General features: G+C 60.4%; 54 protein-coding genes and 1 riboswitch (2 of these 55 running past the window's edge). Of the genes, 35 read left to right on the top strand and 19 right to left on the bottom strand.

Annotated features, from left to right (window positions below; translation table 11 throughout):
• Window positions 1–1,162: the 3' portion of a BatD family protein gene (locus GTU76_RS21965; protein WP_175554549.1), read on the top strand. 476 nt of this gene lie to the left of the window's left edge; 1,162 of the gene's 1,638 nt are visible here — the last part of the coding sequence; the start codon falls outside the window, past its left edge; it ends in the stop codon at window positions 1,160–1,162.
• Window positions 1,163–1,340: 178 nt separating this feature from the next.
• Here GTU76_RS21965 and GTU76_RS21960 read toward each other — a convergent pair whose 3' ends face one another.
• Window positions 1,341–1,733 (bottom strand): hypothetical protein, encoded by a 393-nt coding sequence (locus tag GTU76_RS21960; protein WP_016984396.1) that lies wholly within the window; start codon window positions 1,731–1,733, stop codon window positions 1,341–1,343.
• Window positions 1,734–2,063: 330 nt separating this feature from the next.
• On the opposite strand from GTU76_RS21960, the gene GTU76_RS21955 reads away from it, so the two are divergent.
• The 3 genes from GTU76_RS21955 to GTU76_RS21945 are packed head-to-tail and all read left to right on the top strand — an operon-like array spanning window position 2,064 to window position 7,527.
• Window positions 2,064–3,308, top strand: coding sequence for an exonuclease SbcCD subunit D C-terminal domain-containing protein (locus GTU76_RS21955; RefSeq protein ID WP_016984395.1), 1,245 nt, complete (start codon window positions 2,064–2,066; stop codon window positions 3,306–3,308).
• On the top strand, window positions 3,305–6,946 hold the full coding sequence (locus GTU76_RS21950; RefSeq protein ID WP_180699578.1) for an AAA family ATPase: 3,642 nt from the start codon (window positions 3,305–3,307) through the stop codon (window positions 6,944–6,946). Before GTU76_RS21955 ends, GTU76_RS21950 begins: the two co-directional genes overlap by 4 nt.
• Complete coding sequence (locus tag GTU76_RS21945) at window positions 6,943–7,527, top strand: glutathione S-transferase (protein ID WP_175554555.1); 585 nt, start codon at window positions 6,943–6,945, stop codon at window positions 7,525–7,527. The genes GTU76_RS21950 and GTU76_RS21945 overlap by 4 nt, the downstream gene beginning before the upstream one ends.
• A 7-nt stretch (window positions 7,528–7,534) precedes the next feature.
• Here the strand turns inward: GTU76_RS21945 and GTU76_RS21940 are convergent, their stop codons facing one another.
• The 8 genes from GTU76_RS21940 to GTU76_RS21905 form a co-directional block, all read right to left on the bottom strand.
• Entirely contained in the window at window positions 7,535–7,792 is a 258-nt protein-coding gene (locus GTU76_RS21940; protein ID WP_016984393.1) for a hypothetical protein, read from the bottom strand.
• A complete protein-coding gene (locus GTU76_RS21935; protein ID WP_016984392.1) occupies window positions 7,789–8,001 on the bottom strand; it encodes a hypothetical protein in 213 nt (70 codons plus the stop codon). Before GTU76_RS21935 ends, GTU76_RS21940 begins: the two co-directional genes overlap by 4 nt.
• Before the next feature lie 299 nt (window positions 8,002–8,300).
• Complete coding sequence (locus GTU76_RS21930; RefSeq protein ID WP_026000548.1) at window positions 8,301–8,480, bottom strand: hypothetical protein; 180 nt, start codon at window positions 8,478–8,480, stop codon at window positions 8,301–8,303.
• A 156-nt stretch (window positions 8,481–8,636) separates the two neighbouring features.
• Window positions 8,637–9,812, bottom strand: a complete 1,176-nt coding sequence (locus GTU76_RS21925; protein WP_016984390.1) for a lactonase family protein — start codon at window positions 9,810–9,812, stop codon at window positions 8,637–8,639.
• Window positions 9,799–10,110, bottom strand: a complete 312-nt coding sequence (locus tag GTU76_RS21920; protein WP_008088034.1) for a DUF5629 family protein — start codon at window positions 10,108–10,110, stop codon at window positions 9,799–9,801. The genes GTU76_RS21925 and GTU76_RS21920 overlap by 14 nt, the downstream gene beginning before the upstream one ends.
• Before the next feature lie 179 nt (window positions 10,111–10,289).
• Window positions 10,290–11,870: an aldehyde dehydrogenase (NADP(+)) gene (locus GTU76_RS21915; protein ID WP_180699577.1), complete on the bottom strand. Its 1,581-nt coding sequence runs from the start codon at window positions 11,868–11,870 to the stop codon at window positions 10,290–10,292.
• A 9-nt stretch (window positions 11,871–11,879) separates the two neighbouring features.
• Complete coding sequence (gene araD1, locus GTU76_RS21910; protein WP_175554559.1) at window positions 11,880–12,872, bottom strand: AraD1 family protein; 993 nt, start codon at window positions 12,870–12,872, stop codon at window positions 11,880–11,882.
• A gap of 152 nt (window positions 12,873–13,024) precedes the next feature.
• The gene (locus GTU76_RS21905; protein WP_016984386.1) at window positions 13,025–14,347 is read right to left on the bottom strand and encodes an MFS transporter; all 1,323 of its coding nucleotides are present in this window, start codon (window positions 14,345–14,347) and stop codon (window positions 13,025–13,027) included.
• A gap of 193 nt (window positions 14,348–14,540) precedes the next feature.
• Here GTU76_RS21905 and GTU76_RS21900 point away from each other — a divergent pair, with 193 nt between their 5' ends.
• Both GTU76_RS21900 and GTU76_RS21895 read left to right on the top strand, forming a co-directional pair.
• Complete coding sequence (locus GTU76_RS21900) at window positions 14,541–16,277, top strand: IlvD/Edd family dehydratase (protein ID WP_093437804.1); 1,737 nt, start codon at window positions 14,541–14,543, stop codon at window positions 16,275–16,277.
• 185 nt (window positions 16,278–16,462) lie between these two features.
• A complete protein-coding gene (locus tag GTU76_RS21895) occupies window positions 16,463–17,182 on the top strand; it encodes a FadR/GntR family transcriptional regulator (protein WP_016984384.1) in 720 nt (239 codons plus the stop codon).
• Window positions 17,183–17,444: 262 nt separating this feature from the next.
• On the opposite strand, the gene GTU76_RS21890 is transcribed toward GTU76_RS21895, so the two are convergent.
• Together GTU76_RS21890 and GTU76_RS21885 are read right to left on the bottom strand one after the other, a co-directional pair.
• On the bottom strand, window positions 17,445–19,829 hold the full coding sequence (locus GTU76_RS21890) for an efflux RND transporter permease subunit (protein ID WP_016984493.1): 2,385 nt from the start codon (window positions 19,827–19,829) through the stop codon (window positions 17,445–17,447).
• The gene (locus tag GTU76_RS21885; RefSeq protein WP_180699576.1) at window positions 19,826–20,869 is read right to left on the bottom strand and encodes a WD40/YVTN/BNR-like repeat-containing protein; all 1,044 of its coding nucleotides are present in this window, start codon (window positions 20,867–20,869) and stop codon (window positions 19,826–19,828) included. The genes GTU76_RS21890 and GTU76_RS21885 overlap by 4 nt, the downstream gene beginning before the upstream one ends.
• A 462-nt stretch (window positions 20,870–21,331) precedes the next feature.
• Between GTU76_RS21885 and GTU76_RS21880 the strand changes: the two genes are divergently transcribed.
• From GTU76_RS21880 to GTU76_RS21850, 7 genes are all read left to right on the top strand, one after another.
• The gene (locus GTU76_RS21880; protein ID WP_007917992.1) at window positions 21,332–21,922 is read left to right on the top strand and encodes an amino acid synthesis family protein; all 591 of its coding nucleotides are present in this window, start codon (window positions 21,332–21,334) and stop codon (window positions 21,920–21,922) included.
• A 31-nt stretch (window positions 21,923–21,953) separates the two neighbouring features.
• The gene (locus GTU76_RS21875; protein WP_123593801.1) at window positions 21,954–22,787 is read left to right on the top strand and encodes an alpha/beta fold hydrolase; all 834 of its coding nucleotides are present in this window, start codon (window positions 21,954–21,956) and stop codon (window positions 22,785–22,787) included.
• On the top strand, window positions 22,784–24,265 hold the full coding sequence (locus GTU76_RS21870) for an aldehyde dehydrogenase (protein WP_122607264.1): 1,482 nt from the start codon (window positions 22,784–22,786) through the stop codon (window positions 24,263–24,265). The genes GTU76_RS21875 and GTU76_RS21870 overlap by 4 nt, the downstream gene beginning before the upstream one ends.
• A 12-nt stretch (window positions 24,266–24,277) precedes the next feature.
• On the top strand, window positions 24,278–24,763 hold the full coding sequence (locus GTU76_RS21865; RefSeq protein WP_016984497.1) for a flavin reductase family protein: 486 nt from the start codon (window positions 24,278–24,280) through the stop codon (window positions 24,761–24,763).
• 133 nt (window positions 24,764–24,896) lie between these two features.
• Window positions 24,897–25,301 carry a carboxymuconolactone decarboxylase family protein gene (locus tag GTU76_RS21860; RefSeq protein WP_016984498.1) on the top strand — a complete coding sequence of 135 codons (405 nt, stop codon included), beginning with the start codon at window positions 24,897–24,899 and terminating at the stop codon, window positions 25,299–25,301.
• Between the two features lie 42 nt (window positions 25,302–25,343).
• Window positions 25,344–26,096, top strand: a complete 753-nt coding sequence (locus GTU76_RS21855; protein ID WP_007918001.1) for a GntR family transcriptional regulator — start codon at window positions 25,344–25,346, stop codon at window positions 26,094–26,096.
• Window position 26,097: 1 nt separating this feature from the next.
• Window positions 26,098–26,661, top strand: coding sequence for an NUDIX hydrolase (locus tag GTU76_RS21850; protein WP_016984499.1), 564 nt, complete (start codon window positions 26,098–26,100; stop codon window positions 26,659–26,661).
• 124 nt (window positions 26,662–26,785) lie between these two features.
• On the opposite strand, the gene GTU76_RS21845 is transcribed toward GTU76_RS21850, so the two are convergent.
• On the bottom strand, window positions 26,786–27,082 hold the full coding sequence (locus GTU76_RS21845; protein ID WP_180699575.1) for a DUF1330 domain-containing protein: 297 nt from the start codon (window positions 27,080–27,082) through the stop codon (window positions 26,786–26,788).
• A gap of 68 nt (window positions 27,083–27,150) precedes the next feature.
• Here GTU76_RS21845 and ribBA point away from each other — a divergent pair, with 68 nt between their 5' ends.
• The 5 genes from ribBA (at window position 27,151) to GTU76_RS21820 (ending at window position 32,634) form a co-directional block, all read left to right on the top strand.
• Window positions 27,151–28,260: a bifunctional 3,4-dihydroxy-2-butanone-4-phosphate synthase/GTP cyclohydrolase II gene (ribBA, locus tag GTU76_RS21840; protein ID WP_180699574.1), complete on the top strand. Its 1,110-nt coding sequence runs from the start codon at window positions 27,151–27,153 to the stop codon at window positions 28,258–28,260.
• Window positions 28,261–28,677: 417 nt separating this feature from the next.
• Window positions 28,678–29,703 (top strand): ABC transporter substrate-binding protein, encoded by a 1,026-nt coding sequence (locus GTU76_RS21835; protein WP_007918009.1) that lies wholly within the window; start codon window positions 28,678–28,680, stop codon window positions 29,701–29,703.
• Window positions 29,700–30,647 carry an ABC transporter permease gene (locus GTU76_RS21830; RefSeq protein ID WP_180699590.1) on the top strand — a complete coding sequence of 316 codons (948 nt, stop codon included), beginning with the start codon at window positions 29,700–29,702 and terminating at the stop codon, window positions 30,645–30,647. The genes GTU76_RS21835 and GTU76_RS21830 overlap by 4 nt, the downstream gene beginning before the upstream one ends.
• A gap of 6 nt (window positions 30,648–30,653) precedes the next feature.
• Window positions 30,654–31,463 (top strand): ABC transporter permease, encoded by an 810-nt coding sequence (locus GTU76_RS21825; RefSeq protein WP_180699573.1) that lies wholly within the window; start codon window positions 30,654–30,656, stop codon window positions 31,461–31,463.
• A gap of 16 nt (window positions 31,464–31,479) precedes the next feature.
• Window positions 31,480–32,634 (top strand): ABC transporter ATP-binding protein, encoded by a 1,155-nt coding sequence (locus GTU76_RS21820; RefSeq protein ID WP_095050091.1) that lies wholly within the window; start codon window positions 31,480–31,482, stop codon window positions 32,632–32,634.
• 221 nt (window positions 32,635–32,855) lie between these two features.
• On the opposite strand, the gene map is transcribed toward GTU76_RS21820, so the two are convergent.
• From map to GTU76_RS21805, 3 genes are all read right to left on the bottom strand, one after another.
• The gene (map, locus tag GTU76_RS21815) at window positions 32,856–33,647 is read right to left on the bottom strand and encodes a type I methionyl aminopeptidase (protein WP_180699572.1); all 792 of its coding nucleotides are present in this window, start codon (window positions 33,645–33,647) and stop codon (window positions 32,856–32,858) included.
• Entirely contained in the window at window positions 33,644–33,871 is a 228-nt protein-coding gene (locus GTU76_RS21810; protein WP_003225727.1) for a ParD-like family protein, read from the bottom strand. Before GTU76_RS21810 ends, map begins: the two co-directional genes overlap by 4 nt.
• A gap of 64 nt (window positions 33,872–33,935) precedes the next feature.
• Entirely contained in the window at window positions 33,936–34,793 is an 858-nt protein-coding gene (locus GTU76_RS21805) for a LysR substrate-binding domain-containing protein (protein WP_180699571.1), read from the bottom strand.
• A 109-nt stretch (window positions 34,794–34,902) separates the two neighbouring features.
• Here GTU76_RS21805 and phnD point away from each other — a divergent pair, with 109 nt between their 5' ends.
• From phnD to GTU76_RS21750, 11 genes are all read left to right on the top strand, one after another.
• Entirely contained in the window at window positions 34,903–35,769 is an 867-nt protein-coding gene (gene phnD, locus GTU76_RS21800; RefSeq protein ID WP_016987108.1) for a phosphonate ABC transporter substrate-binding protein, read from the top strand.
• Complete coding sequence (gene phnC / locus GTU76_RS21795; RefSeq protein ID WP_180699570.1) at window positions 35,766–36,557, top strand: phosphonate ABC transporter ATP-binding protein; 792 nt, start codon at window positions 35,766–35,768, stop codon at window positions 36,555–36,557. The genes phnD and phnC overlap by 4 nt, the downstream gene beginning before the upstream one ends.
• Before the next feature lie 2 nt (window positions 36,558–36,559).
• On the top strand, window positions 36,560–37,378 hold the full coding sequence (gene phnE, locus GTU76_RS21790; protein WP_180699569.1) for a phosphonate ABC transporter, permease protein PhnE: 819 nt from the start codon (window positions 36,560–36,562) through the stop codon (window positions 37,376–37,378).
• Between the two features lie 109 nt (window positions 37,379–37,487).
• Window positions 37,488–38,579: an iron-containing alcohol dehydrogenase PsrA gene (psrA, locus tag GTU76_RS21785; protein WP_180699568.1), complete on the top strand. Its 1,092-nt coding sequence runs from the start codon at window positions 37,488–37,490 to the stop codon at window positions 38,577–38,579.
• 130 nt (window positions 38,580–38,709) lie between these two features.
• Window positions 38,710–40,005: an MFS transporter gene (locus tag GTU76_RS21780; RefSeq protein ID WP_180699567.1), complete on the top strand. Its 1,296-nt coding sequence runs from the start codon at window positions 38,710–38,712 to the stop codon at window positions 40,003–40,005.
• A 10-nt stretch (window positions 40,006–40,015) separates the two neighbouring features.
• Window positions 40,016–40,885, top strand: coding sequence for a LysR substrate-binding domain-containing protein (locus GTU76_RS21775; RefSeq protein WP_180699566.1), 870 nt, complete (start codon window positions 40,016–40,018; stop codon window positions 40,883–40,885).
• A 78-nt stretch (window positions 40,886–40,963) separates the two neighbouring features.
• Complete coding sequence (phnX, locus tag GTU76_RS21770; protein ID WP_180699565.1) at window positions 40,964–41,791, top strand: phosphonoacetaldehyde hydrolase; 828 nt, start codon at window positions 40,964–40,966, stop codon at window positions 41,789–41,791.
• A gap of 339 nt (window positions 41,792–42,130) precedes the next feature.
• Window positions 42,131–43,066 (top strand): Ppx/GppA family phosphatase, encoded by a 936-nt coding sequence (locus tag GTU76_RS21765; protein ID WP_016987101.1) that lies wholly within the window; start codon window positions 42,131–42,133, stop codon window positions 43,064–43,066.
• 42 nt (window positions 43,067–43,108) lie between these two features.
• Window positions 43,109–43,302, top strand: a riboswitch (cobalamin riboswitch).
• Window positions 43,303–43,446: 144 nt separating this feature from the next.
• Window positions 43,447–44,460 (top strand): ABC transporter substrate-binding protein, encoded by a 1,014-nt coding sequence (locus GTU76_RS21760; protein WP_180699564.1) that lies wholly within the window; start codon window positions 43,447–43,449, stop codon window positions 44,458–44,460.
• Window positions 44,461–44,468: 8 nt separating this feature from the next.
• Window positions 44,469–45,473, top strand: coding sequence for a FecCD family ABC transporter permease (locus GTU76_RS21755; protein ID WP_175555709.1), 1,005 nt, complete (start codon window positions 44,469–44,471; stop codon window positions 45,471–45,473).
• Complete coding sequence (locus tag GTU76_RS21750; RefSeq protein ID WP_175554574.1) at window positions 45,470–46,234, top strand: ABC transporter ATP-binding protein; 765 nt, start codon at window positions 45,470–45,472, stop codon at window positions 46,232–46,234. Before GTU76_RS21755 ends, GTU76_RS21750 begins: the two co-directional genes overlap by 4 nt.
• Here GTU76_RS21750 and GTU76_RS21745 read toward each other — a convergent pair.
• Window positions 46,173–46,724, bottom strand: a complete 552-nt coding sequence (locus GTU76_RS21745; protein ID WP_016987097.1) for a GNAT family N-acetyltransferase — start codon at window positions 46,722–46,724, stop codon at window positions 46,173–46,175. The two genes, GTU76_RS21750 and GTU76_RS21745, sit on opposite strands and share 62 nt — an antisense overlap.
• Before the next feature lie 428 nt (window positions 46,725–47,152).
• Between GTU76_RS21745 and GTU76_RS21740 the strand changes: the two genes are divergently transcribed.
• From GTU76_RS21740 to yecR, 5 genes are all read left to right on the top strand, one after another.
• Window positions 47,153–48,529 (top strand): pyridoxal-phosphate dependent enzyme, encoded by a 1,377-nt coding sequence (locus tag GTU76_RS21740; protein ID WP_016987096.1) that lies wholly within the window; start codon window positions 47,153–47,155, stop codon window positions 48,527–48,529.
• Entirely contained in the window at window positions 48,526–49,698 is a 1,173-nt protein-coding gene (locus GTU76_RS21735; protein ID WP_180699563.1) for a cystathionine gamma-synthase, read from the top strand. The genes GTU76_RS21740 and GTU76_RS21735 overlap by 4 nt, the downstream gene beginning before the upstream one ends.
• Before the next feature lie 661 nt (window positions 49,699–50,359).
• Entirely contained in the window at window positions 50,360–50,722 is a 363-nt protein-coding gene (locus GTU76_RS21730; protein WP_180699562.1) for a hypothetical protein, read from the top strand.
• Between the two features lie 408 nt (window positions 50,723–51,130).
• Complete coding sequence (locus tag GTU76_RS21725) at window positions 51,131–51,445, top strand: hypothetical protein (RefSeq protein ID WP_180699561.1); 315 nt, start codon at window positions 51,131–51,133, stop codon at window positions 51,443–51,445.
• A gap of 32 nt (window positions 51,446–51,477) precedes the next feature.
• A complete protein-coding gene (gene yecR, locus GTU76_RS21720; protein WP_016987091.1) occupies window positions 51,478–51,786 on the top strand; it encodes a YecR family lipoprotein in 309 nt (102 codons plus the stop codon).
• Window positions 51,787–51,871: 85 nt separating this feature from the next.
• Here the strand turns inward: yecR and GTU76_RS21715 are convergent, their stop codons facing one another.
• On the bottom strand, window positions 51,872–53,500 hold the full coding sequence (locus GTU76_RS21715; RefSeq protein ID WP_180699560.1) for an ATP-binding response regulator: 1,629 nt from the start codon (window positions 53,498–53,500) through the stop codon (window positions 51,872–51,874).
• A 115-nt stretch (window positions 53,501–53,615) separates the two neighbouring features.
• On the opposite strand from GTU76_RS21715, the gene GTU76_RS21710 reads away from it, so the two are divergent.
• Entirely contained in the window at window positions 53,616–54,218 is a 603-nt protein-coding gene (locus tag GTU76_RS21710) for a LuxR C-terminal-related transcriptional regulator (RefSeq protein WP_175554577.1), read from the top strand.
• A gap of 14 nt (window positions 54,219–54,232) precedes the next feature.
• On the opposite strand, the gene GTU76_RS21705 is transcribed toward GTU76_RS21710, so the two are convergent.
• Both GTU76_RS21705 and GTU76_RS21700 read right to left on the bottom strand, forming a co-directional pair.
• Window positions 54,233–54,613, bottom strand: a complete 381-nt coding sequence (locus GTU76_RS21705; protein WP_180699559.1) for a fe2+ zn2+ uptake regulation protein — start codon at window positions 54,611–54,613, stop codon at window positions 54,233–54,235.
• 133 nt (window positions 54,614–54,746) lie between these two features.
• Window positions 54,747–56,487, bottom strand: partial view of a TonB-dependent receptor gene (locus GTU76_RS21700; RefSeq protein WP_180699558.1) — the 3' portion only. It continues 476 nt past the right edge of the window; 1,741 of the gene's 2,217 nt are visible here — the last part of the coding sequence; its start codon lies beyond the right edge, outside the window; it ends in the stop codon at window positions 54,747–54,749.

Raw genomic sequence — 56,487 nt, 5'->3', positions numbered from 1 at the left:
GTCGCTCTACGACGACAGCAGCCTGACGCCGCTGCAAATCGCCGATGCGCGCATCGAGCAACTGGGCGACACGCGCACCTACGAAAAAGACCTCAACGGTGTGCGCCATGGCGTGATCGAAATGCGCTACGCGATCTACCCGCAGCACAGCGGTTTGCTGACCATTGCGCCGCAGACGTTCAGCGCCACACTGGTCGACACGCAGCCGTCTCAGGACGCCAATGCACAGGGGCCGAAGCCGGGCAAACTGATGCGCGTCAGCTCCGCCGAAATCCCCCTGACCGTCAAACCCAAACCCCTGACCTACCCCATCGACGCGCCATGGCTGCCCGCGCGCAGCCTGAGCCTGAGCGAAAGCTGGAACCCGGAGCCGGAACACACTCAGGTCGGCGATTCCCTGACCCGCAGCCTGACGTTGAAGGTCGAAGGTCTTGCCAGCTCGCAACTGCCAGCGCTGCCCGCCACCGACGTCAATGGTCTGCGCCGCTACCCCGATCAACCGGTGCTGAGCAACCAGAGCACTGACCGTGGCATCGTCGGCAGCCGCGAAGAACGCGAAGCGCTGGTGCCGAACCGCAGCGGCGCCATCGACTTGCCGACGGTGGACGTGGTCTGGTGGAACACCTTCGAAGACCATCTGGAACACAGCAGCCTGCCCGCGCGCACCCTGCAAGTGGCCAACAACCCAAGCCTGCAAGTCGACACCCCGGCCGGCAATCTGCAACCGAGCGTCGCCGATAACGACGTGTTGTGGTGGTGGAAACTCAGCACGCTGATTCTGGCCTGCACCACCCTCCTCGGCTTCGGCCTGTGGTGGCGCGCGCGCTGGCAACCAGCGGTGCATCGCGCCGCACAAACCGGCCCGAGCCCACGCACGTTGATGGACGACATCAAACGGGCGAGCCAGGCGAATGACCCGCAGGCGACGCGGCAGGCACTGGATGCGTGGGCGCGGCAGCAGCCGGAGACACTGGCGGACATGGCAGCGCGGTTTGTGCCGTTGTCGGATGCGCTGGATGGGTTGAATGGTGCGCTGTACAGCGAAACGGGGCAGCATTGGCAGGGTGAGGATTTGTGGCGGGCGATTCGGACCATTCCGGCGGCGGAACGGGTGCAGGATCCGGTGGGTGATAGTGGGTTACCGCCGCTTTATCCGAAGTAAAAGCAAAAGATCGCAGCCTTCGGCATCTCCTACACATAACTACTGTAGGAGCTGCCGAAGGCTGCGATCTTTTGCTTTTGCTAAAAATTAAAAAAGGCTAAAGGCAATCGGCGGCACGCAGATTGATGCGCAGGTTTAAAGTTCACCTGCCATTTCCAGAGGGCAGACGATTACATCCTTATAAATAGTCCAACCAGTCATTTGAATTACCCGAACGTCCCTTTTCAAAAAAAGCCTGATAGCGTTCTCTGTATTTATCTAGAGAAGCAGCTGCAACATCTATGGAAATATATCCACGTCCTCTCTCCTCAACAGACAGAAACACTGGATCTATTTTGATCGGCGAATCGCCGACCACAACTCCCGACAATTTTGACCTGTGAAATATAAAGCTTTTCCCACCGCCGAGCGGAAGAACCAACTCTGCAACAGCAAATATTATCTCCGGCCTTGAAATCTCATAGCGTTCACCATCCTCATAGTTTTCGGAATAGGCTTCCGGAATAAGGAATAGTTTATGACTTTCAATTACCAGCCACCCTTGCAAGTCAACACAAGCGCCAATATTCATTACTACTCCCCCATCACAATAGCGTCACGTAGCATTACCCAACGCGCTTTGTGTCGTCATTTCAAATGCATGCACAAGAACAAACTTTCAACGCGCCTTTCCGCTCTCCTCCGGGTCAACCAGCGGTGATTCGCACGCAGCGAAAACGATATCAATATAGTGGCACGATGGTAGGCAGTGGATGTCAGGGGGTCAATTTTTGAAATCGACGCGATCGCGCGCGCCCTCCCCGACAAGCCCTCCCGCCGCAATAATCTGTAAACTCTCCCCTCTTTCGCCGCCTATCATTTCCCCGCGGCCATCACCTCTTTAAATGCACCGGAGTTCACCTTGCGTCTGTTTCACACCTCCGACTGGCACCTTGGGCAAAACCTGCACGGCCAGGAGCGCGATTTCGAGCACACCTGTTTTCTCGAATGGTTGCTGCGCCAATTGCAACTGGCGCAGCCGGATGTGCTGCTGATTGCCGGGGACATCTTCGACACGGTCAATCCGCCGGTCAAAGCCCAGGAACGCCTCTACGATTTCATCGTCAGCGCTCACGAGCAGCAACCGTTGCTGACCATTGTGATGATCGCCGGCAACCACGATTCCGGCTCGCGGATCGAACTGCCCGCGCCGCTGATGCGCCGTTTGCGCACGCATGCGTTGGGCCGGGTGTTGTGGCTGGATGACGGGCAACTGGATGCCGAACGCCTGCTGCTGCCGTTGCCGGATAAAACCGGCGAAGTCGCCGCGTGGTGCCTGGCGCTGCCGTTCCTGCGCCCGGCGGAGGTGACTGGCGCGCACTTGGGCGACAACTATTTGCGTGGCATCGGTCAGGTGCATGAGTGGCTGATCGAAGCGGCCAACGCCAAGCGCAAACCCGGTCAGGCATTGATCGCCATCAGCCACGCGCACATGGCCGGCGGTTCCGTTTCAGAGGACTCCGAACGCAGCCTGATCATCGGCAACGCCGAAGCGCTGCCCGCCAGCCTGTTCGGGCCGAGCATCAGCTACGTCGCCCTCGGCCACCTGCACAAACCGCAGAAGGTCAACGGTGAAGAGCGCATTCGCTATAGCGGTTCGCCGATTCCGTTGTCGTTTTCGGAGATTGGCTATCAGCACCAGATTCTCGATGTCATCCTCGACGGCGAAACGCTGGTCAGCGTCGAGCCGAAACTGATCCCGCGCTCGGTCAACCTGCAACGCATCGGCCCGGCACCGCTGGCGGAAATCTTGCTGCAACTGGCGGATCTGCCGAACATCGATCTGCTCGCCGAAACCCAGCGGCAGCCGTGGCTGGAAGTGCGCGTAACCCTCGACGAGCCGCAGCCGGATCTGCGCCATCAAGTGGAAAGTGCTCTGCAAGGCAAAGCCGTGCGCCTGGTGCGTATCGCCGCTGAATACGCTGGCAACCGTGGCGCTAACGGCGAGGAAGATGGCACCGCGCTGATCGAACTCGACCAACTCACCCCGCAAGAACTGTTCAGCCGCGCCTGGTTCGACAACTACGGCAACGAGGTCGACGAACAGACGCTGAAGGACTTCGCCGAACTGCTGCAAGACGTACAACTGGAGGGCGAGCAGCCATGAAGATTCTCGCCATTCGTTTGAAGAACCTTGCCTCTCTGGCCGGCCCGTTCGAAATCGATTTCACCGCTGAACCATTGGCCAGCGCCGGTTTGTTCGCGATCACCGGCCCGACCGGTGCCGGTAAAAGCACCCTGCTCGACGCATTGTGTCTGGCGCTGTTCGGTGCGGTGCCGCGCCTGAACAACACCGGGCGTGACGCCAAAGTCCCCGATGCCGACGGCGAAATTGCCACCGGCGACCCGCGCACCTTGCTGCGGCGCGGCACCGGTGAAGGTTATGCCGAAGTGGATTTTGTCGGTGTCGATGGCCGCCGTTACCGGGCGCGCTGGGAAGCCAACCGCGCCCGCGAGAAGGCCGGCGGAAAGTTGCAGGCCAGCCGGCAGAGCCTGCGCGACATCGATCAGGATCAACTGCTCGCCAGCCAGAAAGGCGAATACAAAACGCAACTGGAAGCCGCACTCGGCCTGAACTTCGAACAGTTCACCCGCGCCGTGCTGCTGGCACAGAGCGAGTTCAGCGCATTCCTCAAGGCTGACGACAACGATCGCAGCGAGCTGCTGGAAAAACTCACCGACACCGCGCTGTACACCCGCCTCGGCCGCCGCGCCTTCGACAAGACCAAAGAAGCTCGCGAAGCGCACAAGCTGTTGCAGGATCAAGCGACTGGCGTCACCCCGCTGGCGCCCGAAGCCCGGGCCGATCTGGACGAGCGCTTCAACGCTGCGCAACAACAAATGAAGTTGCAGCAGGCGCAGCTCAAACAGCTTGAGCAACAGCACGGCTGGCTCAAGGATTTGCGTGTATTGCAGGACGCGCAGCAAGCTGCATCCGAGCAACTGCACAGTGCACAGCAGCAATCGGAAAGTCTGGCCGGCGAGCGGGTGAAACTGACGCGACTGGAGCAGCTCGGCCCGCAGCGGCACCAGTTCGCGCGTAAAACCGAACTCGATGCCCTGCTGACGCCGTTGGCCGCACAGATTGCTGCGCACACGCAGCAACACAGCGAGCTGACCGAGCGCCAGACGCAACTGGAGCAGAATCTCGAAGCGGCGAAAGTCGCCCTGAGTGACGCGCAGCACCGGCAAAGCGAGAACGCACCACTGTTGCGTCAGGCCTTTGAAGAGCAAAGCACCCTCGCCCGCTTGGCCAAGGATGTCGCGCAAAGTGCCGAAGCCAAGCTCAATGCGCAGCAGGCTTGCACCGAAGGCCAGAACGCCATCCAAGCCTTGCTGGAAAAACAGACCCAGGTCGGCGAGCGCCTGCAACGCATCGCCGCCGAGCTTGAGCAAAGCACTCATCTGGCGCCGCTGAGTGACGCGTGGAATGCCTACCGTGATCGCCTGCAACAGCTGATGCTGATCGGCAACCGCTTGAACAAGGGCCAAGCCGAACTGGCGAGTCTCGAAGAAAATGCCACGCGCAGCGCCGCAGCACTGACCACGCAAAAGCAGCAACTGGAAGTACTGTTCAAAGAGGCCGGCGCCGAACCGGATGCGGTCGCCGAGCAGATCGGCCTCCTCGGCACGCTGCTGCAGGACAATCGCAAACAACTGCGCGCCTTCGAAGACCTGTCGCGCCTGTGGGCCACGCAACAGGATCTCGACAAGCGCAGCGCCGAGTTGCAGCAGCGTCAACTCAACGCCCAGCAGGAGCGCGAGCGCCTGACCCAGGACGGCGTAAAAACCAAATCCGACCTGACCGTTGCCGAGCAAACCCTCAACGTCACCCGCGAACTGCTTGAGCGCCAGCGGCTGGCGCGCAGTGCCAGTGTCGAAGAGTTGCGCGCGCAGTTGCAGGACGACCAACCATGCCCGGTCTGCGGCAGCAACGAGCACCCGTATCATCAGCCTGAAGCGCTGCTGCAAAGCCTTGGCCGCCACGATGAAAGCGAGCAGGCCAATGCCCAGAAAGTCGTCGATCAGCTCAAGGAAAAACTCACTGAGCTGCGCGCCGAAGTCGTTGGCGTCATTGCTCAGCAGAAAGAACTGCTGCAACAGCAGGAACAACTGGCCAGCCAGCAACAAGCGTTGGCGCCAAGCCTCGACGTGCATCCGCTGTCCGCGCAGTTGTTCAATCAGGACGCCGACAAGCGCGATGCCTGGCTCGCCCGGCAAAACGAGCAACTGAACCAGAGCATCACTCAGGACGAACAACGCCAGAGCGCCCTGCTCACCCTGCAACAGGATGCCGCGCGTCTGACTCAGCAATTGCGTCAGGCCGAAACTGCGCATCAACAAGCGGCGCAGCACCTGAGCAATCAGCAGCGCGAGCTGAGCAGCGACCGTCAGCGCCTCGACGAAGAACTCAACGCGTTCGGCAATCTGCTGCCGGCCGATACCCTTGAAGCCTTGCGCCAGGAACCGGCGGCGACCTTCATGCAGCTAGACCGACAGATCGCCGAGCGCCTGGCGCAAGTCGATCAGCAGAAGGAAGAACAGGCCGAACAGCAACAGCGCCAACAGACGCTGGAAAAAGAACAGGATCGTCAGCAGACCCGCGCACAGCAATTGCTCAGTGCCGAACAGCAATTCACGGCGCTGACCGAGCAACAGCACACCTGCCAGCAAAAACTGGCGCAACTGCTCGGCGAGCACAGCAGCGCCGAACACTGGCAGCAGCAGCTTGAGCAAGCGGTTGAGCAGGCGCGCAATGCCGAAACCGGCACCGCGCAGGAACTGCAGAACGTGCGCACGCAACTCGTGCAGATTGCCGCCGAACTCAAGGCGCAGCAGGAACGTTTGCAGGCGCTGCAAAGCGAAGACCAGGATCTGGCCAGCAAGATTGCCGACTGGCGCGCTCGCCATCCTGAACTGGATGACGGCGGCCTCGAAGACCTGTTGCGGATCGACGACGCGCAAGTCGCCGAACTGCGCCAGCGCTTGCAGCACAACGAGAAAGCCATCGAACAGGCCAAGGTGTTGTTGCAGGAACGTGACCAGCGTCTGATTGATCATCAGGCGCAACACAACGGCAACCTTGATGCCGAACAACTGGCCAGCGCCCTCACCGACCTGCAGAACCAGTTCACGGTCAGCGAGCAGCAATGCGCCGAACTGCGTGCCGAACAGGCCGAAGATCAGCGCCGACAGAACGCCAATCAGGCGCTGGCGCAACAGATCGCCTCGGCCTACGCCGAGTATCAACGCTGGGCGCGCCTGAGTGCCTTGATCGGCTCGGCCACCGGCGACACCTTCCGCAAGATCGCCCAGGCCTACAACCTCGATTTGCTGGTGCATCACGCCAACGTGCAACTGCGCCAACTGGTCAAACGCTATCGCTTGAAACGCGGCGGCAGCATGCTCGGCCTGCTGGTGATGGACACGGAAATGGGTGACGAACTGCGCTCGGTGCATTCGTTGTCTGGCGGTGAAACCTTCCTGGTGTCGCTGGCATTGGCGCTCGGCCTGGCGTCGATGGCGTCGAGTACGCTGAAAATCGAATCGCTGTTTATCGACGAAGGCTTCGGCAGCCTCGATCCGGAGTCGCTGCAACTGGCGATGGATGCGCTCGATGGCTTGCAGGCGCAGGGCCGTAAGGTCGCGGTGATTTCCCATGTGCAGGAAATGCACGAGCGGATTCCCGTGCAGATTCAGGTGCAGCGTCAGGGCAACGGTTTGAGCACAGTGGAGGTGAAATGAACACGCTGTATTCCTTCCGCCGCTGCCCCTACGCGATGCGGGCGCGGATGGCGTTGCGTTATTCGGGCGTGCCGGCAGAGATCGTTGAAGTCAGCCTCAAGGCCAAACCGGCCGAGATGCTGGCGATCTCACCCAAAGGCACGGTACCGGTGCTGGATGCCGGTGGGCAGGTGATTGACGAGAGCCTGGAGATCATGCGCTGGGCGTTGGCGCAGCATGATCCGCAGGGTTGGTTGCTTGATGGCGACTCGCGGATTGCTGAATTGATCGAGGCGAATGATCACGGATTTAAGGTGCAGTTGAATCGCTACAAGTATGCCGAGCGTTATCCCGAGCAGCCGATGGAGGTTTATCGGACTGAGGGGGCGTCGTTCTTGCAGAGGCTGGATGAGTTGCTGATCGATCGCGATTACTTGCTAGCTGATCATCCGAGCCTGGCAGATATCGCCCTGCTGCCCTTCGTTCGGCAGTTTGCCCATGTGGATCGCGAGTGGTTTGCACAGACGCCCTATGTTCGCTTACAAGCCTGGTTGCAGCGTTTCCTCGAATCCGAGCTCTTCACTTCGATCATGAAGAAGTAACTCAGGGTCAAGCCAACGCGTTGCACATGCCGAGCGCCATGCAATCCACTTCGAACGGCCCGAGAAAATCCGCCGAGACTTTTACCGGCGGATTGCCAGCCATCAGCCCCAGCGTATTCGCCCGTTCGATGTTGTGCGCGATATTGTGATTGGCCTCTATGGCCCGCGCCAGTGCGCCTACCGAGCCTTGGCCGATTCCCAATAGCGAAGCGCCGTTGGTGAAGAATGCCAAACCGGCGATCACCCAAAGTCTGTAGCCTTTCATGCGCCGCCGACTCCAGCGAGTTCGGCCCGGTCGACCATCACGCTTTGCGAGCGGACTTCGAACTGGATGCCGGGGTGGGCGACTTCAATCGGGGCCTCGAAGCGATGCTCCATCTGCGAGGCGATGCTGACGACCAACACCACGGCCAGGTACAGACCGATGGCCAGGTAAGCGCCGCGTTTGGCTGAATGAAGGATTGCGCTGGCCATGGTGTTCTCCCGTGGGCATGTTTCGATGTCCACAGAATCGATCAAAAAAGCCGCGCGAACCACTCAGGGTTTGCCATAGTAAACATCAGCTTCGTTGATTATTTAGCCAGTCTATTTGCGTGCTTGAAGAAACCTATCGTGCTGCGAAAAACACACGCACACGTGTAGGAGCTGCCGAAGGCTGCGATCTTTTGATTTTGCTTTTGCCGATCGTTCCCACGCAGAGCGTGGGAACGATCAAACAAGATCAAAAGATCGCAGCCTTCGGCAGCTCCTACAAGGGAGTTGTGTGCAGACTTTCAGTGTTGGGCTTTGTGATCCAGGGCGGCGTAGAAGTTGGCGCTCTGTTGCAGGTATTTCTGGGTGTAGCTCTGGGTGTGGGATTTTTTGCTGGCGATTTCAACGTTGGCACCGGCTGGCAGTACCACGGTGGCAGAGATGGCGGAAGCGGCAATCACAGAGAAGAGATTGAAGTTCATGGCGGTAACCCTCGTGTTCGGTTGGCTTGTTTGCCCGGTTGGGCCGTGAAGCAAACTTAACGCTCGAGGGTTGATCGCTTGAAATGCTTTGTAGCATTACCGGATATCAGCGCGATTAATACAAAGAGGCAGGCCCCGTAAACCGGGGCCTGTGGCTTATTGTCGCACTAGAAACTTGAGGTCGCTGGGCGCGTCCATCGGCAGTTTCTGCACGGTTTTGCCGAGCAGACCGGTCTTGCCGTCGCGCTCGACGACGACAATTTCGTTGCTTTTCTGGTTGGCGATCAGCAGGAATTTGCCACTTGGGTCGAGGCTGAACTCGCGCGGGTGATCACCTTCCACCGAGCGTTTTTGCAGCTCTTTGAGCTGGCCGCTCGCCGGATCAATTGCAAACACCACCAACTGATTGGCGGTGCCACGGTTGCTGACGTAGAGGAACTTGCCATCCGCCGAGGCGTGCAGCGCCGCACCGGCCTTGTCCGAAGTCGGCTGGCCGGCGGCCAGATCGACCAGTTGCGTCTGGGTCAGCACGCCGTCGTTATAGTCGAACACCGCGACTTGCGCGCTCATCTCCATGGTCAGCCAGGCGTGTTTGCCGTCTGCGCTGAACAGCAGATGGCGCGGGCCGCTGCCGGCGGGCATGGCGACCGAAGCGGTTTTCGCCGGGGTCAACGGCAGCTCCGGGTTGGCTTTCGGGTCGAATTGGTAGATGAAGACTTTGTCCGCACCGAGGTCGTTGGAGAACACATAGCGTCCGTCCGGCGAAGAGACCGTCGAGTGCACGTGGTTCGACGCCTGACGCTCGGGATTGACCCGGCTGGCCGGGTGCGCGCTCATCTGCACGACGGGTTTAAGTTTGCCGTCGGCACCGACCGGCAATACCGCCAGCGTTCCACCCGGATCTTCCACCACCGAATAGTTGCTGACGAACAAGTGGCTGGCGTCACCGCTGAGGCTCGAATGGGTCGGTTCGTTGCCCAGGCTCTGCACCTGATTGATCAGAGTCAGGGCGTGGGTTTTCGAATCAATCGAATAGCTGCTGACGCGGCCGACCGGGTCTTTCTGGCCCGGGCCGTTTTCGTTGACCACGAACAGCCTACGCTGGTCTTTGGACAGGGTCAGCCATGACGGGTTTTCGCTTTTGACCACCTGCAGCGGTTTGGCGGCGATCTGGCCGGTGGCGCTGTCGAAGTTCATTCGATAGAGGCCTTGGCTTGTGTTGGCGGTGTAGGAACCGACCAGCAACTGGAAGTTCTCGGCGGATGCGCTGGAAAGCCCCATGGCACCGACGCTGCCGGCCATCAGCAGCGGCCAGAATTTACGCATTTTCATCAGTGTCATCCTCATCGTCGCTGCTGCTGACTACGTCACCATGGCAGACCAGGCGGTGTTCGCCGATCGCTTTGGTTTCATTGAAATAACCGACGATCAGCCAGCTTTGCAGGGAGTCATCAAACGTTGCCGCTGCAACCTGAGCCGGAGTGAATTCCCAATGCTTGGCCGCGCGGCCATCGATGCATTCGATGTGCAGGTTGTCGTCTTCATCGAGGGCGAATTCGAAGGCGTGCAGGCCGTCGATTTCGACCATTCCGCAGTGTTCGAGAGCGTTGAGAAGGGTTTGGGCAGTCATGGCAAACAGTCTTTCTAGGGGGGAAAGGGCCAATGATAGCTCAATGTGATCCAGAGGCCCCGCTGTTACCCCTGTGGGAGCGAGCTTGCTCGCGAATGCAGTGTGTCAGTCGACAAATATGTTTCTGATACACCGCTTTCGCGAGCAAGCTCGCTCCCACAGGGGATATTGGCTGTCAGTTACAACGCGTCGCGTGAGGGCTTGCCGTCGACGAGGCGCTGGATGCGCAACGGGTTGGCATTTTTCAGCGGCTCCGGCAGCAAGCTGTCCGGGTAATTCTGGAAGCACACCGGGCGCAGGAAGCGGTCGATGGCCAGCGTGCCCACCGAAGTGCCGCGCGCATCGGATGTCGCCGGATACGGCCCGCCGTGGACCATCGAATCACAGACCTCGACACCGGTCGGATAACCGTTGAGCAGGATCCGCCCGACCTTCTGTTCCAGCAACGGCGTCAGCTCAGGGAAGCGCTCAAAGTCCGCCAACTCACCAATGATCGTCGCGGTGAGTTGCCCGTGCAGGCCATGCAGCGCAGCGCTGAGTTGCGCCTTGTCCGCCACTTCGACAATCACCGTGGTCGGGCCGAACACTTCTTCCTGCAGCACTTCATCGCCATCGATCAACAGACTGGTATCGGCCTTGAACAACTGCGGCTGGGCCTGATTGCCTTGCTGCGGATTGCCGGCCAGATGCTCAATGCCGGAATGCGCCAACAGCTTCTGCAAGCCTTTGCCGTAACTGCCGAGGGTGCCGGCGTTGAGCATGGTTTGTGCCGGTTGATCGCCGATCAAACCGGCGACTTGCTGCACGAACGCGCTGAACTGCGGCGAGCGAATACCGATCACCAGCCCCGGATTGGTACAGAACTGGCCGCAGCCTTGCACCACCGAAGCGGTCAGGTCGCGGGCGACGGTTTCCGAACGCTCGGCAAGGGCCTGCGGCAGAATGATCACCGGGTTGATGCTCGACATTTCGGCAAACACCGGGATCGGCTGCGGCCGTGCGGCAGCCATGTCGCACAGCGCTCGACCGCCCTTGAGCGAGCCGGTGAAGCCAACCGCCTGAATCGCCGGGTGCTTGACCAGCCATTCACCGACGCCACCGCCATAGATCATGTTGAACACGCCGGCTGGCATCGCGGTTTTTTCTGCTGCACGAATCACCGCATCGGCAACCAGCTCAGCCGTGGCCATGTGGCCGCTGTGAGCCTTGAACACCACCGGGCAACCGGCGGCCAAGGCCGATGCGGTGTCGCCGCCAGCCGTGGAAAACGCCAGTGGAAAGTTGCTGGCACCGAACACGGCTACGGGGCCGAGACCAATGCGGTACTGGCGCAGATCCGGACGTGGCAGCGGTTGACGATCCGGCAGGGGTAAATCAATTCGCGCACCGTAGAAATCGCCTCGACGCAGAACCTTGGCGAACAAGCGCATTTGCCCGCTGGTACGTCCGCGCTCACCCTGAATGCGCCCGGCTGGCAACGCCGTTTCGCGGCAGACCACAGCGACGAAATCATCACCGAGCGCATCCAGTTCATCGGCTATCGCATCGAGAAACTGCGCGCGGCGTTCGGCGCTGAGGCTGCGATAAGCAGGATACGCGGCAGCGGCGGCTTTAGCGGCGGCGTCGACCTCTTCAACCGTGGCCTGAATGAAATCGTGCGGCAATTGTTCGCCCGTCGTGGCATCGACGGATTGCAGTTTGACGTCGCCAGCAGCACTGCGCTGACCGCCGATGTAGTTGTGACCGAGAATCTGAGTCATGGGATCTCCTTAAAGGGTGCCGATGCTGTCCGGCTCAAAAGCGGCCGCGATCGGCACAATGCCGTTGACCAGCGGTGCGCCGAATTCGGCCTGGCTGATTTCGAACAGGTCGCCCGGTTGCGTGCGGATGCCGTCGGCAAACGACAGAGTCGCGGTGCCGAAGAAGTGTATGTGCACGTCGCCCGGGCGCAGGAACTGACGGTATTTGAAGTGGTGGTATTCGAGGTTGGCGAGGCTATGGCACATGTTTGCCTCGCCACTGAGAAACTCGTTCTGCCAAAGCACTTCGCCTTCACGCAGGATGCGGCTGGTGCCTGCCAGATGTTGAGGCAGTTCACCGGTGCGAAGTTCCGGACCATAGCTGCAGCTGCGCAATTTCGAATGTGCGAGGTACAGGTAATTCTTGCGCTCCATGACGTGGTCGGAGAATTCGTTGCCGACCGCGAAACCGAGGCGATAAGGCTTGCCGTCGCTGCCGATGATGTAGAGGCCGGCCATCTCCGGTTCCTCCCCGGCGTCTTCAGCAAACGGTGGCACCGGGAAAGGTTGGCCCGGACGCACAACGATGCTGCCGTCGCCCTTGTAGAACCACTCCGGTTGCACACCGGCCTGCCCCGCCGCCGGTTTGCCGCCCTCCACGCCCCATTTGAAAATGCGCATGGTGTCGGTCATCGTCGCTTCGTCGCCAGCCTGCTGGTGCATTTTGTCCCTCGCCGAGGCGCTGCCCAAGTGGGTCAGGCCGGTGCCGCTGATCAACATGTGCGCCGGGTCCGGGTGGTCGAGTGGCGGCAGGATGCGCAGTTGCGCGAGCAGTTCGGCGTAGTCGTGGCTGATGCCGAGACCGAGGTTTTGCACTTGCTGCTCAAGGGAGTGGCCGGCCTCGATGGCGGCCAGGGCCAGATCGCGCACGCTGCGCGCGTCCTGGACTTCGCGCACCAGACCGTTGTCGACCACGCCGACGCGGCGCTCGCCGTTGCTTAATTCGAATTGAACCAGATGCATGATTTTCTCCTATTCCCTCAAAAACACCGCAGATCCCCTGTGGGAGCGAGCTTGCTCGCGAAAGCGGTGTATCAGTCACTCACAATGTTGAATGTGATTGCCTCTTCGCGAGCAAGCTCGCTCCCACAAGGGATTCGCGTGAATTCCAGCATTCAGGTGCGGGTGGCGCCGCGTGCGCTGGCGGCGAATTGGTCCACTGGCAGGACGTGTTTGCGTTCCAGCACTCGATAAACCACGCCCGTCAAAATCAAGCCGAACACCATCACCCCCGAGAGGAAGTACAGGCCGGACGCAAGATTCCCGGTGTACTCCTTCAACGCGCCAATCACGAACGGCCCGATGTACCCGCCGAGATTCCCCACCGAATTGATCAGCGCAATCCCCGCCGCCGCACTCGCGCCAGCAAAGAACCGCCCCGGCAAGGTCCAGAACACCGCGGTGCAGGAAAACAGCGCAAACGCCACCAGACACAGCGCCGCCAGCTGCGCCACCGGCAACGACAGCCACGCACTCATGAACAAGCCAATTGCGCCCAGCACATAAAGAACGGCGAGGTGCCCATAACGATCATTCAAACGGTCAGAGCTGCGCGGCACGATCAGCAACCCGATGATCCCGAAGATGTACGGCACCGACGAGACGAAACCGGTGACCAGGTCACTGCCGCCAAACTGTTTGATCAGCGTCGGCAACCACAAACCCAAGCCATAAATGCTCAACGTCACCGGCAGATAAAACAGCGCCAGCAACAACACCCGTTTGTCCTTCAGCGCATGCAACGGATTGCCGTGACGGGTCTGGCCATATTCCTGCAGATCCTTTTTCAGCTCACCGGTCAGCCAGTCTTTCTCGGCCTGATCCATCCAGTTCACTTGCTGCGGGCCGTCCGGCAACCAGCGCAATACCGGCCAGGTCAGCAGGATCGCCGGGGTGCCGATGACGATAAACAGCCACTGCCAGCCGTGCAGGCCAAGGACGCCGTCCATCCCGAGCAAACCGCCGGACACCGGGCCGGTGATCATCATCGCGATCGGTTGCGAAAGGATGAACAGCCCGAGGATCTTGCCGCGATGGCGCACTGGGAACCATTGGGTGATGTAGTAGAGAACGCCGGGGAAGAACCCCGCCTCGGCCGCGCCGAGCAGAAAGCGCATCACGTAAAAACTGTGCGGCCCCTGGACGAACGCCATGCCGATGGTGATCGCGCCCCAGGTGATCATGATCCGCGCAAACCAGCGTCGTGCGCCGAAGCGTTCGAGCATCAGGTTGCTGGGAATTTCGAGGAGGAAGTAACCAATGAAGAACAGCCCGGCGCCGAGGCCGTAAGCCGCATCGCCAATGCCGATGTCGGCGCCCATGTGCAGCTTGGCGAAGCCGACAGCGGAGCGATCCACATAGGCGATCAGGTACAGCAGGATCAGGAAAGGAATCAGTTTCAGCGTAATGCGCCGTATCAGCCGCAGTTCCTGGCTCATGAGATCGGTCTCCGATTGTTGTTTTTATAGAACCTCGGGGGACGCCTCTCACGGAAAACCGCCAGGGCCATCCCTCCGTCGAAAACGACTATATAGTAATACTAATTCACCAACAACACTTCCAAACCTAGGATTTTGCGCTTAGATTAAGCTGTAGCTGGAACACTATAGTCATACAATAAGAGAATCGATCATGTCTGATAAGAAACCCACCCTGCGCTCCGCCCAATGGTTTGGCACGGCCGACAAGAACGGCTTCATGTACCGCAGCTGGATGAAGAATCAGGGCATCGCCGACCACCAGTTTCATGGCAAGCCGATCATCGGCATCTGCAACACCTGGTCGGAACTGACCCCGTGCAACGCGCACTTCCGCCAGATCGCGGAGCACGTCAAACGCGGGGTGATCGAGGCTGGCGGTTTTCCGGTGGAATTCCCGGTGTTCTCCAACGGCGAATCGAACCTGCGCCCGACCGCCATGCTCACCCGCAACCTGGCGAGCATGGACGTTGAAGAAGCGATTCGCGGCAACCCGATCGATGGCGTAGTGCTGCTGACCGGTTGCGACAAAACCACTCCGGCGCTGCTGATGGGCGCGGCCAGTTGCGACGTGCCGGCCATCGTCGTCACCGGCGGGCCGATGCTCAACGGCAAGCACAAGGGCAAGGATATCGGCTCGGGCACCGTGGTCTGGCAGCTCAGCGAGCAGGTCAAGGCCGGCACCATCACGATTGACGATTTCCTCGCGGCCGAGGGCGGCATGTCGCGTTCGGCGGGTACCTGCAACACCATGGGCACCGCATCGACGATGGCCTGCATGGCTGAAGCACTCGGCACCTCGCTGCCGCACAACGCGGCGATTCCAGCGGTGGACGCACGACGTTACGTGTTGGCGCATATGTCCGGCATGCGTGCGGTAGAGATGGTTCGCGAAGATTTGAAACTGTCGAAGATTCTGACCAAAGAAGCCTTCGAAAACGCTATCCGTGTGAACGCTGCTATCGGCGGTTCGACCAACGCGGTGATTCACTTGAAGGCCATCGCCGGGCGCATCGGTGTCGAGCTGGATCTGGACGACTGGACCCGTATCGGTCGCGGCATGCCGACCATTGTCGACCTGCAACCGTCGGGGCGTTTCCTGATGGAAGAGTTCTATTACGCCGGTGGTTTGCCAGCGGTGCTGCGCCGTCTCGGTGAGGCCAATCTGATTCCCAATCCGAATGCGCTGACCGTCAACGGCAAGTCCATCGGCGAGAACACCAAGGACGCGCCGATCTATGGCGAAGACGAGGTGATCCGCACGCTCGACAATCCGATTCGCGCCGACGGTGGCATCTGCGTGTTGCGCGGCAATCTGGCGCCGCTCGGTGCTGTGCTCAAACCGTCCGCCGCGACCCCGGAATTGATGCAGCATCGTGGCCGCGCGGTGGTGTTCGAGAACTTCGACATGTACAAGGCGCGGATCAACGATCCGGAGCTGGAGGTCGATAAGGATTCGATTCTGGTAATGAAGAACTGCGGGCCGAAGGGTTATCCGGGCATGGCTGAAGTCGGCAACATGGGCTTGCCGGCCAAGCTGTTGGCACAGGGTGTGACGGACATGGTGCGCATTTCCGATGCACGGATGAGCGGCACGGCGTACGGCACGGTGGTCTTGCATGTGGCGCCGGAAGCGGCGGCCGGCGGGCCTTTGGCGACGGTGCAGGAAGGCGACTGGATCGAGCTGGATTGCGCCACCGGGCGTTTGCATCTGGACATCCCGGATGCTGAACTGGCCGCGCGCATGGCGGATCTGCAGCCACCGCAGCAATTGTTGGTGGGCGGCTATCGTCAGCTGTACATCGACCATGTGCTGCAGGCGGATCAGGGCTGTGACTTTGACTTCCTGGTCGGTTGCCGAGGGGCTGAAGTTCCGCGCCACTCTCACTGATCACACAAATCCCTGTGGGAGCGAGCTTGCTCGCGAAGACGGCGGTACATTCAACTGTAATGTTGTTTGACCCACCGCTTTCGCGAGCAAGCTCGCTCCCACAGTTGTTCTTTACCCGCCTCAAGATTGTGCCGTGCCTGCTATGATGCGCGGCATCTCCATCGCTCAGGATCGCGCCGTTCCCCATGGATTACCGCAAACCCTCCGACCGCAAAAGCATGCACTCGCGCATCGTCCAGGAACTGGGCATGCAGATCGTCTCCGGACGCTTCAAGCCCGACGACAAACTGCCCGCCGAAGCCTTGCTCTGCGAGGAATACGCGGTCAGTCGGCCGGTGTTGCGTGAAGCCACGCGGGTGTTGGTGGCCAAAGGTCTGGTGTATTCCAAGCCGCGAGTGGGAACAGTGGTCAAGGCGCGCCGCGAATGGCACATGCTCGACCCGGACGTGCTGCACTGGTTGATGCAGAGCAGCCCGCAGAATGAGTTTTTCAATGTGCTGACCAGTGTGCGCAGCATTATCGAGCCGGCGGCTGCCGCCCTCGCCGCTCAGCACGCCACCGATGCCGATATCGCGGCGATTGGTGAGGCGTACCAGCGCATGGAGGCGGCGCCGACGCCGGAAGCGTTGTTGCAGCCGGATCTGGATTTCCATAGCCGGATCGCCGATGCGACGCACAATGATCTGTTGGCGAACCTGTGCAACATGTTATCGGTGGCGATTGCCGAGGCGTTGAAGCACTCGAATCAGCGGCCGAATCTGCATGAATTGGCGTTGCCTCGGCATAAAGCGATTTTGACGGCGATCGAGAATCGTGATGCGCTGGGGGCTCGGCATGCGACGTTGGTGCAGTTGGATGATGCGCGTAGTGCGCTCAGCGTTGTGCTTGGCACAGAACTCTCTTAAATTTTTAACCCTCTTGCCCTCACCCTAGCCCTCTCCCAGAGGTAGAGGGGACCGACCGAGTTGTGCTGCGTCATACATCGACCTGAAAAACCGAGTCGATTATGGATTCAAAGCAAATCGTTCAAGTCGGTGTAAATCTCCAATATTCCCCAATCAGTCCCCTCTCCCTCCGGGAGAGGGCTAGGGTGAGGGGCTGTTGATCTTCAGGCACAAAAAAAGCCGCAACCCTAAGGTTGCGGCTTTGTCGTTTCAGCCCTTCAGATCAATGCGCAAACAGCGAATTGCCCTTCTGCCCCGCCAGTTTCTCAGGCTTGATCAGGAACTTCGCCAGTGCCGGCAGCAGCCACAGCGCACCGAACATGTTCCACAGCAGCATGAAGGTCAGCATCAGGCCCATGTCAGCCTGGAACTTGATCGCCGAGAAGATCCAGGTGCACACACCAATCGCCAGGCACAGACCGGTAAACAACACCGCTTTACCGGTAGATTTCAGCGTCTGGTAATAGGCTTCCTGCAACGGCAGCCCCGCACGCAGGAAACTCTCCAGACGGCTGTAGATGTAGATGCCGTAGTCGACACCGATCCCGACACCCAGCGCTACCACCGGCAAGGTCGCAACCTTCACGCCGATGCCCATGAACGCCATCAGCGCGTTGCCGAGTACCGAGGTCAGTACCAGCGGCAGGACGATACACAAGGTCGCCGCCCACGAACGGAAGGTGATCATGCACATCACCGCCACGCAGATGTACACCAGAATCAGGATGGTCAGCTCAGCCTGTTTGATGACTTCGTTGGTGGCCGCTTCGATCCCGGCGTTACCGGCGGCAAGGATGAATTCCAGACCGTCCTTGTTGTTGTCCTTGGCGAATTCCTGCACCGCGTGCACCGCACGATCGAGGGTTTCGGCCTTGTGATCGTTGAGGAACACCAGCACTGGCGCCAGCGAGCAACTGTTGTTGTAGAGACCGTCGGCGCGGGCAATCGAGTTGTTCAGCACATCCGGGTTGCGCGACAGGGTTTCCCATTTCAGGTTGCCCTCGTTCATGCCCTTGATCATCTGCTTGGACACAGTCACCAGCGAGATCGCCGACTGCACGCCCTCGGTGTTCTGCATCTTCCACATCAACTCGTCGATCGGCGCCATGGCTTCATAACGCGAGCAGCCTTCAGCCTTGGTCTTGACCATTACCACCAATACGTCAGAGCTGGTGGAGTAATTGCTGATGATGAAATTGTTGTCCTTGTTGTAGCGCGAATCCGGACGCAGCTCCGGCGCGCCCTGGTCGAGGTCGCCGATTTTCAGGTTCTGGCTGTACCAGAGGCCGCCGCCGAAGGCGATCAGCGCCAGCACCACCGAGATGCGTGCGACTTTCGGGTTGGCGAAATTCGACAGCAGGCGCCAGAACGGGTGTTCGCGGTTCGCGTCCTTCTTGCTCCTGGCAATCGCGCGCTTGCTGATGCCGACATAGGAAATTGCCACTGGTAGCAGGATCAGGTTGGTGAACACGATCACCGCCACGCCGATCGACGCGCCGATGGCCAGTTCACGGATCACGCCGATGTCGATGATCAGCAGCGTGATGAAACCCACCGCATCCGCGAGAATCGCGATCATCCCCGGCAGGAACAGTTGCCGGAAAGTGCGCCGCGCAGCGGTAAGGGCGTTGTCGGCCTCGCTGGATTGCAGGGCGATACCGTTGATCTTCTGCACGCCGTGGGAAATACCGATGGCGAAGATCAGGAACGGCACCAGCATCGAATACGGATCGAGCCCGAAGCCGAAGAAGTGCATCAAGCCGAGCTGCCAGACCACCGCCACCAGCGTCGTACTCAACACCGCAATGGTGCTGCGCACGCAGTTGGTGAACCACAGCAGCAGGATCAGGGTGATGACGAAAGCGATGCCGAAGAACAGCACCACCATCACCAGACCGTCGATCAGGTCGCCGACCTTCTTGGCGAAACCGACAATGTGGATCTTGACGTTGGGATTCTGCGCTTCGAACTTGTTGCGGATCTTGTCTTCGAGTTCATGGGAGAACTTGCGATAGTCCAGCGCCAGCAACTTGCCCTGGTCTTCCGGATCCGGATAGGACTCGAGCAGCGGGATATCGACGATGCTCGACTTGAAGTCGTTGGCCACCAGCCGCCCGACCTGACCGGACTTGAGCACGTTGTTGCGCAGCAGGTCGAGGCTGTCCTGCGAGCCGTTGTAGCTCTGCGGGATCACTTCACCACCGGCAAAACCCTCTTCGGTCACTTCGGTCCAGCGTACGCTCGGGCTCCACAGCGACTTCAGCCCGGAGCGATCAACGCCGGAGATGTAGAACACCTCGTCGTTGATCTGGCGCAGGGTCTCCATGTATTCCTTGGAGAAGATGTCGCCGTCCTTGGCTTCCACCGAAATCCGCACGGTGTTGCCCAGGTTCGCCAGATCGTTGCGGTGCTCCATCATCTTCTCGATGAACGGATGCTGGAGCGGGATCATTTTTTCAAAACTGGTCGACGGCCGGATCAGCGTCGCCTGCCAGAACAGGAAAATGCTCACCACCAGACAGATCAGGATCACTGCCGGGCGATTGTTGAAAATCAGGCGTTCAAGAAACGTCGCCTTGTCCTGCTGAGGAGTGATCAAGGAAGTCATAGCCCCGCCTTCTTGTTATTGATCTCGGCACCGTTCGGCTGTGTGGTGTGGAGACCACCCTGCCCGCTCAGAATCAGGTTGCCGTCGCCGGCAGCCGTGACCGATGACAGCGAGATGCGGTCCGGACGGTTGAACACGCTGAAGGTCTCGCCGTTGTCGCTGCTGCTGATCACCGAACCGCCGTTGCCAACGATCACGATTGAGCCGTCCGGCAGCAAGGTTGCGCCAGACAGGCCGAACTCCAGCGCACCGCGCGCGGCTTTCAGTTCGACCTGCTCCCAGTTACTGCCGAAATCGGTGGAGCGATAGAGGTTGCCGCGCAAGCCGTAAGCCAACAGGGTTTGCGCCTGCGCCGTGCCGATCACGCCGAACAACGAACCTTCGTACGGGCCTTGGAGTTTTTCCCAGGTCTGGCCGTCGTTGGCGGAGCGGAACATGCTGCCCGACTCGCCGACGATAAACAGCCCGGCATCCTTCACCGCCGCGATGGCGTTGAGGTGGAACTGGTCTTCGTTGTCGAGGCGGTCGCTGACATCTTCCCAATTCTTGCCGCCGTCGGTGGTTTCCAACAGCGCACCGTAAGCGCCCACGGCGAAGCCGCTGTTGACGTCCTTGAACCAGACATCGAGCAGCGGCGATTCACGTTTGAGGTCTTCAAATTGCTTGGTCCAGGTCAGACCGCCGTCTGCGCTGGCGAGGATTTGCGCGTCATGCCCGACCGCCCAGCCGTGTTTGTCGTCGACAAAATACACGGCGGTCAGCAGTTGCCGGCTCGGCACCTTGGCCTGGATCCAGGTCTTGCCCTGGTCATCGGAATAGAGAATGTGCCCGCGATCGCCGACCGCCACCAACCGTGCTCCGGCGTGGACAACATCGAGAATCAGGCTCTTCGCGGCTTTGCCGGATTCGGTGGCATAGACCACGTCGGCTGGCGCCTCGGCGGCCATCACCGGTGCCGATAACGTGGCAAAGCCCAGCAGAGAGAGTGCTGTGGCCAGCAACGCGGTGTTGCGTAACGCCGGCGGGCGGCAACGACTCATAGACCTTCCCCTATTTATTATTGTTAGGCCATCTGGCCTTCAAGGGCGCCGCAAGTGTGCTCCGTTGATGGCTGCTCAGGAGCATAGTCCTGAAACCCGCAATCCAGAGCCACTTCGGAAGCTGGCTCATCCTATCGGGCTTTCGAAACGTCTGACAATCGGCGCCACGTTATCTTTTGTTAACCGAAAGCCGCTCTCTGTAACGAGGCAATTCCCCTGTGGGAGCGAGCTTGCTCGCGAAGGCGGTGTAACAGTCACCCTTTCTATTGGATGACACACCGCTTTCGCGAGCAAGCTCGCTCCCACAGGGGTTAAAGGTAATCTTCGGATTTGTGGTGGCGAGTGAATGCAGCGCCATTCGCCGGATGGATGAGGCAAATCTTGCGAGGGGGACTTGCACGATCGGTATTATGGTATACCATCAGACGCACAGACACTCTCAATCCCTCAACGGAGCAGCTCATGAGTTTCGAAATTCGCAAGATCGTCAGCTATGTCGAAGAAACCTTCATCGAAGGCGGCAAGGCCACTGACAAGCCAGTGACCATGGTCGGCCTCGCCGTGGTGATGAAAAACCCTTGGGTGGGCAACGGTTTCGTTGAAGACCTCAAGCCGCAGATCCGTGCCAACTGCTCCGACCTCGGCGCGCTGATGGTCGAGCGTCTGGTCGGCATCATCGGCGGCGCGGAAAAGATCGAGGCCTACGGCAAAGCCGCCGTGGTCGGTGCCGATGGCGAGATCGAACACGCCTCCGCCGTGATCCACACCCTGCGCTTCGGTAACCACTACCGCGAAGCCGTCAACGCCAAGAGCTACCTGAGCTTCACCAACAAACGCGGCGGTCCGGGCACCTCGATTCAGATCCCGATGATGCACAAGGACGACGAAGGTCAGCGTTCGCACTACATCACCCTGGAAATGCAGATCGAAGACGCGCCGCGTGCCGACGAAATCGTCGTCGTGCTGGGTTGCGCCGACGGTGGCCGTCTGCACCCGCGCATCGGCAACCGCTACATCGATCTGGAAGAACTGGCCGCCGAAAAAGCCCAGTAATCACAATAAAAAGGCACTGCAGGAGCGCTCCATGATTCGGCTCACCGCTGAACTCACCCCGGCTGGCACCAGTTACCTGGCGACCGGCCAAGGCCAGCCCGTGGTTTTGATCCACGGCGTGGGCCTGAACAAAGAAATGTGGGGCGGGCAGATTGTCGGCCTGTCCAGCCAGTACCGGGTGATCGCCTACGACATGCTCGGTCATGGCGCCAGCCCGCGACCGGCCAGCGGCACCGCCCTGCTCGGTTACGCCGATCAGTTGCTCGAGCTGCTCGATCACCTGAATCTGCCGCAGGCAGCGGTGATCGGTTTCTCCATGGGCGGTCTGGTCGCGCGGGCCTTTGCCCTGCATTACCCGCAGCGCCTGCAAAGCCTGGTGGTCTTGAACAGCGTGTTCAACCGCAGCGAAGAACAGCGTGCCGGCGTCATTGCCCGTACCGCGCAAGCGGCGGAACATGGCCCGGACGCCAATGCCGAAGCGGCGTTGTCTCGCTGGTTCAGCCGTGAATATCAGGCGGCCAACCCGGCGCAGATCGCCGCATTGCGCCAGACCCTCGCCAATAATGATCCGCAGGGTTACCTGACCACCTACGAATTGTTCGCCACTCAAGACATGTACCGCGCCGACGACCTGGGCAGTATTCAGGCGCCGACGCTGATCGCCACTGGCGAACTCGACCCGGGTTCGACCCCGGAAATGGCCGAGCAACTGGCCCGTCGCATCCCCGGTGCGAAGGTTGCCGTGCTGCCCGAGCAACGGCATATGATGCCGGTAGAGTCGCCGCGTCTGGTTAATCAGACGCTGCTGGAATTTCTCCAATTCGCACACTCCCGACAAAACCATATAAAGGGGATCGTTGCATGACACTCGCACGCTTCCAGATGTGCATCGGCGGAGAATGGGTCGACGCCCTCTCCGGCAAGACCTTCGAAAGCCTTAACCCGGCCACCGCACAAGCCTGGGCCGAACTGCCTGACGCGGATGAAGCGGACGTCGAACGTGCCGTGCAATCGGCACAGACCGCATTCGACAGCCCGGCATGGCGTGGCCTGACTGCCACCGCGCGCGGCAAACTGCTGCGCCGTCTCGGTGACTTGATCGCCGAAAATAAAGAACAACTGGCGCAGCTGGAAAGCCGCGACAACGGCAAGCTGATCCGCGAAACCCGTGGGCAAGTCAGTTATCTGCCGGAGTTTTTCCACTACACCGCCGGCCTGGCCGACAAGCTCGAAGGCGGCACGCTGCCGCTGGATAAGCCCGACCTGTTTGCCTACACCGTGCACGAAGCGATGGGCGTGGTTGCCGCGATCATTCCGTGGAACAGCCCGTTGTACCTGACCGCAATCAAACTGGCGCCGGCCCTCGCCGCCGGCAACACGATTGTGATCAAACCGTCCGAGCATGCCTCGGCGACCATTCTTGAGCTAGCGCGGCTGGCCCTCGAAGCGGGGATTCCGCCGGGCGTGGTCAACGTCGTCACCGGTTACGGGCCGAGCACTGGCGCCGCCCTCACCCGCCATCCGCTGATCCGCAAAATCGCCTTCACCGGCGGCGCAGCCACGGCGCGGCATGTGGTGCGCAGCAGTGCCGAGAACTTCGCCAAGTTGTCGCTGGAACTGGGCGGCAAGTCGCCGAACATCATCTTCGCTGACGCCGACCTGGACAGCGCGATCAACGGCGCGATTGCCGGGATCTATGCCGCGTCCGGGCAGAGTTGCGTGTCGGGTTCACGGCTGTTGGTGCAGGACGAAATCTACGACGAGTTCGTCAATCGACTGGTCGAACGCGCCCAGCGCATTCGCATCGGTAATCCGCAGGAAGACCACAGTGAGATGGGCCCGATGGCGACCGCGCAGCAACTGGCGGTGGTTGAAGGCCTGGTCGCGGATGCCATCGCCGAGGGCGCGCGTTTGCGGACCGGCGGCAAGCGCCCAACCGATCTCGGCGAAGGCTGGTTCTACGAGCCGACGCTGTTCGAATGCGATCGCAATTCGATGAAGATCATGCAGGAAGAAGTCTTCGGCCCGGTGGCTTCCGTGATTCGTTTTAAAGATGAAGCCGAAGCGCTGGCCATCGCCAACGACTCGCAGTTCGGCCTCGCCGCCGGCATCTGGACCCGCGATCTGGGCCGTGCCCATCGTCTGGCGCGCGATGTGCGCTCCGGGATTATCTGGGTCAACACTTACCGCGCGGTGTCAGCAATGGCACCGATCGGCGGCTTCAAGAACAGTGGCTATGGACGCGAAAGCGGCATCGATTCGGTGCTGGCCTACACCGAACTGAAAACGGTGTGGATCAACCTGTCTCAGGCGCCAATGCCTGATCCGTTTGTGATGCGCTAGGAGTCCTGCGAAATGATCGAACCCGGCATTTACAAAGACGTCATGAGCTCGTTCCCGTCCGGCGTCACGGTGGTCACCACCGTTGACCCCGAAGGCGGGATCGTCGGGATCACCGCCAGTGCGTTCAGCGCGCTGTCGATCGACCCGGCGCTGGTGCTGTTCTGCCCCAACTATGCTTCCGACACGTATCCGGTGTTGCGTGACAGCAAGAAATTCGCGATCCATTTGCTGTCGGCTGACCAGACCGCCGAGGCCTATGCGTTTGCCGGTAAGGGCAAGGACAAGGCCAAGGACATCGAATGGCACCTGAGCGAACTCGGTAATCCGATCCTGGCCAAGGCCACGGCGATCATCGAGTGTGAGTTGTGGCGTGAATATGACGGTGGCGATCACGCGATCATTGTTGGCGCGGTGAAGAATCTGATCCTGCCGGCGCAACCGGTGACGCCGATGATCTACCACAAGGGCAAGCTCGGCCCCCTGCCAACCCTGGCCTGAGGCGACAATGCGAAACCCTGTGGGAGCGAGCTTGCTCGCGAAGGCGTAGTGTCAGTCGACATCAATGTTGAACGTAGTGACGCTTTCGCGAGCAAGCTCGCTCCCACAAGGGATAGTGGTGACAGGAGGAATGATGAGTAACGAAAAGTACGAAAAAGGCCTGAAAATCCGCACTCAGGTGCTCGGCGAAGCCTACGTTCAGCGCTCTATCGACAACGCTGACGACTTCACCCGCCCGCTGCAGGAAATGGTCACCGAATACTGCTGGGGTCATGTCTGGGGTCGTGAAGGTTTGTCGCTCAAGGAGCGCAGCATGATCAACCTGGCGATGATCTCGGCGCTCAACCGTCCGCACGAACTCAAGCTGCATGTGCGTGGCGCCTTGCGTAACGGCCTGAGTCGTGAGCAAATACGCGAAATTCTGCTTCAGGTCGGCATTTATTGCGGCGTTCCGGCAGCCGTGGACAGCTTCCGGCTGGCCCGTGAAGCCTTTGCCGAAGCCGACGCCGAAGCCTCAGTCAACCCCTCGGCTGTTTAGATGCCCGTCTGGCATGGACAGCCAACCGAAAGAGCGGACCCCATGAAACGCCAGCCACTCGACGACAGCTTCAAGGTCAATCGCAACCCCGTTACCCTGCGCGAAATCGTGCTGGATAAACTGCGTAGCGCGATCATGAATTTCCAGCTCATGCCGGGGGATCGTCTGGTCGAACGCGATCTGTGTGATCGCCTCGGCGTCAGCCGTACTTCGGTGCGTGAAGCCTTGCGTCACCTGGAATCCGAAGGCCTGGTCGAATTCGCCGATGCCAAAGGCCCGCGTGTCGCCATCATCACATTGGCCGACGCCGTGGATATCTACGAATTGCGTTGCGTGCTGGAAGGTTTGATCGTGCAGTTGTTCACCCTGCGCGCCAAAGCCAAGGACATCAAGGCCCTGGAAAAAGCCCTCGACGAGAACCGCAAGGCGCTCAAGGACGGCGAACTGCAACAGGTGATCGACTCGGTGCAGGGCTTCTACGACGTGCTGCTCGAAGGCTCGGGCAACCATGTCGCGGCGACTCAGTTGCGTCAGTTGCAGGCGCGCATCAGCTACCTGCGCGCGACCTCGGTATCGCAGGAAAACCGTCGCGGTGCGAGTAATCAGGAAATGGAGAAAATGGTCGAAGCGATCAAGAGCGGTGATCCGCTGGTGGCGCATCAGGCCTGTGTTGATCACGTTCGCGCTGCCGCTGCAGTAGCGCTCGACTATCTCAAGCGCAAGCAGGAAGAGACCGGCGCAACCCCGGCCATGACCCTGCCCATCGCGCTGAAAGAACCGCGTATAGGTCACTGATATGTTCAGCCCGAGCTATTGCCCGAAATGCGGTGGCCCTGACCTCGGTCAGCAGATACCGGCGGGCGATACGCACGAGCGCCTGATGTGTCGCGGCTGCGGCTACATCCATTACATCAATCCGAAAATCATTGCCGGCTGCATCATCGAGCAGGACGGCAAATACCTGCTGTGCCAACGGGCGATCCCACCGCGCCCGGGCACCTGGACGCTGCCGGCCGGCTTCATGGAAAGTGGCGAAACCACTGAGCAAGCGGCGATCCGCGAAGTCTGGGAAGAAAGCGGCGTGCGCGCGGAAATCGTCTCGCCGTACTCGATTTTCAGCGTGCCGAAGATCAGCGAGGTGTACATCATCTTCCGCGCCATTGCGCTGGAGATCACCGGGCAATACGGCCCCGAAACCATGGATTACAAGTTCTTCGCCCCGGAAGACATTCCGTGGGAACAGATCTATTACCCGGCGATCCGGCAGATTCTCGAGCGCTATATCGAGGAGCGTCAGGCTGGGGTGTATGGGATTTACATGGGCAATGATGATAGCGGCAAGATTCACTTCATCCGCTGAAGATTGCCTATCCCCCTGTGGGAGCGAGCTTGCTCGCGAATGCGGTCAGACATTCAACATGTGTATCGACTGACACGACGCCTTCGCGAGCAAGCTCGCTCCCACAGGGTGGTAGTGGTGTTGCTTAAACTGGGGCGATGCCTTCGACGATGATGATCTCCGCCCTCGCCCATTCTTCGCGGTAACTTTTCGCTTCCTGGTACGCCGCCGAGTGGTAGCACGCCACGGCTTTTTCGTAACTCTCAAACTCGATCACCACGCTGCGCTGCGGCGTCTCGCGTCCTTCCATCGATTCGCTGCGCCCGCCCCTGGCCAGAAACTTCGCGCCAAACTCGGCAAACGCCGCCGGCGCGCGCTGGGTGTATTGGCTGTAGTGATCGGCATCGACTATATCCACATGAGCAATCCAGTACGCCTTCATAGTGACCTCTTTGTTGATTTTGTATTATGGTATACCAATATATTTCCAACGAACCCTGAGAGTCCAGCATGGCCTTCAACAGCATCGAAGAAATCATCGAAGATTATCGTCTCGGCAAAATGGTCCTGCTGGTCGATGACGAAGACCGCGAAAACGAAGGCGACCTGCTGCTGGCCGCCGATCATTGCACGCCCGAGGCGATCAGCTTCATGGCCCGTGAGGCGCGCGGGCTGATCTGTCTGACCCTGACCGACGAACATTGCCAGCGTTTGGGCCTGGAGCAAATGGTCCCGGCCAACGGCAGCGTGTTCAGCACCGCGTTTACCGTGTCGATCGAAGCGGCGGTTGGCGTGACCACCGGCATCTCGGCGGCTGATCGCGCCTGCACGGTTGCCGCCGCCGTCGCGCCGAATGCCCGCGCGGAAGACCTGGTGCAGCCGGGCCATATCTTCCCGTTGCGCGCCAAGGACGGTGGCGTGCTGACCCGCGCCGGGCATACCGAAGCCGGTTGTGATCTGGCTCGATTGGCCGGTTTTACCCCGGCCTCGGTGATTGTCGAGGTGATGAACGACGACGGCACCATGGCCCGTCGCCCGGATCTGGAAGTGTTTGCGCGCAAGCACGGGATCAAGATCGGCACCATCGCCGACCTGATTCACTATCGCCTGAGCACCGAGCACACCATCGAACGGATTGGCGAACGGGAGCTGCCGACGGTGCATGGCACGTTCCGCTTGATCACCTTTGAGGATCGCATCGAGGGCGGCGTGCACATGGCGATGGTCATGGGCGATCTGCGCCGTGAGGAGCCGACGCTGGTGCGCGTGCATGTGATTGATCCGCTGCGCGATCTGGTCGGCGCCGAGTACAGCGGGCCGACCAACTGGACCCTGTGGGCGGCGCTGCAACGGGTGGCGGCGGAAGGTCATGGGGTTGTCGTGGTGCTGGCCAATCATGAATCGTCGCAGGCGTTGCTGGAACGTGTGCCGCAACTGACGCAGCCGCCGCGGCAGTTCAGTCGTTCGCAATCGCGGATTTATTCGGAGGTCGGGACTGGGGCGCAGATTTTGCAGAATCTGGGGGTGGGCAAGCTGCGTCACCTGGGCCCTCCTCTGAAATACGCTGGCCTGACCGGGTATGACCTGGAGGTGGTCGAAAGTATTCCGTTCACTGAATAAAGCTGCCCTCACCCCAGCCCTCTCCCGGAGGGAGAGGGAGCCGACCGAGGTGTTTGCCCACTAGACATCGACCTGAAATACCGAGTCGAACTCAGATTTTGAACAGCACAAAGATCGGCTCCCTTTCCAATGCCGAGTCGAGCGCGGTTTTGAACGACATGAAGATCTGCTCCCTTTCCCCCTCTCCCATTGGGAGAGGGCTGGGGTGAGGGGCTGGATCTAAAATTTCTACACATCTCTCAAGTGAAAAACCATCAGCCTCCAGATAACCGGTAAGGCAAAGTGCTTGCACAAAGTTTGGAATACCATAATATGATATTCCATAGACCGGACACTCCAAAGAACGTCCATCTACTGCTCCCGATAGGCGGGCAACAACGCAAGCCCGCTCAAAAACACAACAATGAGGGCGTAAAAATGGTGTTGAACAAAGCTGCAACCGCGATCTTTTTTGCGGGACTGCTCAGCGTCACCGGCCAGGCTGCAATGGCTGCCGAAAGCGTGAATTTTGTCAGCTGGGGCGGAAGCACCCAGGATGCGCAGAAACAGGCCTGGGCCGATCCGTTCAGCAAGGCCAGCGGCATCACCGTCGTGCAGGACGGCCCGACCGACTACGGCAAACTCAAAGCCATGGTCGAGAGCGGCAACGTGCAATGGGACGTGGTCGATGTCGAAGCCGACTTCGCCCTGCGCGCCGCCGCTGAAGGCCTGCTCGAACCCCTCGATTTCAAAGTGATTCAGCGCGACAAGATCGACCCGCGTTTCGTCAGCGATCACGGCGTCGGCTCGTTCTTCTTCTCCTTCGTCCTCGGCTACAACGAGGGCAAACTCGGCGCCAACAAGCCGCAGGACTGGAGCGCCCTGTTCGACACCAAAACCTACCCCGGCAAGCGCGCCCTCTATAAATGGCCTAGCCCCGGCGTGCTCGAACTGGCGCTGCTGGCCGATGGCGTAGCCGCTGACAAGCTCTACCCGCTGGATCTGGATCGCGCCTTCAAGAAACTCGACACCATCAAGAAAGACATCGTCTGGTGGGGCGGCGGCGCGCAGTCGCAGCAACTGCTGGCGTCCGGTGAAGCGAGCATGGGCCAGTTCTGGAACGGTCGCATTCACGCCCTGCAAGAAGACGGCGCCCCGGTCGGCGTGAGCTGGAAACAGAACCTGGTTATGGCCGACATTCTGGTCATCCCCAAAGGCTCGAAAAACAAGGACGCGGCGATGAAGTTTCTCGCCGCCGCCAGCAGCGCCAAAGGCCAGGCCGACTTCTCCAACCTGACCGCCTACGCCCCGGTCAACCTCGACAGTGTGGAGCGTCTGGATTCGACGCTGGCCCCCAACCTGCCGACTGCCTACGCTAAGGATCAGATCACTCTTGATTTCGCGTACTGGGCCAAAAACGGCCAGGCCATCGCGACACGGTGGAACGAATGGCTGGTCAAATGAAAATGGCGGCCACCGCGTCCCGTCCCTCCACTGCCACCGGGAGCGCGACCAGCGCTGCCGGCTCGGCCCACGGAAAACAGGCGGTTGCGATGCAGCAAGCCCCGTCCCTCAGACAACGCTGGCGCGGCGCCGGCAACCTCGCCCCGGCGCTGCTGTTCATCGGCCTGTTCTTTCTCGCGCCGTTGATTGGCCTGCTGTTGCGCGGCGTGCTCGAACCTGTGCCGGGTCTTGGCAACTATGAACAGTTGTTCGCCAACTCGGCGTATGCGCGGGTGCTGCTCAACACCTTTTCGGTGGCTGGGCTGGTAACGCTGTTCAGCCTGCTGCTGGGCTTTCCACTGGCCTGGGCGATCACCCTGGTGCCGCGCGGCTGGGGTCGCTGGATTCTCAACATCGTGCTGCTGTCGATGTGGACCAGCCTGCTCGCCCGCACCTATTCGTGGCTGGTGTTGCTGCAAGCGTCGGGCGTGATCAACAAGGCCTTGATGGCGCTGGGCATCATCGATCAGCCGCTGGAAATGGTGCACAACCTCACCGGCGTGGTGATCGGCATGAGCTACATCATGATCCCGTTCATCGTCCTGCCATTGCAGGCGACCATGCAGGCCATCGACCCGATGATCCTGCAGGCCGGTTCGATCTGCGGCGCCAGTCCGTGGACCAACTTCTTCCGGGTGTTCCTGCCGCTGTGCCGGCCGGGTCTGGCCTCCGGTGGCTTGATGGTGTTCGTCATGTCGCTCGGTTACTACGTGACCCCAGCGCTGCTCGGCGGGGCGCAGAACATGATGCTGCCGGAGTTCATCATTCAGCAGGTGCAATCGTTCCTCAACTGGGGCCTGGCCAGTGCTGGCGCCGCGTTGCTGATCGCGATCACTTTGGTGCTGTTCTACTTCTACCTGAAGCTTCAACCGGAATCCCCGGTTGGCGCCAGTAACGCGAGGTAAGCCGACATGCTCCTGACTCCCAATGCGATGAGCCGGCGCATGCGCTTCGGTCTCTACGCCACCACCGGGCTGATCGCTCTGTTCCTGCTGTTGCCGATCGTGTTCATCGTGCTGCTGTCGTTCGGCTCCTCGCAGTGGCTGGTGTTCCCGCCACCGGGCTGGACGCTGAAATGGTACGGCCAGTTCTTCTCCAATCCTGACTGGATGAGCGCTGCCGCAGCCAGCCTCAAGGTCGCCGTGCTGACCACAATCTGCGCCGTCGCCCTCGGTTTGCCGACTGCATTTGCGCTGGTGCGCGGACGTTTTCCCGGCCGAGAAATGCTCTACGGCCTGTTCACCCTGCCGATGATCGTGCCGCTGGTGATCATCGCTGTGGCGGTGTACGCGCTGTTCCTCAAGCTCGGCTACACCGGGACCATGTTCGCCTTCGTCGTCAGCCATGTGATCGTCGCGCTGCCGTTCACCATCATCTCGATCATCAACTCGCTGAAGCTGTTCGATCAGTCGATTGAAGACGCGGCGGTGATCTGCGGCGCCTCACGGTTGCAAGCGGTGTTCAAGGTGACATTCCCGGCGATTCGCCCGGGCATGGTCGCCGGCGCCCTCTTCGCCTTCCTGGTTTCGTGGGACGAAGTGGTGCTCAGCGTGATGATGGCCAGCCCGACCCTGCAAACCCTTCCCGTGAAAATGTGGACCACCTTGCGCCAGGACCTGACGCCAGTGATCGCCGTCGCTTCGACGCTGCTGATCGGCTTGTCTGTTTTGGTCATGGTCATCGCCGCCGCACTGCGCCGGCGCAACGAAATCAGCGCCTGAGCGCCAGGAGTAAGACATGAGTGCCGTGATCAAAGACGCTTCTCAGCAGAATGACAAACCCCTGGTCAGCCTGCGCAATCTGAACAAGCACTACGGCGACTTTGCCGCCGTCGACAACATTTCGCTGGACATCAAGGACGGTGAATTCCTCACCTTCCTCGGCTCCAGCGGCTCGGGCAAAAGCACCACGCTGTCGATGCTCGCCGGATTCGAAACGCCGAGCAGCGGCGAAATCCTCGTCAACGGTCAGTCGCTGGTGAATGTGCCGCCGCACAAGCGTGACATCGGCATGGTGTTCCAGCGTTACTCGTTGTTCCCGCATCTGTCGGTGCGCGACAACATCGCCTTCCCGTTAGCGATTCGCAAACTCGCGGCGGCTGAACGCGACAAGCGTGTCGATGCGATGCTGAAACTGGTGCAGCTTGAGCAGTTCGCCCATCGTCGCCCTTCGCAGTTGTCGGGTGGCCAGCAACAACGTGTCGCCATCGCCCGCGCCTTGGTCTACGAACCACGCATTTTGCTGATGGACGAACCGCTCGGTGCGCTGGATAAAAAACTGCGCGAGGATTTGCAGGATGAATTGCGCCAACTGCATCGCCGTCTGGGCATCACCATCGTTTACGTGACCCACGACCAGGAAGAAGCCATGCGTTTGTCGCAACGCATCGCGATTTTCAGCCATGGCAAGATTGTGGGATTGGGCAGCGGTTATGACCTTTATCAGAATCCGCCGAATGCGTTTGTGGCGTCGTTTCTGGGCAATTCGAACTTCCTCAAGCTCAAGGCGCAGGGCAATGCGGCGGCTTCGTTTGAAGGACAGTCATTGTCGATTCGCCTGACCGCTGGGTTGCACACCGATCAGGATGTTTTGCTGATGGTGCGGCCGGAAAAGGCACTGGCGTTGAGCGTGGCACAGGCGATCAGCGAACCGCTGCCGTCGGGGTGGAATGAGGTTTCAGCGAAGGTGGTGGAAGTGTTGTTTCTCGGTGAGAGCCAGACGTGCAGTGTGGTCACGTCGGGCGGCACGTCAATGACGGTGAAAGCGTTGTCGGCTGCTGGCATGCCGCTCAAGGCCGGGGATCCGGTGCAGGTGCGCTGGGCTACTGCCGACGCCTGTGTCTACACCGAATGGACTGAAAGCGACCTCAACAAAGCTGCGGGTGCTCACTGATAACTGCGGCGTCAGTTGGATCTGTTCCCCTCACCCCAGCCCTCTCCCAGAGGTAGAGGGAGCAGATCGGGGGATATTGTAGAAGTACGCCGACCTGAAAGCGCTGCAGTGAATCCATATTCACCGCGAGTCTTTCAGGTCGATGTCAGGCGCTGGACAACCCGGTCAGTCCCCTCTCCCTCTGGGAGAGGGCTAGGGTGAGAGAAACAGTCGACGCGGTATCAAACGATGGCGCGGAAGCCTTCGATTTCATCCGGCCAGGCGGTGAGGATTTCAAACCCGGTCTCCGTCACCGCCACCATATGCTCCCACTGCGCCGACAACGACCCATCCTTGGTCAGCACCGTCCAGCCATCCGGCATGTTTTTCACATGACGCTTACCGGCATTAAGCATCGGCTCCACAGTAAAAATCATCCCGGCCTTAAGCTTCATGCCCTGATCGGGAAAGCCGTAATGCAGAATCTGCGGCTCATCGTGATAGACCTTGCCGATACCATGCCCGCAGTACTCGCGCACGACGCTGAAGCCTTCCTTCTCCGCCAGGCTCTGGATCGCATGGCCGATATCGCCCAATGTCGCGCCCGGTTTCACCACACGAATACCCGCGCACATCGCCTCGTAAGTGGTCTTGATCAGGTGCTGCGCTTCAGGTGTCGCTTCACCCACCACATACATGCGGCTGGTATCACCGAACCAGCCGTCCTTGATCACCGCGATGTCGAGGTTGACGATGTCGCCATCCTTCAACGGCGTGCCCGACGGAATGCCGTGGCACACCACGTCGTTGACCGAGGCGCAGACGGTTTTCGGAAAGCCGTGATAACCGACGTTGGCCGGCACGGCTTTCTGTACGTTGACGATGTAGTCGTTGCACAGTTGATCGAGCTGATCAGTGGTGACGCCCGCCTTGACGTGCGGCACCAGCATCGCCAGCACTTCAGCGGCGAGTTTGCCGGCAGCGCGCGATTGCGCAATGTCGGCCGGGGTGTTGATCTTGATCTGGTTTCTCATGCGCTGACGGCTTCCTGAGTCAGTTGATGCAGATCCAGCCCGCCGTTCTGTTCGGCGCGGATCAGCAAGCGGCAAATGGCGCTGTGGTCGAGGTTGGGGTGCAGTTCGGCGAGCATGCCGATGCGCATCCAGTGCTCGGCCTGCGCGTTGATCGAGCGGCTGAGGGCGTTGCTGGAGATCCGCAGGTTCTCGTGCATGTCCTCTGAAATCTTTACGATGCCCATATATGAATCCGATACGATGTGTATATGGATCGTATATTAGCCAAGCCTCAAGCAAAATTGCAAATCAACTCAGCGCCGCGTCGAAAAACGATGAGATGAGCCGACTGGAACGCCGCTCGGCCAGACAGTACAGGTACGTCTCGGTAAACAGCTCTTCGCCTTCGATTCTGATCGTGCGGATGTTCGGGTCGGCAATGAACTCAGCTTCCGACACCACACCCAGCCCCAACCCGCGTACCACCGCTTCACGCAGTGCCTCGCGACTGCCGATTTCCATGGCGATGCGCGGTTTGACCTGCGCCGCATTCAGTGCCTGCTCCAACACCAATCGGGTAGTTGAACCGGGTTCGCGTTGCAACAAACGCTGCCCTTCCAATTCCTCCAGCCGCACGCTGCCACGATGGGCCAGTGGATGCTCATGGTGCGCAAACAAGATGATCGCGTGCCGCGCATAACGCACCGAACACAACGCCGGATCATCCTGACGCCCGGCCAGCACGGCGATGTCGGTCACATAGTTTTCCAGATCCGACAGCACCTGTGCCGAGTTACCCACGCGGATCGACACGTCAATATTCGGATGCTGTTGCAAATAACTGTCGACCATTTCGATCACATGAAACGGCCCCACCGCACCGACCTTGAGCTGGCCGCTGTCGAGCCGCCCGGAATCGCGCAGCAGGTTGTGCGCTTCCAGTTCCAGCAAGGCAATCCGTTGCGCGATCGGCAGCAACTGCCGCCCGACATCGGAAAGCTCGATCCGCCGCCCGCGCCGATGGAACAACTCGACGTTGTGCTGACGCTCAAGGGCTTGCACTTGCGTGGTCAGGGTCGGTTGGCTCAAGCCTGACGCCCGCGCCCCGGCACTGAAACTGCCGTGACGGGCGACGGCGAGAAAGGCCCGAAGTTTGGCGCTGGACATCCATAGACTCCATCAATAGTTAGCTGCGGTTTCGCATATTGAATTGATTGAATGACTGTCACGTGACAGTCCTAGCCTGTGGCAACTCCCAACCACACCGTGGAATGCCATGAAAACAATCAAACAGTTTCTGCGTGTCGTCAGCTTCACCGCACTCGCCCTCGGCGCCAGCCAGGTCTGGGCCAAGGACAAACTGACCATTGGCCTGATCCCCTCCGAAGACTCCCAGGCGATGATCGAATCGAGCAAACAGGTACTCGACGATCTGCAAGCCAAAATCGGCATGCCGGTGGTGCCGTTCGTGGCCACCGACTACAACGGCATCATCGAAGCGCTGCGCTCGGGCAAACTCGACGTCGCCTATCTCGGGCCGTTCTCCTACGTGCTGGCGACCTCGGTGGCGGATGTCGAAGCGTTCTCGGTGGCAGTGACCAAGAAGACCGGCCAGAGCGCGTACAAAAGCGTGATTCTGGCGCGCAAGGACAGCGGCATTCATTCGCTGGCCGACCTCAAGGGCCATACGTTCGCGTTCGTCGACCCGAGTTCGGCGTCCGGGCATCTGTTTCCCAAGGCTGGCCTTGAGCAGGCCGGTTTTGCTCCGGACAGCCTGTTCAAACGGGTGATTTTCTCCGGCTCCCACGACGCCAGCATCCTCGCGGTCGAGAACAAGAAAGTCGACGCGGCGGCCGTGGCTGACCGCATCTTCGCCAGCGCCGTGGCCAAAGGTGTGGTCAAGCAGGATGACTTCGAAATCGTCTGGAGTTCCAAGCCGATCCCCGAATCGCCGATGGTCTGGCGCAAGGCGCTCGATCCGGAACTTAAGAAGAAAGTCGCTGACGCACTGGCCTCGATCAAGGACGTGCCGTGGGGTGATCAGGGCGTGCTCAACGGCTTCCAGCCCACCACCGACGCGTCGTATGACGTGGTGCGCGAAACCGCCAAGGTGCTCGATCTCGATTTGCGGAGCATGAAATGATCAGCATCCGCCAACTGACCAAACACTACGGCAGCAACCCGGTGTTGCGCGGTATCGACCTTGAAGTCGCTGCGGGCGAGTTCGTCGTGGTGCTCGGTCAGTCGGGCGCCGGTAAATCGACCTTGCTGCGTTGCATCAATCGCTTGGCGCAGGCCGACAGCGGCACGCTGAATGTCGCCGGCATCGACGCCCTCGCCTGCCCTGACACCAGTGTTCTGCGCCGTGAAGTGGCGATGATTTTTCAGCACCACAACGTCGTGCCACGTTTGAGTGTGTTGAAGAATGTGCTGACTGGCCGCCTAGGTTCCGTCGGCACCCTCGCCTCGATACTGCAGCTGTTCCGCCGCGACGATGTGGCGCTGGCGATGCAATGCCTGGAGCGCGTCGAACTGGCGCACAAGGCTGGTGAGCGCACCGATTCATTGTCCGGCGGGCAGAAGCAGCGCGTCGGCATCGCCCGCGCCTTGGCGCAACGGCCGCAGGTGATTCTGGCCGATGAACCGATCGCCAGCCTCGACCCGAAAACCGCGCGACTGGTGTTGCAGTACCTGCGCGATGCCACCCGCGAACTGGGCATCACCGTGCTGTGCAATCTGCATCAAGTCGAATACGCCCGCGAATTCGGCGACCGCGTGGTCGGCCTCGCGCACGGCAATCTGGTGTTCGATGGCAAAGCGTCAAGCATGACTGAAGCCGATCTGGCGCGAATCTATTCGGGGCAATTGGCGGACTCCTCCGCCGACATCCCGACGCCCACCCTGTCCTACCGCGCTGCCTCGAGGGCCTGAACATGCAATCGCAAAACTACCAGTGGGTCGGCGATCGTCCCCGTGGCCCGCGCAGTTGGCTGACCACCGGCGCCGTCGTCCTGATCGTGCTGTGGACGCTGAACTGGAGCGCCCAAGGCGCGCAGCTCAGCCTCGGTGAACTGGCAGCGGGATTGCCGCAGATCGGTGATTTCCTTTCGCGCACCTTCCCCCCGGACCTGAGCATTCTTCCGCGTCTGGTCGCGCCAGCGGTGGAAACCCTGCAGATCGCCATTTGGGGCACCCTGCTCGGCGTGTTGCTGGCGATTCCACTGTCGTTTCTCGCGGCGCGCAATTTGAGCCGCAACCGCTGGCTGTTTCACGCCACGCGTCAGGCCTTGAATTTCACCCGCAGCATCAACGAACTGATCCTCGCGCTGATCTTCGTTTCGGCGGTCGGCCTCGGGCCGTTTCCCGGCGTATTGGCGCTGGCGCTGCATGGCTTGGGCATGCTCGGCAAATTCTTCGCCGAGAGCATCGAAGAGATCGACCAAGGCCCGATTGAAGCATTGCAAGCGACCGGTGCGCGGCCGTTGCAGGTGATCGTGTTTGGGGTTTTGCCGCAGGTCATCACCGCGTGGATTGCCGTAATTCTGTACCGCTTCGAAGTCAATCTGCGCTCGGCCACGGTGCTGGGAATGGTCGGCGCTGGTGGCCTGGGTTTCGAACTGGTGAGCAGTCTCAAGCTGTTCAAATATCAGGAAACCGCGACCTGCATCATCGTGATCACCTTCATGGTGATTGTCGCCGACGCCGTCTCCAGTCGCCTGCGCGCGGCGATCCAGAGCGGTTCAACACATTAACCGCCGCTGTTATCGGTTCAGCCGATTCAAACCTGCGATTTATCGATTTGTACCGTTGTCGACCGCCATCGAGTATGTGGCCACACGACAACAACAAGAAGGATCCACCATGACTGCCCGTTTTCAGAACCCCGTCGATACCCGCTTCGGCTGGGGCAGCCTGCAAGACCTCGCGACCATTACCGACCAGCAAACCGTGGCCCTTGTCACCTTCCCTGAGGCCCGCGGGCTGGGGCTGGTCGATCGCCTGCAAGCCTTGCTCGGTGAGCGCCTGGTCTACGTGTTCGAAGACGTTCAGCCCAACCCCGACGTCGCCCATCTGCGCAACACCTACGAGCAGTTCTGGCAGCAGGCCGGTGATTGCGATGTAGTGCTCGCGGTCGGTGGCGGCAGCGCCATCGACACCGCCAAAGCATTGATCGTCGGCACCGAATCCGGCCGTTTCGATGAACTGTTGAGCCTGCTGTCCAGCGGCAAACCGTTCACCCCGGCCCGTTGCAAACAACTGATCGCCGCGCCGACCACCGCCGGCACCGGCAGCGAAGTCACCCCGTGGGCGACGATCTGGGACAGCGCCAGCCAGAAGAAATACTCGCTGCATCTGGATTGCACCTGGCCGCGCGTGGCGATCATCGACCCGCAACTGATGCTCACCGTGCCGGCCAGCGTCACCGTATCCACCGGGCTCGATGCGCTGTCCCACGCGTTGGAAGCGATCTGGAACGTCAACGCCAACCCGGTCTCCGACACTTTCGCCATTTCTGCGATTGAAGACATTCTCGAGTGCCTGCCGCCTCTGCAAAAAGATCTGTCGAGCCAAGAGTTGCGCACACGCATGGCACTGGCCGCACTCAAGGCCGGGCTGGCATTTTCCAACACCAAAACCGCGCTGGCACACTCGATTTCTTATGAGATGACCTTGCGCCATGGCTTGCCCCACGGCATCGCCTGCTCCTTCACCCTGCCGTTGGTGCTCGGCCTGGCCTGGGGTCATGACGCAACACGTGACCGGATTCTGCAACGGGTATTCGGCGAGGATCTGCTCAGCGCACAACAGCAGTTGCGTGAGTTCCTGCACAGCCTTGGGGTGAAGACCGAATTTGCCGATTACGGCGTCTCGGCCAAGGATGCCGAAGCCATCATCCACCTCGCGATGCAGGGCGCGCGCGGCAAGAACTTCATCGGTTCGCAAGCCGCCTGACGTCCCCGAAAACGGAACGACCCAAGCACAGCCGGCGGCGTACAACGCTGCGGTGATTTCCTGTTGCACCGAAAAAGAGTGCACCCGCCGACGACAAACGGCGGGACTCCACAACAATAAGGAAAAGATCATGAATCGTGCCCAAACCATGCCTGGTCTCGCCGTACGTTCTGCCTCGTTCCGGGTCGCGCAGTGGCGCATGCTGCTGGCGGCGATGTTCTGTTACCTGTTTTTCTATACCGGTCGGCAGACCTTCGGCTTTGCCATTCCGGGGATTCAGGCCGAGTTCGGCCTGAGCAAGGAAACCCTCGGCTGGGCTTCTGCCGCTATGCTCTGGGCCTACGCCATTGGCCAAGCCATCAACGGCAACCTCGCCGACAAGTTCGGTGGCCGGCGGATCATGACCCTCGGCGCGGTGCTGTCCTGCGGCGCCAACTGGGTGACCAGTTTTGCCGGTGGTTTCACCAGCCTGATTCTGCCGTGGGGCGTCAACGGCTACTTCCAGGCCTTGGGCTGGGCACCGGGCGGACGGCTGATTGCCAATTGGTGGGCAGCGGGTGAGCGCGGCAAGGTCTATGGCTTCTACACCTTCGCCGCCGGTTGCGCGTCGATTCTGTCGTACGTCACCTCCATCGTCGTGCTTGAAGTGCTGCAACTGGAATGGCGCTGGATCTTCCGCTTGCCGGTGCTGCTGATGCTTGCCGGCGGGATCATTTTCTATCTGGTCGCCCGCGAACGGCCACAGGATCTGGGCTTCGAACCGGTGGGCGATACCGGCGTGGCCAACGCTGACGACAAACATCAGGAAGCCGCGCAGGGAGAGGTCGAGTCCTCGGCGCAACGCTACAAAGCGGTGTTGAAGAATCCTCGTTTGCTCATCGCCGCGCTGTCACTGGGCTTTCAGAACGCCGCACGCTACGGCTTGATCGTCTGGGTGCCGGTGCACTTTCTCGGCGCCAACTGGAAAAGCGGTGACAGCATGGTCGATCCGAAATGGATCACCGTCGCCCTCCCCGTCGGCATGGCGGTTGGCGCGTTGAGCAACGGCTGGGTGTCGGACAAGTTGTTCGGCTCCAAGCGGTATCTGGCGATCATGCTCTATATGGTGCTGGGGGCGGCGACCAGTCTGTGGATGTGGAGCCTGCCACCGCACAGCGTGATCGGCCTGGTGGCGCTGTTCCTTTGTGGCTTCTTCGTCTACGGCCCGGCCTCGAGTTTCTGGGCGCTGTGTCCGGATCTGGTCGGCGCCAAACGCGCCGGCACCGCGACCGGGATCATGAACTTTTCCTCCTACCTGTTCGCCGGATTGGCCGAGCCACTGATCGGTCGTTTGCTTGACACCACGGCAAACACGTCTCTCATCTTTATAGTGGTCACCAGCGCCTGCCTGTGCAGCGCGGCAGTGGCATTGTTCATTCGTCGCTGACGGGGCTTGCATGTACCAGTATCACAAGTGGTTGCGTTCGTTTCATGCGGTGGCCAAGACCGGCAGCTTCACCCTCGCGGCGGAGTACCTCAGCGTCGGCCAGCCGACCGTCAGCGAGCAGGTCAACGCGCTGGAAAACACCTTCTCGGTGGAGCTGTTCCATCGGCGCGGCCGCTACATCGAAATGAGCGCCGCCGGGCACAAGCTCTACGCAATCACCCAAGGCCTGTTCGGTCAGGAGGATGAAGCCGTGCAACTGCTGCAGAGTTTCAAACAACGTAAAAACGGCATGTTGCGCCTCGGCGCGGTGTCGCCGCCGATCGCGATGAACCTGACCTACGAGCTGATGCAGCGCCACCCGGATATTGAACTGGAAACTTCGTTTTCTTCGGAAAAGGACACCCTGGCGCGGTTGTTCAACTTTGATATCGATGTGGCGATTCTGGCTTTGTCGGAATTCGATGAGCGCTTCCATACGCGGCTGTATCACCGCTATCCGATCATCGCCGTGGTGCGCGATGACCATCCGTGGGCCAGTCAGGCGCAGGTTGACATCAGCGAAATCAGCCGCGAGAAATGGGTAATGCGCGAGCAAAGTGCGCGCACCCGGCAACTGGTGGAAGAAAGCTGCAAGCGCCTCGACATCGACCTCAACCGCGTCATGCAACTGAACAGCCGCGAAGCCATCGTGCACGCGATCGTCAAAGGCATCGGTATCGGGTTTGTCTCGGCCGTCGAGTACGCCGAAACCCCGGGCACCACGCCGATCACCTTTGTCGATCACCCGTTCTTTATCGAATACCACCTGTGCTGCCTTGGCATCCGCAGGAACCGACCAGTGATTGCCGAACTGTTTGATTCCAATCCACCGCTGACCTGATCAGCAAAATCAAACCTTGAAACCGCCTACCTCATTGCCGAGGGACGGCCCACGCTTACCCGAAAACGGAGATTGACCATGCAATACAAGCAACCGACTCACCTGCAAGCCGCGATCCTTGACTGGGCCGGCACCGTTGTCGATTTCGGCTCGTTTGCGCCGACGCAGATTTTCGTCGAGGCCTTTGCCGAGTTTGGCGTCGCGGTGTCGCTGGAAGAAGCGCGCGGGCCAATGGGCATGGGCAAGTGGGATCACATTCGCACGCTGTGCAACCTGCCGCAGATCGCCGAGCGTTATCGTGCGGCGTTCGATCGCGTCCCGAGCGATGACGATGTGACGGCGATCTACGAACGTTTCATGCCGTTGCAGATCGAGAAAATCGCCCTGCATTCGGCGTTGATCCCGGGTGCGCTCGAGGCGATTGCGGCGTTGCGCAACAAGGGTTTGAAAATCGGTTCGTGCTCCGGTTATCCGGCGGTGGTGATGGCCAAGGTCGTCGAACTGGCGCGGGAAAATGGCTACATCGCCGACCATGTCGTCGCCACCGATGAAGTCCCCAATGGCCGGCCGCATCCGGCGCAGGCGCTGGCTAACGTGATTGCTTTGGGCATCGATGACGTGGCGGCGTGCGTCAAGGTCGATGACACCTGGCCAGGGATTCTCGAAGGGCGCGCCGCCGGCATGTGGACGGTGGCGTTGACCTGCTCGGGCAACGCACTGGGCCTGAGCTATGAGCAATACAAGGCGTTGCCGTCGGATCGACTGGCTGAGGGGCGCGCGCGAATCGGCAAGATGTTCGCGCCTTCGCGCCCGCATTACCTGATCGACACCATCGCCGAGCTCCCGGAAGTGATCGACGACATCAATGCGCGTCTGGCCCGGGGCGAAACTCCTCAGTCCTGCTAACTCCCCACTACCCCTGTAGGAGCTGCCGAAGGCTGCGATCTTTTGATCTTGCTCTCAAAAACAAAGTCAAAAGATCGTCCGATCGCGGCCCGAGCCTTCGGCAGCTCCTACGGGGATTTCGCTGAATTTTGGGCAAAAAAAAGCTGCCAAAACTGGCAGCAAAAACTTTAAGAACACGCGATGTATTGGCCTCAGCATAGACGCCGGATAATGACAGTGTCATGACAGCCACACATTCATTGAACCGCCCCCACCCCGTCATCAGGATGTCATCAAGATCACGGCAGAATCCTCGCAAACCGTCTCGCGCCTCCCGACGGGTGCTTTGCAAGGATTCCCATGAAAGACGACGCCTCGCTGTTTGCCGCCATCGACCTGGGTTCGAATGCCTTTCGCCTGATGATCGGCCAGTCAGTGCGCAGTCGAAAGGGCTTGCAGATTCAGGAAGTGAAAACCCTGCGCGAACCGGTGCGCCTCGCCGAGGGCTTTGACGGTGGTGCACTGGATGCACTGGCACTGGATCGCGGCTGGCAGGCGTTGGCGCGGTTCGGCAAGAAACTGCGTGGTTTCGAGGCCGGCCGGGTGCGCGCGGTGGCCACCAGCGCGGTGCGTGAAGCGGACAACGCGCAGCTGTTTCTCGCCAGTGCCGAACGGCATCTGGGCTTTCCCATCGATGTCATTTGCGGCCATGAAGAGGCGCGGCTGGTCTACGCCGGCGTGACCCATGCCTTGCCGAGCGCTGAAGACCTGCGCCTGGTGGTCGACATCGGCGGCGGTTCCACCGAGCTGATCCTCGGCCAGGGCGCGCAACCGTTGCTCACCGAAAGCATCGCCATCGGCAGTGGCACCTTGAGCACACGCTTTTTTCGCGGCGGCGACCTGTCCGCCGCTGCGTTACAGGAAGCCGAACGTTTCGCCATCCTGCAGTTTGAAAAAGTTGCCCGGCGCTACCGTGCTCAGGGCTGGCAGCAAACCATCGGCTCTTCCGGCACCGCGCGCATGCTCGCCAAAGTGCTCAAGGCCAATCGTCTCAACGACTTTGGCCAGGACGGCATCACCTACGGCGGGCTCCTACGCCTGTCGTTGCTTCTGCTGAAGGTGAACAACGTCCAGCAACTGAAACTGGCCGGGCTGCAACCTCATCGCCAGAGCATTCTGCCCGGTGGTCTGGTGTTGATGCTGGCCGCCTTCAAAGTGTTCGGTATCGCGCAGATGGTGCCGTCGGAACCGGGCCTGCGTTTAGGCGTGTTGCACGGTTTGATGAGCCAGCACTAATCCTCCCCACGGCAGATTCGTCTCCCCTTCAGCGGCTCGATCGACTACCATGCCGCCGTCGGTTCCCGAAGGGGACTAATAGGGAATCCGAGGTGCTTGCTCAGCACTGATCGGAACTGCCCCCGCAACTGTAGGTGCCGAGCCTGCTCCACGACTGCCACTGGGTAAATCCCGGGAAGGCCGGAGCCAGGCGATGACGCATCAGTCAGGAGACCTGCCGGCACAGTGACTACTAACCGGCGGGGTGTCCGGGAAGGACATCGTGCCGTGCGCGTCAACGCTTGATGCCCGGCCTTGCGCTGTTTTCCTGACCGCGTTCGATGGTGTGTTTCCAATCCGTACTCTCCCGCTCCGCGTACGGATTCCCCGGAGACTGCCTCATGCTGCTGCCCCGCGTTGCCACCTTCATCACCGGCCTGAGCCTTTGCACCCTGGCCCACGCGGCACCGACCGCTTACCCGCTGACGGTAGAAAACTGCGGCAGCACCCTCACCTTCCAGCACGCCCCGACGCGCACCGTGACCATCGGCCAGGCCGGCACGGAAATGCTTTACGCCATGGGCCTGAGCGACACAGTCGTCGGCACTTCGCTTTGGTTCAACAACGTGCTGGATAAATACAAGGCGCAGAACGACAAGATCCAGCGCCTGGCCGACAACGAACCGAGTTTCGAATCGGTGATCGGCAAGCGCCCGGAACTGGTGGCCGTGGAGCTGGAATGGATGGTCGGCCCGCAAGGTGCGGTGGGCACTCGCGAGCAGTTTCATGAGTTGAAGATTCCGACCTACCTGCTGCCCTCCGATTGCGAAGCCAAGGACAACCTCGTCGGCGCCGACGGTACGCGGCTCGCACCGTTTCGCATTGACTCCATTTACAAGAGCGTAAGCCAACTGGCGCAGATCTTCGATGTGCAGGAGCGTGGCCAGCAGCTCAACGACCAACTCAAGGCCAGCCTCGCCCATTCGATTGCCACCGCCCAAGGCAAACAGCTCAAGGACGCCAGCGCACTGGTCTGGTTCTCCAGCGCACAAATGGACATCGAGCCCTTCGTGGCCGGACACAAAGGCATTCCCGATTTCATGCTCAGCACCCTCGGCGTGCGCAACGTGGTGGAGTCCGATGAAGAGTGGCCAACGGTCGGCTGGGAAACCATCGCCAAGGCTAATCCGACCTTCCTCGTCATCGCGCGCATGGACCGTCGACGCTTCCCCGCTGACGACCATGAAAAGAAACTCGCCTTCCTGCGCAGCGACCCGGTGACACGCAACATGGACGCGGTGAAACACAACCGCATCATCATCCTTGATGCCATGGCCATGCAGGCGAGCCTGCGCATGTTCGATGGCATCGAGCAACTGGCCACGGCCATCAACGGCTATGACCTGTCGCAATGAGTGCCAGCCTGATCCGCACGCTGTTGGCCTTGGCCACACTGTTGATTGCAGTGGTCGCCGGCGTGGCCATCGGCGAAACCTCGATTGAACCGGGCGTGGTCGTGCAAGTGCTGGCCAACAAGCTGTGGGGCGCCGGTTACGCACTCGACCCGATTGACGAAGGCATCGTCTGGAACTACCGCCTGACCCGCGCACTGGTCGCGGCGGCGTGTGGTGCCGGCCTGGCGACGTGCGGGGTGATTTTGCAGTCGCTGTTGCGCAACCCGTTGGCCGATCCGTATCTGCTGGGGATTTCTGCCGGGGCTTCGACCGGCGCGGTAATGGTCGCGCTGCTCGGGGTTGGCGCCGGAATGATCTCGCTGTCAGTCGGTGCCTTCGCCGGCGCGGTCACGGCGTTCGTGCTGGTGATTCTGCTGGCGCGAGTCAGCGGCTCGGCGAGCGGCACCGGGCAAATCATTCTCGCGGGGATCGCCGGCTCGCAGCTGTTCAACGCGCTCACGGCGTTTTTGATTACCCGCTCGGCCAGCTCCGAGCAGGCACGCGGGATCATGTTCTGGCTGCTGGGCAATCTCGGTGGCGTGCGTTGGCCGTCGGTGTGGTTGGCGGTGCCGGTGGCCGTGTTTGGGTTGGTCGTGTGTCTGTGGCATCGGCGGGCGCTGGATGCGTTCACCTTTGGCATGGACTCGGCGGCGTCTCTCGGTATTCCGGTGCGACGCGTGCAGATTCTGCTGATTGGCTGCGCGGCGCTGGTGACGGCAGTGATGGTGTCGATTGTCGGCTCGATCGGTTTTGTCGGACTGGTGATTCCCCACGCCGCGCGGCTGTTGCTTGGCACCGGTCACGCGCGGTTGCTGCCGGCCAGTGCGTTGGGCGGCGCGGTGTTTCTGATTGCCGCTGATGTGCTGTCGCGCACGTTGATCAAGGGCCAGGTGATTCCGGTCGGGGTGATTACCGCACTGGTCGGTGCGCCAGTGTTCGCCTTGATTCTGGTTGGCCGCAGGTCCGCACGATGAACAGTGTTTTGAGTTGTTCTGATCTGAGCTTCAGAGTGCGCGGCGCCGACTTGCTCAACGGTGTCAGCCTTGAGGTGCAGCGCGGCGAAACACTGGGCATCGTCGGGCCGAATGGCTCGGGAAAATCCACCCTGTTGAAATTGCTGGCCGGGTTGCGCGAACCGAGCGCCGGCGAGGTGCTGCTCGAAGGTCAGCGACTCGGCAAAATGGCCCGACGCAGCATTGCGCAACAGCTCGCGGTGGTCGAGCAACAGGCCGACACCGACGACGGCATTCGTGTGTTTGATGCCGTGGCGCTGGGGCGAACGCCTTGGCTGTCGGCGCTGCAACCGTGGTCGGACGCGGACGACGCCATCGTCCAGCAGGCACTCGCCGACGTTGACGCCATGCACTTACGCACGCGTCTGTGGCGCAGCTTGTCGGGTGGTGAACGACAGCGGGTGCACATCGCTCGGGCATTGGCTCAACGACCGCAAATACTATTGCTCGACGAGCCGGCCAACCACCTCGACATTCAGCATCAACTGACCATTCTCAACGTGGTGCAGACGTTGCCGGTGACCACGCTGATCGCCCTGCATGATCTCAATCAGGCGTTGAAATGCGATCGTCTGGCGGTGTTGGAACGGGGGCGGCTGGTGGCATTGGGCGCGCCGTTGGAAGTGCTGACACCGCAGCGGTTACAGGACACTTTCGGGGTCAGGGCGCACTACCTGACGGACCCGTTCGATGGGGCGCAGATTCTTCGATTCCACTCATGACATCCTGCATGTGCGTCGTCTGCCAGACCGGGTCAGCGTCGACCTCGATAATCTCGAAGCCCTGCCGTTGCCAGAACTCGATGGCTCCCGGCAGAAACGGATGAGTGTGCAGGTAGATCAGCTCGACCCCGTCGGCGAGTGCCATTTCCTTGAGTGTTCGATACAGCGCGCCGGCCAGCCCTGAGCGTCGCTGCGAAGGCAGGACGAACAGGCGGACGACTTCCACCACGTTACGGTCAGGCCAGGCAAGACGCGGGAAACGTCGGTCGTAAGGCAGATAACCGATGGAAGCGACGATCTGCCCTTGCTGGCGAGCAATCAGAAAACGCCCTTTCCCACCCAGATAAACCTCGGCGAAACGCGCCAGATCGTCTGGCATACCCGTTGCGCTGAGCTTGGGGAAAAGCTCGGCGCGGGCCGCCAGAACAAAATTCAGCACCTCGCCAATGTCTGCTTCAGACACGGCCTGAATGATCGGTTGATGACTCATGTAGTGCAAACGCCTCGACTGCGGCCGGTCAGAGTAACAACACCCTACCCTGTGCTGCCATGGAAATTCCCCGAACCTGAATGTCATGCCCCGGCAGGATCAACACCTTCATTGGCTGACCCGCCACCATCTTCGGCAGCCGATAACTGCGCGATGTGAAATCTTCCGGACAGTTTTCGCAGCAGGATATTGCTTCGCAAATCAAGCCGTCCATGGTCGGGAAGACGCCCTTTGAAAACTCAATGACGCCTCTGTGTAAACGCACGTTAACCCGTCCCGGCAAGTCTTTGATTTCGATCTATCGTTAGATCGAAATGGCTGTATTGACGACCGACTAAAGGTTGCGACAGCCGATGTCTGAGCCTATGTTGCACGCGAGTCTTTTCCCCGCGATTGGAACGCGATCAACACCATTAAGAGGTGAAGAAATGTCAAAGGAATCACGCCCTGCCGTACTTGGGCTGATCGGCAATACTCCGCTGGTTCAAGTCACCCGCTTCGACACCGGGCCTTGCACGCTGTTTCTCAAACTCGAATCGCAGAACCCCGGTGGCTCGATCAAGGACCGCATCGGTCTGGCGATGATCGACGCCGCCGAGCGTGATGGTCGCCTGCAACCCGGTGGCACTATCGTCGAAGCCACCGCCGGCAACACCGGCCTGGGCCTGGCACTGGTGGGTCGCGCCAAAGGCTATCGCGTGGTGCTGGTGGTGCCGGACAAAATGTCCACCGAGAAAGTCCTGCACTTGAAAGCCATGGGCGCCGAAGTGCACATCACCCGCTCCGACGTCGGCAAGGGCCATCCCGAGTATTACCAGGACGTCGCCGCACGTTTGGCGAAAGACATTCCCGGCGCATTCTTCGCCGACCAGTTCAATAACCCGGCCAACCCGCTGGCCCATGAATGCAGCACCGCGCCGGAGATCTGGGCGCAGACCGAACATGACCTGGACGCGATCGTCGTCGGTGTCGGTTCCGCCGGCACGCTGACGGGCCTGAGCCGCTTCTTCAAACGCGTGCAGCCGGATCTGGAAATGGTCCTGGCCGACCCGGTCGGCTCGGTGATGGCGCAATACAGCCGCGACGGCTCCCTGCCAACGCCCGGTTCATGGGCGGTGGAAGGCATCGGCGAAGACTTCATTCCGTCGATCACCGACCTCTCCAGCGTGCGCCACGCCTACTCGATCAGCGATGAAGAAAGCTTTGATCACGCCCGCCAGTTGCTCAAGGCCGAGGGTATTCTCGGCGGCTCGTCGACCGGCACCCTGCTCGCTGCGGCGCTGCGTTATTGCCGTGAACAGACCGAGCCGAAACGCGTGGTGAGTTTTGTCTGCGACACCGGTACGCGTTATCTGTCGAAGGTCTACAACGACCAGTGGATGACCGATCAGGGCCTGTTGCAGCGCAAGGGTTACGGTGATCTGCGTGACCTGATCGCCCGCCGCTTCGAAGACGGCCGCGTCATCAGTGTCGGCCCCGACGACACCCTGCTGACCGCGTTCCAGCGCATGCGCCTGGCCGATGTCTCTCAATTGCCGGTGCTGGTGGAAGGCAAGCAACTGGTCGGCGTGATCGACGAATCCGACATCCTGCTGCCGGTGCACGAAGACGCCGCGCGCTTCAGTCAATCGGTGTCCAGCGTGATGACCGACAAGCTGCAAACCCTCGCGCCCGGCGCCAGCCTTGCCGAGCTGGAAGCGGTGCTTAGCCGTGGCCTCGTCGCCATCATTGCCGATGCATCGGGCTTCCATGGCCTGATCACTCGCACCGACATGCTCAACCAATTACGGAGATCCCTCGCATGAGTCAGCACGACGATAAATCCCAAGGCTTCGCGACCCGGGTGATCCACGCCGGGCAGGAACCGGACCCGACCACCGGCGCGCTGATGCCGCCGATCTACGCCAATTCCACCTATCTGCAAGACAGCCCCGGCGTGCACAAGGGTTTCGATTACGGCCGCTCGCACAACCCGACGCGTTTTGCCTTGGAGCGTTGCGTGGCGGACCTTGAAGGCGGCACCCAGGCGTTTGCCTTTGCTTCCGGGCTGGCAACAATCTCCACGGTGCTCGAACTGATCGATGCCGGTTCGCACGTCATCTCCGGCAATGACTTGTACGGCGGCACGTTCCGCCTGTTCGACAAGGTCCGTCAGCGCAGTGCCGGACACCGTTTCAGCTACGTCGATCTGACTGACCTGGCGGCGTTCGAAGCGGCGCTGCAGGACGACACACGCCTGGTGATTGTCGAGTCACCGACCAACCCGCTGCTGAGCCTCTCGGACCTCGCCGCTATCGCCCGTATCTGCCGCGCTCGCGGGATCATCAGCGTGGCCGACAACACCTTTGCCAGCCCGTATATCCAGCGGCCGCTGGAGCTGGGTTTCGACATCGTGCTGCACTCGACCACCAAGTACCTGAACGGTCACTCCGATGTAATCGGCGGCATCGCCGTGGTCGGCCAGAACCAAGAACTGGCCGAGAAGCTGGGCTTCTTGCAGAACGCGGTCGGTGCGATTGCCGGACCGTTCGATGCATTTCTCACCCTGCGCGGGGTGAAGACTTTGGCGCTGCGCATGGAGCGTCATTGCAGCAATGCGCTGGATCTGGCGCAGTGGCTGGAGCAGCAACCGCAGGTCAAACGTGTCTACTATCCAGGACTGCCGTCGCATCCACAGCATGAGTTGGCCAAGCGCCAGATGCGTGGTTTTGGCGGGATGATTTCGGTTGATCTGAACAGCGATCTGGCCGGTGCGCGGCGGTTTTTGGAGAACGTGAAGATCTTTGCGTTGGCGGAAAGTCTGGGCGGTGTGGAGAGCCTGATCGAGCACCCGGCGATCATGACTCACGCGACCATTCCGGCTGATACCCGGGCGAAACTGGGGATCGGCGATGGCCTGGTGCGTCTGTCGGTGGGGGTTGAAGACGTCGAAGACCTGCGCGCTGACCTGGCGCAGGCGCTCAAATCGATCTGACCTGGCAGGAACGACAAAGCCCGCACGAAGCGGGCTTTGGTGTTCGAGTAGGCGGCCAGTGCTGGTCTCTGGCTTACAAGGTTTATCGGGCTTCCCACAGTACCGGGTCAAATTGAAAGTTAGTGCCTCGGCTGCTTCACACGGCATAAGGGCTGGATCTCAGCGCGGAGATCTTTCTAACCGTGTACCTTTCGGAGCGCGCCCCACGCCCCCTTGCTATCCGATTGCGCATCAGTCTGCGTCTTCGCCTACATCTTTGAGCCTAGCAAAGGCTCGCCGCCTTGAATCAGAGTTTTTAGACTGATTCGAGCTTTGCCCCAATCGGGCAGGAAGAGAAGCGCCTAACGGCCGTCGATCCCCCCGCCGTGCCGGCTCGCAATCGCGATCTATACTCAATCAGTTCGATCATGATTCTGTCGACACCCGCACGCCTGACGGTGTGTCGGTGCCTTTCGTCCACCAGTCTGACCCAAGCCAATCAGTCGTAACGCCAGCGAACACGCGGCGGACGATGCCTTATCGCTTTGTGGCTGCCGGGTCGTGGAGAGAACTATGAAACACAAGTTGTTGTCAGGCGTGCTTCTGGCGGTCGTGGCGACCGTTGTGGTGCCCAATGTCTGGGCGGCGCAGCCGCAGGCGTTGGCGTCCGATGGATCGGATCATGTTGGCGCCGGAGCGGTTGCTTCGGATGGTGCTGATCATGTCGGTGCAGGCGCGGTGGCTTCTGATGGCGCCGATCATGTTGGTGCAGGCGCGGTCGCTTCTGATGGCGCCGATCATGTTGGTGCAGGCGCGGTGGCTTCTGATGGCGCCGATCACGTCGGTGCTGGTGCGGTCGCTTCTGATGGCGCCGATCACGTCGGTGCTGGTGCGGTCGCCTCTGATGGCGCTGATCATGTCGGTGCAGGCGCAGTCGCTTCTGATGGTGCCGATCATGTTGGTGCTGGCGCAGTCGCCTCTGATGGCGCTGATCATGTCGGTGCTGGTGCGGTCGCCTCTGATGGCGCTGATCATGTCGGTGTAGGCGCAGTCGCTTCTGATGGTGCCGATCATGTAGGTGCAGGAGCCGTAGCTTCTGATGGCGCTGACCATGTCGGCGCGGGCGCACTGGCTTCAGATGGCGCCGACCGCACTGGCGTCAACCGGGTTGCCTATTCGCGTGTCGGCGTTGGCTCTGATCGCGTCGCCTCCGCGTTGATGACCGGCAGTTACTCCGATCAATTCAACAGCCCTCAGTAATCCTCCCTCGGCGCGACAGGCGGATCCAGCAAACCGCCTGTCGAGCGCCGCACTAGCACATTTGTGCTAATCGACCGCCCTGTCCGCTGGCGTTATATTCCCCCGCAACCCCCGATGCTCCTCAACGTTGCCTGTTCGCAGCGTGCGGGATCGTTGTGCCTGGAAATCAGAACAACACCAAGGAAGACACACCATGAAACTCCATACAAACCTCTGCAAGATCGCCGTGGTCGGCGCGATGCTGCTCGGCGTTGCCGGCTGCCAGACCGTCAAACCCACTGAAGCGAGCATGAAAGAACGCGCGCAAACGGTGATCGGTAAACCGGTGTCGAAAATCGACAACGTCCGCAACGACAGCACCCTCACCTACTACACCGCCTACACCCCGGCCGGGGAATACAACTGTGAATTGCCCAGCGGCGTAATTATCGCCGTGGCGAGCATGGGCATGATGTCGCCGCCGCTGTCGTGCCTGCCGAAAGGTGCTTCGCCAATCCCTCTGCAATAACTTCTCCACCCGGTAAAGGACTCCGCTCACTCATGAAAATCTTGATCGCGACACTCACCCTCAGCGCCCTGTTCCTGACTGGCTGTGCCACGCCGAAACAGTGGGAGGCCACCGGCGGCAGCAAAAACGATGGCGTCGTCCAGGTCTCCTATGAACTGGGCCAATTCGAAAGCGGCCAGACCAGCGCTGAACAAGGCCTGACCGTCGCCGCGCAACGCTGCAAGACCTGGGGCTACAAAAACGCCGAAGTGACCGGCTCAGAGAAAAACATCTGCCGCACCATGGGCCAGTACAACTGCCTGCAAACCACCATCACCCAGGATTACCTGTGCAAACGCTGATCTGAAAATGTGGGAGCCAGCCTGCTGGCCAAATCGCTAGCAGGCTAGCTCCCACAGGGATCTTTGGTGTGTCCGCGATGATCATTCACGAAACGCTTTCAGCGGGTTCGGGTTGCCGGTCGCGCAGGGCTCTCAAGGTCGCGCGCAGTTCGGCCGGGCGTACCGGTTTGGACAGGATGGCGATGTCGCGGTCGTGCAAGGCTGCCTGGATTTTCTCGACGTCATGCCCGGTGATGATCATCGCCGGTACCGCCCAACCGCGCTGCCTGCGCACATCATCGATACATTCGATGCCGGTGGCATGGGTGCCGAGGTCATAGTCGGCGACGATGATGTCGCAGTCGGTGACCAAGTCCTGAGCCGTCAACTCGGCCTGAACCACACAGCCCCAACGCTCCAGCAACGCTGAAGTCGCCAGCAGCACATTGCGGTCATCTTCCACCAGGCACACCTTCAGCCCGGTCAGCAAACCGACTTGGCGCGCCTCATTCCGATTGACCGTTAACAGCGGTGGCGCGGCGATCGGCAACCCGTACAAAGTCACCGCCGTTCCCCGCCCGAGCCGCGAACGCAGAGTAACGCCGACACCGATCAACTCACCCAGACGCTTGACGATCGACAGCCCCAGCCCCACGCCTTCGACGTCTTTATCGCGCACTTGCCGCACCCGATAAAACTCCTCGAACACCTTGCCCAGATGCTCCTCGGCGATACCGTTGCCACGGTCATAAACCACGATGGCCAGCCCTGCCCCGCGCCGGCGCACGCCGATCAATACCGGCCGTTGCGCACCGTATTTGAAGCAGTTGGACAGCACGTTCTGCACCATGGTCGCGAGCAACGCCGGATCGGTGCACACCCAATACTCACAGGGGCGCAAACGCAGTTCGACCCCGGCCCAACGCGCCGCTTCGGCGTTCTGGCGAATCAGACCCGCGAGCCATTCCCCTAAATTGAGGGTTTGCAGTTTGGGCAGAACCCGGCCGTTATCAAGGGTGTAGAGATCGAGAATCGAGCGGAACAGTTGCGAAACGTTGAGCAGCGATCGGTCGATGTTATCGACCAAGCGCCGTTCCTCGTCCCCCAACCGCGACTCCCTCAGGCACGCGGTAAACAGTCCAATTGAATGAATCGGCTGACGCAAATCATGGCTGGCCTGAGCGAGAAACCGCGACTTTTCCAGATTCGCCGCCACCGCCTCTTCGGAGGCCTTGCGCGTACGCTCCAGCAGCAAGTGCGCATAAAACGGGATCACCGTGCTGGTGAGCATCAGCATCAACACCATGAACGGTTGTGCCTGCCACACCGGCGTCAGGCGATACACACACAGCAATGCCAGCAACGCCAGCGCCGTGGCAATCGCCAGATAGCGCGAGCCATAGCGCATGCCGTTACCAAGGTTGACCCAGATGATCACCGCATACAGCGGCAACGCCGCCTCGCCACCGACCACCAGACCGAAACAGGTGCCGGTGTAATCGTGGACCATGGAAAAAATCCGCCGCGCCGGGTAATGCCCCGGCCAGCGTGCAATCGCCTGACGCAAGCCGATCGAGGCCAGCAAAAACAGGATGATGTAGGTGACAACCGGCAGATACGTATCGAAGCGCTGCCCTGGCAAAAAACCCAGTATGAGCATGTAAACCACGGCAATACTGGCGATGATGATGCGCAGGTTGGCCTGGTCGAGTTCGGTGTTTTTCTCGAACTTCATGGTTAAACGTCCTTGTGCGGCAATCGTCAGTTTCCGAATCAGCCTACAGGCAACCTTCGCGCCCGGTGCTAAGGTGCAAGCCTTGAGCAACGCCTGACCCAGGGAGGGTCGTGCCATGACCTGCCGAATTATCATAGCCGACGATCACCCGCTGTTTCGCGAAGCGATGCTGCGCACGGTTCAGCGGTTGCTGCCCGAAGCCGTTATCGAAGAAGCCGGCGATCTCGACGCCGTACTGGCGCTGCTGCCTTTGGGCGAGCCGGACACATTGATTCTCGACTTGCGCTTCCCCGGGCTCACGTGTGTGAGCCAGCTCGCCGAACTGCGTCGACGCTTGCCGCGTACCACGCTGATTGTGGTGTCGATGGTCGATGATGAGTCGTTGATCAGCGAAGTCATGGCCGCCGGTATCGACGGTTTTATCGGCAAAAACATCGATCCGGACGAAATCGGCCAGGCGATTCTGGCGATTCGTGAAGGTGAGGTGCTGGTGAAGTTTGCGCCGTCCGGCTTGCTGCCGCTGGAAACCGGCGCCGCCCTTACGCCGCGTCAGCAGGACGTGCTGCGCTTGATCGCCCAAGGCAAGACCAACAAGGAAATCGCCCGTGAACTGGATATTTCTCCGTTCACGGTGCGCATTCATGTGTCTTCTTTATTACGCACGCTGAACGTGCCCTCGCGAGCGGCCGCCGCCGTGAAATACACGGGGACTCTGTAGGCGCTCGGCAGCGCCTACAGATGATCGGTGTGTTGCTGCAGCAATTCCATGGCCTCAGAGGAAAATCGGTAGGTCTTGTCACTGCCAAGCACGATCAGCCCCTCTTCCCCCAGACGCTTGAGCACTTCGCGCACGCTGACAAACGACAGCTCGGGCGATGACGATTCGACAAACGTATGCACGCCATTTACCCCGATCCCGTGGCCGTCGCGGCTGGCCACCACCAGTGCATTAATGACTTTGAAGCGGATCAGGCTGGTGCGCAGTCCGAAGTGGCGCAGCAGTTCGCGAATATGCGCATTGGTGCTGCGATCAAACTCAAAGGCCAACGGGTTGTTCGCTGTCCGAAACGCTGAAGGTGCGTTTAAAGCGCCAACGCCTGGGTGGTTAAACATAGCGAATACTCCCTTTCTAAAATGTTCAGGCGGGTTGCAGTTGCTTCCCGCCTGCCGGACCACGTGTCGGACAGGCAACGTGATCGTGACTTTCTATAGTGAAGGTGACGACAGCGCCGCCCTTCCCGCCCCGTCAGAAATCGACCGTGGCCGACAGCTGCAAGGTGCGCGGATAACCCGGCGAGAACGCACCGTAGGACGCTACGCCCGACCAGTACTCACGATCGAACACGTTCTGCACGGTGGCGCGGAACGTGGTGGGTCGGCCTTCGATCTTGGTCGCATAACGCGCGCCGGCGTCGAAGCGGGTCCAGGCATCCAGTTCCTGAGTGTTGGCCTGGTTGACGTACTGGCTGTCGGTGTAGATCGCACCGCCAGTCAGCGTGAAACCCTCCAGCCACGGGGTGTCCCATTCAGCCCAGAGGTTGGCTTGCACGTCCGGCACGCCGACCGGTTTGTTGCCACGGTTAGCCTTGGTCGCCGAATCGGTCAACTCGCCGTCGAGCACCGTCACACCGCCCATCAACCGCGTGCCCGGCGCCACTTCGCCAAACATGCTCAACTCGATACCACGGTTACGTTGTTCGGCCTGCACAGAGAACACGTTGTCGGCACCGACTTCGCCACTCGGTTTCTCGATCTGGAACAACGCCAGCGTGGTCATGAACGTGCCGTGTTCGTATTTGACGCCGACCTCATGCTGCTTCGACTCGTACGGCGCGAAGGTCTCGCCCGCGTTTGCCGCCGTGCCTGGGGCGATGTCGCCCTTGCTCAGGCCTTCTACATAATTGTAGTAGAGCGAAACGTCTTCCCAAGGCTTGATCACCACGCCAACCAGTGGGCTCGTGGCGTTGTCCTTGTATTTCGAACTGACCGCACCGGCAGCGTTGTAGTTACGCGATTCGATGTCCTGACGCCGCACGCCGAGAGTCAACTGGAAGCGGTCATCGAGCATCGACATCGTGTCGGTCAAGGCCACACCGGACAGTTCCGATTCGGAAACGCGCAACACTTTTGGCGAATTGATGTACTGCTGCGGTCTGTCGATCGGGTGGTAGATATTCGACAGGATGGCCGTGCCGTTGTTGATGCCGCGTGACAGTTCATCCTGATACCGGGTCGCCATGACCGTGGTGGTGTGAGTGATCGGGCCAGTGGCAAACACGCCACGCATACCAACGTCAGCCGTCGAGCGATCAACGTTGAATTTGTAGTAGCCGGGAATGTTGCTGGTATCACCGGCGTCGTTGAGGATTCTCGGCACCTGGTCGGACAGGCGTTTGACGTCGGACTTGCCGCCACCGGCATGAGCGAACACGGTGACGTTGTCGGTCAGGTCATATTCGCCACCGAGCAAGGTCGACTGCTCTTTGGTGTCCGACCAGCCCCAGTCCTGCGAGTGATTGGTGCGGCCGTTCGGCGCAGACGGCACATCAACGCCCGGCGCAATGGTGAAGGGCCGCGAAGCGCCCTCCCAGCTTTCTTTCTGGCTGATGTAATCGAGGTTCAGGCGCAGACGCTCGCCGCGATAATCCAGGGCGATCGCGCCGACACCGAGGTCGCGATGCTGATCATCGACGGCGGTATCGCCACCCTGCAGGTTGCCGTTGAAACGCACGCCGAACTGGTTTTCCGAACCGAAGCGCCGGCTCAGATCCAGATGCCCACCGACCTGAGAGTCCGAGGCATAGGTGCCGGTGAACCGGGTCAGGTCTTCATCCAGCGGCCGCTTGGGCACGATGTTGATTACGCCACCGACGCCACTGTTGGGCGAGATGCCGTACATCAGCGCGCCCGGCCCCTTGAGCACTTCGACGCGCTCGGCGTAGTCGGTGAACACCCGATAATTCGGCGCGACACCGTAGACGCCGTCA

Origin of the sequence: Pseudomonas crudilactis (assembly GCF_013433315.1) — a bacterium.
Taxonomy (GTDB): Bacteria; Pseudomonadota; Gammaproteobacteria; order Pseudomonadales; family Pseudomonadaceae; genus Aquipseudomonas; species Aquipseudomonas crudilactis.
This window is presented reverse-complemented; position numbering and strand designations above follow the sequence as displayed.

Excerpts from the sequence above, each read along its gene's own strand:
- GTU76_RS21960 (WP_016984396.1), bottom strand. The coding sequence starts at position 1,733 with ATGAATATTGGCGCTTGTGTTGACTTGCAAGGGTGGCTGGTAATTGAA.
- GTU76_RS21950 (WP_180699578.1), top strand. The coding sequence starts at position 3,305 with ATGAAGATTCTCGCCATTCGTTTGAAGAACCTTGCCTCTCTGGCCGGC.
- GTU76_RS21945 (WP_175554555.1), top strand. The coding sequence starts at position 6,943 with ATGAACACGCTGTATTCCTTCCGCCGCTGCCCCTACGCGATGCGGGCG.
- GTU76_RS21940 (WP_016984393.1), bottom strand. The coding sequence starts at position 7,792 with ATGAAAGGCTACAGACTTTGGGTGATCGCCGGTTTGGCATTCTTCACC.
- GTU76_RS21935 (WP_016984392.1), bottom strand. The coding sequence starts at position 8,001 with ATGGCCAGCGCAATCCTTCATTCAGCCAAACGCGGCGCTTACCTGGCC.
- GTU76_RS21930 (WP_026000548.1), bottom strand. The coding sequence starts at position 8,480 with ATGAACTTCAATCTCTTCTCTGTGATTGCCGCTTCCGCCATCTCTGCC.
- GTU76_RS21925 (WP_016984390.1), bottom strand. The coding sequence starts at position 9,812 with ATGAAAATGCGTAAATTCTGGCCGCTGCTGATGGCCGGCAGCGTCGGT.
- GTU76_RS21920 (WP_008088034.1), bottom strand. The coding sequence starts at position 10,110 with ATGACTGCCCAAACCCTTCTCAACGCTCTCGAACACTGCGGAATGGTC.
- GTU76_RS21915 (WP_180699577.1), bottom strand. The coding sequence starts at position 11,870 with ATGACTCAGATTCTCGGTCACAACTACATCGGCGGTCAGCGCAGTGCT.
- araD1 (WP_175554559.1), bottom strand. The coding sequence starts at position 12,872 with ATGCATCTGGTTCAATTCGAATTAAGCAACGGCGAGCGCCGCGTCGGC.
- GTU76_RS21905 (WP_016984386.1), bottom strand. The coding sequence starts at position 14,347 with ATGAGCCAGGAACTGCGGCTGATACGGCGCATTACGCTGAAACTGATT.
- GTU76_RS21900 (WP_093437804.1), top strand. The coding sequence starts at position 14,541 with ATGTCTGATAAGAAACCCACCCTGCGCTCCGCCCAATGGTTTGGCACG.
- GTU76_RS21895 (WP_016984384.1), top strand. The coding sequence starts at position 16,463 with ATGGATTACCGCAAACCCTCCGACCGCAAAAGCATGCACTCGCGCATC.
- GTU76_RS21890 (WP_016984493.1), bottom strand. The coding sequence starts at position 19,829 with ATGACTTCCTTGATCACTCCTCAGCAGGACAAGGCGACGTTTCTTGAA.
- GTU76_RS21885 (WP_180699576.1), bottom strand. The coding sequence starts at position 20,869 with ATGAGTCGTTGCCGCCCGCCGGCGTTACGCAACACCGCGTTGCTGGCC.
- GTU76_RS21880 (WP_007917992.1), top strand. The coding sequence starts at position 21,332 with ATGAGTTTCGAAATTCGCAAGATCGTCAGCTATGTCGAAGAAACCTTC.
- GTU76_RS21875 (WP_123593801.1), top strand. The coding sequence starts at position 21,954 with ATGATTCGGCTCACCGCTGAACTCACCCCGGCTGGCACCAGTTACCTG.
- GTU76_RS21870 (WP_122607264.1), top strand. The coding sequence starts at position 22,784 with ATGACACTCGCACGCTTCCAGATGTGCATCGGCGGAGAATGGGTCGAC.
- GTU76_RS21865 (WP_016984497.1), top strand. The coding sequence starts at position 24,278 with ATGATCGAACCCGGCATTTACAAAGACGTCATGAGCTCGTTCCCGTCC.
- GTU76_RS21860 (WP_016984498.1), top strand. The coding sequence starts at position 24,897 with ATGAGTAACGAAAAGTACGAAAAAGGCCTGAAAATCCGCACTCAGGTG.
- GTU76_RS21855 (WP_007918001.1), top strand. The coding sequence starts at position 25,344 with ATGAAACGCCAGCCACTCGACGACAGCTTCAAGGTCAATCGCAACCCC.
- GTU76_RS21850 (WP_016984499.1), top strand. The coding sequence starts at position 26,098 with ATGTTCAGCCCGAGCTATTGCCCGAAATGCGGTGGCCCTGACCTCGGT.
- GTU76_RS21845 (WP_180699575.1), bottom strand. The coding sequence starts at position 27,082 with ATGAAGGCGTACTGGATTGCTCATGTGGATATAGTCGATGCCGATCAC.
- ribBA (WP_180699574.1), top strand. The coding sequence starts at position 27,151 with ATGGCCTTCAACAGCATCGAAGAAATCATCGAAGATTATCGTCTCGGC.
- GTU76_RS21835 (WP_007918009.1), top strand. The coding sequence starts at position 28,678 with ATGGTGTTGAACAAAGCTGCAACCGCGATCTTTTTTGCGGGACTGCTC.
- GTU76_RS21830 (WP_180699590.1), top strand. The coding sequence starts at position 29,700 with ATGAAAATGGCGGCCACCGCGTCCCGTCCCTCCACTGCCACCGGGAGC.
- GTU76_RS21825 (WP_180699573.1), top strand. The coding sequence starts at position 30,654 with ATGCTCCTGACTCCCAATGCGATGAGCCGGCGCATGCGCTTCGGTCTC.
- GTU76_RS21820 (WP_095050091.1), top strand. The coding sequence starts at position 31,480 with ATGAGTGCCGTGATCAAAGACGCTTCTCAGCAGAATGACAAACCCCTG.
- map (WP_180699572.1), bottom strand. The coding sequence starts at position 33,647 with ATGAGAAACCAGATCAAGATCAACACCCCGGCCGACATTGCGCAATCG.
- GTU76_RS21810 (WP_003225727.1), bottom strand. The coding sequence starts at position 33,871 with ATGGGCATCGTAAAGATTTCAGAGGACATGCACGAGAACCTGCGGATC.
- GTU76_RS21805 (WP_180699571.1), bottom strand. The coding sequence starts at position 34,793 with ATGTCCAGCGCCAAACTTCGGGCCTTTCTCGCCGTCGCCCGTCACGGC.
- phnD (WP_016987108.1), top strand. The coding sequence starts at position 34,903 with ATGAAAACAATCAAACAGTTTCTGCGTGTCGTCAGCTTCACCGCACTC.
- phnC (WP_180699570.1), top strand. The coding sequence starts at position 35,766 with ATGATCAGCATCCGCCAACTGACCAAACACTACGGCAGCAACCCGGTG.
- phnE (WP_180699569.1), top strand. The coding sequence starts at position 36,560 with ATGCAATCGCAAAACTACCAGTGGGTCGGCGATCGTCCCCGTGGCCCG.
- psrA (WP_180699568.1), top strand. The coding sequence starts at position 37,488 with ATGACTGCCCGTTTTCAGAACCCCGTCGATACCCGCTTCGGCTGGGGC.
- GTU76_RS21780 (WP_180699567.1), top strand. The coding sequence starts at position 38,710 with ATGAATCGTGCCCAAACCATGCCTGGTCTCGCCGTACGTTCTGCCTCG.
- GTU76_RS21775 (WP_180699566.1), top strand. The coding sequence starts at position 40,016 with ATGTACCAGTATCACAAGTGGTTGCGTTCGTTTCATGCGGTGGCCAAG.
- phnX (WP_180699565.1), top strand. The coding sequence starts at position 40,964 with ATGCAATACAAGCAACCGACTCACCTGCAAGCCGCGATCCTTGACTGG.
- GTU76_RS21765 (WP_016987101.1), top strand. The coding sequence starts at position 42,131 with ATGAAAGACGACGCCTCGCTGTTTGCCGCCATCGACCTGGGTTCGAAT.
- GTU76_RS21760 (WP_180699564.1), top strand. The coding sequence starts at position 43,447 with ATGCTGCTGCCCCGCGTTGCCACCTTCATCACCGGCCTGAGCCTTTGC.
- GTU76_RS21750 (WP_175554574.1), top strand. The coding sequence starts at position 45,470 with ATGAACAGTGTTTTGAGTTGTTCTGATCTGAGCTTCAGAGTGCGCGGC.
- GTU76_RS21745 (WP_016987097.1), bottom strand. The coding sequence starts at position 46,724 with ATGAGTCATCAACCGATCATTCAGGCCGTGTCTGAAGCAGACATTGGC.
- GTU76_RS21740 (WP_016987096.1), top strand. The coding sequence starts at position 47,153 with ATGTCAAAGGAATCACGCCCTGCCGTACTTGGGCTGATCGGCAATACT.
- GTU76_RS21735 (WP_180699563.1), top strand. The coding sequence starts at position 48,526 with ATGAGTCAGCACGACGATAAATCCCAAGGCTTCGCGACCCGGGTGATC.
- GTU76_RS21730 (WP_180699562.1), top strand. The coding sequence starts at position 50,360 with ATGTTGGCGCCGGAGCGGTTGCTTCGGATGGTGCTGATCATGTCGGTG.
- GTU76_RS21725 (WP_180699561.1), top strand. The coding sequence starts at position 51,131 with ATGAAACTCCATACAAACCTCTGCAAGATCGCCGTGGTCGGCGCGATG.
- yecR (WP_016987091.1), top strand. The coding sequence starts at position 51,478 with ATGAAAATCTTGATCGCGACACTCACCCTCAGCGCCCTGTTCCTGACT.
- GTU76_RS21715 (WP_180699560.1), bottom strand. The coding sequence starts at position 53,500 with ATGAAGTTCGAGAAAAACACCGAACTCGACCAGGCCAACCTGCGCATC.
- GTU76_RS21710 (WP_175554577.1), top strand. The coding sequence starts at position 53,616 with ATGACCTGCCGAATTATCATAGCCGACGATCACCCGCTGTTTCGCGAA.
- GTU76_RS21705 (WP_180699559.1), bottom strand. The coding sequence starts at position 54,613 with ATGTTTAACCACCCAGGCGTTGGCGCTTTAAACGCACCTTCAGCGTTT.